Origin of the sequence: Rhizobium sp. Leaf262 (genome assembly GCF_001422245.1) — a bacterium.
In the GTDB taxonomy this organism is placed as follows: domain Bacteria; phylum Pseudomonadota; class Alphaproteobacteria; order Rhizobiales; family Rhizobiaceae; genus Agrobacterium.
This window is the reverse complement of the sequence record NZ_LMMM01000018.1, coordinates 1-56,462: the sequence shown is the minus strand read 5'-3', so window position 1 is coordinate 56,462 and position 56,462 is coordinate 1. Positions and strand designations below refer to the sequence as shown.

The window sequence follows — 56,462 nt, the reverse complement described above, 5'->3', positions numbered from 1 at the left end:
AAGACCGTTCTGGGTGATATCTCCTTTGATGAAAAGGGCGACCCGAAACTTCCAGGCTACGTCATGTACGAGTGGAAGAAGGGTCCAGACGGCAAGTACAGCTACTTCCAGCAGGGCACCTGAGCCTCAAATATCGTCATTCGAAGCCCGGCAGCGATGCCGGGCTTTTTTTGTTTTACGTACGAGAGCTTTCAGCCGTGCCACAAAGGCGACACCAAGGCGCGTAACAACATCGCCAATGAAAAATACAATGCGGAGTGGTAATGCTATTCAGACAGTGGGTGCCTCTTGTCCTGATTGTGGCGACGCTGGTGGCATTGCTCTTCGGCCTTCATCTCTTCAGTAAGTCGCGCACCACGCAATTGTTCGGAGAAATCGTCTCGCGTGTCGAAACGGACAAGCCGATTGTGGCGCTGACGTTCGATGATGGTCCGTCGCCCCGCTTCACCAAGGAGGTCCTCACCCTTCTCAAGGATCGGGACGTGACCGGAACTTTCTTTTTGACCGGTCGGGAAATCGCAGAAAATCTGGCTCAGGCCCGGCTGATTGCCGCAGCGGGCCATGAAATCGGCAATCACTCCTATTCACATTTCAACATGGCGTGGGTCAGTCCATCCACTGTCAAGGATGAGATAGAACGCACGGAAGCGGCCATTCGTGCCGCCGGCTATGAGGGTGAAATCCTGTTTCGACCGCCATTCGGCAAGAAACTGCTGGCACTGCCGTGGTATCTGTCCGAGCACGGTCGCAAGACGATCATGTGGGATGTCGAGCCGGAGTCTTTTCCTGATGTTGCCGACAATCCCGATGCCTTGGCAAAATACGTGATCGACAATGCGAAAAACGGGTCGATCATCCTCATGCATGTGATGTATCGCAGCCGGGACGTTTCCAGACAGGCGCTGCCTCAGATCATCGAGGGGTTGCGGCAACGCGGTTTCTCATTCGTCACCGTGTCGCAACTTCTCGAACGTCGTTAAGGTTTGCCCTCCAACGTTTGCAGAAGAAATGCGGCGCGTTCCGATGGCGTCGATTTCGGGAGTATTCTGGTTTCGTAGCTCAGTTCTGCATAATCGCGGAGCAGCCGGTCATATTCTTCCACCGCCGCTGTAAAGCCGTGCTGCCGCTCTCCATCCATCTGGTAGATTTCCGGCCATGGCGGCGTCAGGAAAACACATCTATTATAACGGTGGTCGTGGGCCAGCTTTTCGATAAAGTCGTCACCGCAAATATGGCGCAGTGCCGAGGCCGCATCCACCAAACTTCGGTCAAAAAAGACCCAGCCGGATTTGGGTGCCTTTGATCGATCCTCTATGGACAGAGCAATCGCGCGGCGGGCAAAAGCCTCCATGTCGATCCACGGTAAGGCGCTTCCGCCATGGTCTATCACGGCCTTTACAATGCGCCGACCAGGCTCCTCGACGATAGCATGACCGCGTTTGGCCAACTCTTCCAGCAGGGTCGATTTCCCACCACCGGAGCATCCGGAAAGGACGACGAAGTTACTTGTGGTTTTGCTAATATCAACTCTCCTATGTTGCTGGGAAGATAGAGTTTTTCTTAGAGCCGTACATTACGCAGTATTAATGTTTTTGGCTGGAACCGGACGGGGTATTGAACGTTTTTCTGCACCCCAACCAAGAGGTACTGACATGAAAACTCTTCTGATCTCGTCTTTGATTGCAGTTTCTTCCGTCTTTGTTTTTTCGGCACCTTCCTACGCTGATACAGTGACTGTTACCACCACGCAGAAGGTCCGCACCCCGATGCGCGAAGAGTATCGCCCTCGCCACCACCATCGTGTTGCTCGCGATTGCTTCGTCAAGAAGGTTCGTACGCATCACCATGGCCGCGTCGTCATCAAGGAAACCCGCGTCTGCCGTTAATCGGCTCTCGACGGTGATCGGAAAACGGGTGCGGATTGCGCACCCGTTTTTTATGTTTCGTGCAAAATATGAGCGGCCTTCACGGCCGCGGAGGCGCGATTCTCGACGCCGAGTTTGACGTAAATCTGCTCCAGATGCTTGTTCACCGTGCGGGAAGAGAGGCCAAGAATATCGCCGATATCCCGGTTGGACTTGCCCTTGGCGATCCAGAGCAGCACTTCAGATTCCCTGACCGTCAGAGCGAAATGCTGGCGCAGCATCGCGTCGGCAGGCTTGTCGCTCGCAGCCGTCAGCCGGAACAGATGCTCATCCGGCCCCATCGCACCAAGAAACGTCAGTTGCAGTGTGGCCCGATCCGCCTGTTGAATGGTCAGCGGCGCATCACGCGGTACGTCGTTTCCGCGATTGGCGAGCCATCCTGCGATATGCTGAGTCACGATTTCCAGCCCGTCATCACGACCTGTCGCAGCATTGACCAGCCGCGTTGCTTGTGGCGTCGACCAGTGAATGGCACCGTTTGCGCGCACCGCCAGCAGGTGGCGACCTGCGGCATCCAGCGCCACGCGCGCACTTTGAGCGGAACGGGCATTGGACAGGTGGACGCGGATGCGAGCGCGCAGCTCATCGATATTGATCGGCTTCGTCAGATAATCGACACCGCCGGATTCCAACGCCCGCACCACATGTTCCGTCTCGGTCAGCCCGGTCATGAAGATGACCGGCACCTGCGTGACCGCCGCGTTGGCTTTCAGCCGCGTGCAGGTTTCGAAACCATCCATTGATGGCATAACGGCGTCCAGCAGGATGATATCGGGGGTGATGCGCTCTGCGATGTTGAGGGCCGATTGCCCGGAGGTGGCGATCAGAACGGAAAAGCCGGATTGTTCCAGCGCATCGGTCAGGAAGCCCAGCGCGTCCGGGCTATCATCCACCAGAAGAACGATATCCTTCGCTAGCGCGGCAGACGGGACGCTCATGGCTGACGCTCCTTTTTGATGCTGGGCTGGTTCTCAAAACGGTTGAGAAAGGCGGCGTAGCCCGCCATATCGAAGGACTGCACGTAGCCCGTCAGTTCTTCGGTGAAGGCCAGATTTTCAGAAGTGCGGGCGAGGTCGGCAAGCTTCGCCTCGATGCCTCTGATATAGCCGATTTCACCCAGCTGCTGCAAATCCTTGATGTGCGATGGCCCAGGCGTGGTGATCTCGGCCCTGGCGGGCGTGGTCAGGGCAGGGGCATCCGTATCATAAACCCATGTCAGGCCCAGATGCACGGCGAGCTTGTCGCACAGGCGGCGGATATCGACCGGCTTGGCAATCGTGTCGTTGTGATTGTCCTCGCCCGCGCCAGCGATCGAACCATCGCCAATATTGGCCGAGAGCATGATGAGAGGCGCAGTCTGGCCCGCCTCCCGCAGCTTCGTCACAAGTTGCCAACCGCTCATGCCGGGCATGGAAATATCGATCAGGAACAGGTCGGGTTTGACGCCTTCGATGAGCGTCAGGCAATCCGGGCCGCTTTGGGCCGTCAGCACCACGAAATCGAGCGGGCCAAGCACCTCGCGCATCAATTCGCGATGATCCTCATTATCGTCAACCACGACGATGGTGCGGCGCGGGCCGGAATAGGAGACGATGGTTTTTTCCGGCGCAGGCGCGGTGCTGGGACGATCCACCGCCGAGAGCATTAGCCGCACCTTGAAGGTTGAGCCCTTGTCTTTTTCGCTGACCACGGAAATTTCACCGCCCAGCGTGTTGGTCAACAGCTGGGTGATGGTCAGCCCAAGGCCAAGGCCCGGCATGGGGCGGATGCTTTCGGCCTCACCGCGCTGGAACGGTTCGTAGATACGGCTCAAATCCTTCTCGGCGATGCCGCGTCCCGTATCGGAAATGGTGAAGGTCGCGACCTGGCTGCGATAGGCGACATCGAAGCGCACTTGCCCTGCATCGGTGAACTTGATGGCGTTGGACAGAAGATTGACGAGAATCTGGCGAAGGCGCTTCTCGTCGGTGCGAACATATTGCGGCAGCGCGCGGGCGCGCTCGTGCAGCAGATCTAGCCCCTTTGCCTGCGCCTGCGGGCGGAAGAGATCGATGATCTGGTCGAGAAAATCCTGAATGTTGATTTCGTTGGAATAGACCTGCAGGCGGCCCGCTTCGATCTTGGAAATATCCAAGAGGCCATCGATCAGTCCCGACAGGTGGTCGGCGGAGCGGCGGATGACCTTGATGGCGGACTGGCGCGGCTGAGGAATGGTGTCGTCGCGCTCTAGGATTTGCGCGTAGCCGAGAACGGCGTTCAGCGGCGTGCGCAATTCATGGCTAAGGCCGACGACGTAGCGGCTTTTCGCGCGATTGGCAGCTTCCGCCGTGTCCTTGGCGTTCTGTAGTGCGGCGTCAGTCTTTTTGTGTGCAGCGATTTCCTTTAGCAAAAGCGTGTTCTGGCGCGAGGATTCTTCCTCCGCCACGACGCGGCTGTCATGGGCGAGAACCAGAAACCAGCAGACGATACCGGCGATGACGGCAAAGACGAAGAAGACCGCAAGGATCGTGCGGTTGACCACATCCACAGTGGCGGGGGAGGAGGTGCCAACCTGATGCGCAATCAGGGCCAGCGTTGCGCCCAAGACGATGATGGCCAGCGCCGCCGACATGGCATAGCGCCCCAGCCGGGTGGCGAGGCGGGCCACCAGATCATTCGGCAGGAACGCGCGTGCGACGGTGGCGACCTGATAGTTCAGCTTGGCCTTGGGCTTGCACATATCATGGCAGCGGCTGTCCAGCGAGCAGCAGAGCGAACAGATTGGCGCGGCATAAGCGGGGCACCAGGCCATGTCCTCTGGCTCGAACGGATGTTCGCAGATGGAGCAGGTGATGCTGCTTTCCAGTTTCCACGTCTGTCGCGGCTTGCGCGCAAGGTAGAATTTTCCCTTCGTGCCCCAGGCAATCAGCGGGGAGACGGTGAAGGCGACGATGAGGGTGAGGTAGGGCGCAAGCGATGCGGCCAGCGTACCGAACAGGCCGAAATGAGCCGTCAGCGCAATGGTGGCAGACAGCGCCATGGTGCCGACTCCGACAGGGTTGATGTCGTAGAGATGCGCACGTTTGAACTCGATGCCCGGCGGCGCAAGGCCGAGTGGCTTGTTGATGAAGAGATCGGCTGAGATGGTGCAGAGCCACGCCATGGCGATGATGGAGAAGATGCCGAGCGTTTCCTCCAGCAGCCGGTAGATGCCGAGTTCCATCAACAGCAGCGCGATCAGGACGTTGAAGACCAGCCAGACGACGCGGCCCGGGTGGCTGTGGGTGAGACGGGAAAAGAAGTTCGACCATGCCAGCGACCCGGCATAGGCGTTCATGACGTTGATCTTGAGCTGCGAGACGACGACGAAAGCCACCATCAGCAACAAAGCGGCGTTCTCGTTGGGGATCATATAGCCGAAGGCGGTCAGATACATTTGCGAGGGATCGGCGGCGCGATCGACAGGAACGCCGGAACTGAAGGTCAGTACCACCAGGAAGGAGCCTGCCAGCAGTTTCGGTACACCGACCAGAACCCAGCCAGCCCCTGCGAGAAACACCGCAAAGCGATGCCGCAGTTTCAGCTTGCCATCGGCAGGCAGGAAGCGAAGGAAATCCACCTGCTCCCCGATCTGCGACATCAGCGCCAGAATGACGGCGGACGCCGCACCGAATTCGATGAGGTTGAAATCCGCTGTCGTCCCCGGCGGGCCGGAAGCGTGGTGAATACCCGCAAAAGCCCGCCAAAGATCGAATTTGCCCCAGTCCATAAAGGCGATGAAGATGAAGGGCAGGATGTTGAGGATGATCCAGAAGGGCTGGGTGATGATCTGGAAACGGCTGATCAGCCGCACGCCGTGGGTGACGAGCGGAATGACCATGACGGCCGAGATGATATAGCCGATCCACAAGGGTATGCCGAGCGCCAGTTCCAGCGCGCCGGACATGATCGATGCCTCGATGGCAAAGAGCATGAAGGTAAAGGCGGCGTAGATGAGCGAGGTGATGGTGGAGCCGATATAGCCGAAGCTCGCACCGCGCGTCAGTAGATCGATATCGACGCCGTAGCGGATGGCGTAACGGCTGATCGGCACACCCACCGCCAGCATGACGGTGGCAGCGACGAGGATGGCGAAGAAGGCATTCGTGGTGCCATAGGACAGTGTAATCGCGCCGCCGATGGCTTCCAGCGCCAGAAACGATATAGCGCCGATGGCGGTGTGGGAAATGCGGCTGGAGGAAAACTGCCGCGCGCTTTTGGCGGTAAAGCGCAGCGCGTAATCTTCCAGCGTCTGGTTGGCGACCCAACGGTTATATTCGCGCCTGACGGGGATGATGCGTTGCCGTGCGGCCATGCCTAAAAACCAGCGCCTTTTTGGGTGTGATGCTCAATTGTGCAGTTTCCAGCCAAAGACCTTTGTTTGCAAGGAAAATACGGGAGTGTTTGTTTCAAAGTCGCACCGACATGCCGCCATCCACAGTCAGGACATGGCCATTGACGAAGGAGGCCGCATCGCTGGCCAAAAATAGCGCTGCGCCAGCGATCTCATCCGGCTTTCCCCAACGCTCCAGGGGAACACGCATCTTGGCGAAGGCCAGCATATCCGGGTCTTCGGCAAGGGCTGCGTTGGTTTCCGTGGCGAACATGCCGGGTGCGATGGCGTTGCTGGTAATGCCAAGTGCGCCATATTCAACGGCAATGCTACGCATCAATCCGGTTAGTCCCTGTTTTGCGACGGGGTAAATCGCATCGCCCGGTCGCACCACATGACCGAGGATGGAGGTAATGGTGATGATGCGCCCGTAACTATTTACCGTCATGGCTTCCGCCGCATCCCGCGACAGGCAGATGGAGGAGGTGAGGTCGGTGCGGATGAGATCGAATACGTCCTCGTCCCTAAAGTCGCGCAGCGGACGACGGTCGCGCGCACCGACATTGTTGACGAGAATATCGAGGTGTCCGACCTCATCCATGATGCGGCGGACGAGATCGCTGCCAGCGGCAGTGTCCGCTATATTGAAGGCGGCGTAGTCGGCTTTTCCGCCTGCGTTGCGCAGGATGTCGACCGATGCTTGCAGCGTATCGGCGTTACGTCCGGTCAGCCAAACATGCGCACCCGCCTCGGTAAAGGCCTTGGCAATCTCAAAGCCGAGACCGCGCCCGCTGCCGGTGATAATGGCCGTGCGGTTTTCCAGAGAGAATTTTTGGAGAATGCCCATCGCTCGCCATCCCGGTTTGATTGGTTCCGTCAGCGCAAAGAATACGCGCGGCGAAGAGGAGGGAGAAAGGTCAACTGAGCGACCAGCCGTTCGCAATTGCGGACTCTGGACAGAAAAATGGCGTCGCCCGGATCGAGCGACGCCATTTCAGGTATTAAGCAGCAGCCGACTTTGCGAGCGGCACTTCTGCAATCGTCTTCAGAACGACGGAGGCGATCTGGTAAGGGCAGCCCTGGGAGTTCGGACGACGGTCTTCAAGGTAACCCTTGTAGCCGTTGTTGACGAAGGAGTGCGGAACGCGGATCGAGGCGCCACGGTCAGCAATGCCGTAGGAGAACTTGTTCCAGGGCGCTGTTTCATGCTTGCCGGTCAGGCGCAGATGGTTGTCCGGGCCGTAAACGTCGATGTGCTCTTTCCAGTTCTTTTCGAAAGCAGCCATAAGCGCTTCGAAATATTCCTTGCCGCCAACCTCACGCATGAACTTGGTGGAGAAGTTGCAGTGCATGCCAGAACCGTTCCAGTCGGTGTCGCCGAGTGGCTTGCAATGGAACTCGACGTCGATGCCGTACTTTTCGCAAAGGCGAAGAAGCAGGTAACGCGCGATCCAGATCTGGTCGGCAGCGCTCTTGGAGCCCTTGCCGAAGACTTGGAATTCCCACTGGCCCTTGGCCACTTCGGCGTTGATGCCTTCGTGGTTGATGCCGGCTTCCAGGCAGAGGTCGAGGTGCTCTTCAACGATTTCGCGGGCGATGGAGCCAACGTTCTTGTAGCCGACGCCTGTGTAGTATGGGCCCTGTGGCGCTGGGTAACCCTGCTCAGGGAAGCCGAGCGGACGGCCATCTTCGTAGAAGAAGTATTCCTGCTCGAAGCCGAACCATGCGCCTTCGTCGTCAAGGATCGTTGCGCGGCTGTTGGACGCGTGCGGCGTGACGCCGTCCGGCATCATGACTTCGCACATGACGAGTGCGCCGTTGGTGCGGGCCGGGTCTGGATAGATGGCTACAGGCTTCAGAACGCAATCCGAGCTATGGCCTTCGGCCTGCATCGTGGAGGAGCCATCGAAGCCCCAGAGCGGAAGCTGCTCGAGTGTCGGGAATTCGTCGAATTCCTTGATCTGCGTCTTGCCGCGCAGGTTTGCTACCGGCTTGTAACCATCCAGCCAGATGTACTCGAGTTTGAACTTAGTCATTACGAACCTCTCATAGGTTAAGATGCGAAGCCTTGATATCCTTATGCGAGCAAAGCGGTCTTACCAGACCACCCTCTCTTTCAAGTGCTGCCAAGGTAGATGCATTCGCCGTGCCAGTTTGAGGGTGTGGATCGGTAGATCGTCGATTTTTTGAAGCGCGTTGATTCGCCGGGGCCAAAAATCTGCGAAAACCGACCGAATGATATTTTGGAAAATCCTGCAATTTCCGATGCTTTTGCAAGGGCAAACGCTATTTCTGGTCAAAAATGATGCCGTTTTATCGGCGAAGCGTATTTTCTTCGCAGAAATTTCCGAATTTCGGTCTCGATCTGCATAAAGACTGTTCTTTGCGCGGAGGTGATTTTGATGAGCCTATTTTTTAGGCTTCGTGATATTTTTTTAATCAGATGGGGTGTTTTTCAGTGTGTTTGAGCGTATATTCAGAACGAGGCAACAAAGCTGGCTATTCAACGAAAGCGTGAATGTCATGAGAAGCGAACCCCATATGGAAAGTGCCACAATCTATCAGTTCCCCGTCGGTGGCCGTGCAGGCTTCAAGGGAATGCGCAAGGATACCATCTCAAAGGTGCCTTCGGTCACAGCGCCGAAGACATTCATAGACTTTGACAGCTGGTATCATCAGGAAGCTATCCTGGAAAATTCGGAATCCGACAAACCGCACAATTGAGCATGTGAGATGACGAACGTCCCGGCGCTGACGATGCGCGCCGAGGCTTGGACGGTTGTTCCTGTTTCGCCACCCCTCCTACGTCAATTGACGTATACGGTTTCGATCTCGTGAGGCCGATAGTCCCCCTCCAGCAGCGGTAACAAAACCGCTGAGCCCACAGAGGCTAAACAGGAGAGGGGTTCTTCCGATGACATTTCAAAAGATGCTGAGTGGCGCTTTGTTTGGCGCTATTATGTCCACCACCGCATTCCACGGTGCCTTTGCCGCTGACGACACCATCAAGGTCGGTGTTCTGCATTCGCTGTCCGGCACTATGGCGATTTCCGAAACGACCCTCAAAGACGCCATGCTGATGCTCATCGAAGAGCAGAACAAGAAGGGCGGCGTTCTGGGCAAGAAGCTCGAAGCCGTGGTTGTCGATCCGGCCTCCGACTGGCCACTGTTTGCTGAAAAGGCCCGCCAGCTGATTTCGCAGGATAAGGTCGCCGCCGTCTTCGGTTGCTGGACCTCGTCCTCGCGCAAATCCGTTCTGCCGGTTTTCGAAGAGCTCAACTCCATTCTCTTCTATCCCGTGCAGTATGAGGGTGAAGAATCCTCCCGCAATATCTTCTACACCGGTGCCGCGCCAAACCAGCAGGCCATTCCGGCTGTTGATTATCTGGCCAACACCGAAGGCGTCGAGCGCTGGGTTCTAGCCGGTACGGACTATGTCTATCCGCAGACAACCAACAAGATCCTGAAGGCCTACCTGATGTCGAAGGGCGTCAAGGAAGAGGACATCATGATCAACTACACGCCATTCGGCCATTCCGACTGGCAGACGATCGTGTCCGACATCAAGAAATTCGGCTCTGCCGGCAAGAAGACCGCCGTGGTTTCCACCATCAATGGGGACGCCAACGTGCCGTTCTACAAAGAGCTGGCAAACCAGGGCGTGAAGGCTGAAGACATTCCGGTCGTCGCCTTCTCGGTGGGCGAAGAAGAACTTGCCGGTCTCGATACCAGCCCGCTGGTCGGCCACCTTGCCGCCTGGAACTACTTCCAGTCCGTCGATGCCCCTGTGAATGCAGAGTTCATCAAGGAATGGCACGCCTTCACCAAGAACGACAAGCGCGTGACCAACGACCCGATGGAAGCCGTCTATATCGGCTTCAACGCCTGGGTCAAGGCCGTCGAAGCCGCTGGCACGACAGATACCGACAAGGTGCTGGACTCGATCATCGGCGTTTCCGTGCCGAACCTCTCGGGCGGCTACGCCACCGTCATGCCGAACCACCACATCACCAAGCCGGTGTTGATCGGTGAGATCCAGTCCGACGGCCAGTTCCAGATCGTGCAGCAGACCCCGCAGGTCGTAGGCGACGAATGGTCGGATTACCTGCCTGATAGCAAGGACCTGATCTCGGATTGGCGCAAGCCGATGTCCTGCGGCAACTTCAATGTTGCCACGGGTAAGTGCGGTGGCAAGGGTAGCTGATAGGCGCGAGGGCATGGGCCAGCTGTAATACGGTTGGCCCGCCACTAACTCGACGTCATCCTCGGGCTTGACCCGAGGATCTGCCGGCGGCACCGGCATTCTCTCGCCAACGATAGAACGTAACGCAACGGCAGCAGATCCTCGGGTCAAGCCCGAGGATGACGACAGAGAGTGTGGGATGCCTTGAGCACCATCCAGGCAGAGAGCACTTCAAACCCACGGTGCTCAACCAAACGCACTGACGCATCATCGTCGCAATGAGGAGCTGACATGACGATCCGATTTCTTCTTCGAGCCATGTTCCTATGGCTGACGCTCGGGATCGCCGCTCCAACCTACGCGCAGCAAACCGATCCTAAACCCCTCATCGACGCACTCGGCACTGCCGATTTCAAGCAGGCCGAAGCCCTGATCGGGCAGATTGCGGCGACGGGAGACCCGCGTGTGGTCCCGCCGCTGAATGCCTTTGCGGAGGGCGAGCTTTATGTTCGCAAGTCCGACACTCTCGTTTTCATGACCAAACCCGCTGGTGCCAATCTTACGCTTGTCAATCCGCTAACCGGCGAAAGTGTGGGCGAAGCGCCGAAGGCGGCGGTTGCCAAGATCAAGGTCAATAACAATCTTCGCCGCGTCATTCGTGCGGCACTCGGCGGTCTGACGCTGCTCAGCCCGGAAAAATTCGTTCGCCTGTCCGCAGCCGATGCGGTCCTGAAAGCACCGAGCGCGGAAAATCTGCAATTGCTGGAGACGGCGCTTGCCAAGGAAACGGATGCGCAGGTGCGTGGCCGCATGGAAGAGGCGCGCGCCGTTTCGGTTCTTGCTTCGGATCGTTCGGTCGAGGAAAAGCGCGCAGCGATCCAAACGATCGCGAATATCGGCGGTCGCAGTGTTATCGGCATTCTTCAATCCGCATCTCCTAATCTCGACCCGATGCTGCGCGAAGACGTCATGTCTGCGATCATCAAGATCGAGAGCTCGCTTGCGCTGTGGGATTATGCGCAAAACATCTGGTACGGCCTGTCCTTGGGCTCGGTGCTGCTGCTGGCGGCCATCGGTCTTGCCATCACCTTCGGCGTCATGGGCATCATCAACATGGCGCATGGCGAGATGGTCATGATCGGCGCCTACTCCACCTTCATGGTGCAGGAGGTGATCCGCAGCCATTATCCCGGCCTGTTCGACTGGTCGCTGACGATTGCGTTGCCGGTTGCGTTTCTGGTCACCGCTGCCGTTGGCCTCGTCATGGAGCGCGGCGTCATCCGTTTTCTCTATGGCCGCCCGCTGGAAACACTGCTGGCCACATGGGGCATTTCGCTGATTTTGCAGCAGGGCGTGCGCTCCATCTTCGGTCCCACCAACCGTGAAGTCGGCAACCCCAGCTGGATGTCCGGGTCTTTCAGCGTCGGCTATATGAACTTCACTTGGAACCGCCTCTGGATCGTCTGCTTCTCGCTTTCCGTCTTCTTTGCCCTACTTCTGTTGCTCAAGCGCTCGGCCTTCGGGTTGCAAATGCGGGCTGTGACGCAAAACCGTCGCATGGCTTCTTCCATGGGTATTCGCACCTCCTGGGTGGATGCCTTCACCTTTGCGCTTGGCTCTGGCGTTGCCGGGCTGGCGGGTGTGGCGCTCAGCCAAATCGACAATGTCTCGCCCAATCTTGGCCAGTCCTACATCATCGACAGTTTCATGGTGGTGGTGTTTGGCGGGGTCGGCAATCTCTGGGGAACGCTGGTCGGAGCGCTGTCGCTCGGCGTGCTCAACAAGTTTCTTGAGCCCACAGTCGGTGCGGTTCTCGGCAAAATTCTCGTTCTCGTTCTCATCATCCTGTTCATTCAGAAGCGGCCACGCGGTCTCTTCGCACTCAAGGGAAGGGCCATCGAAGCATGATTACCGGCTTCCTCCTTCGGGCGCTCGACCGCCGGATCCTCATCGCCATCGGCATTATCCTCGCCATCGCGGTTCTCGTGCCCGCGTCCAACCTGCTGCTTCCCGCAGACAGCGCATTCCGCATTCCGACCTACATCATGTCCATGCTGGGCAAATATCTGGCCTATGCCATTCTGGCGCTGGCGCTTGATCTGGTCTGGGGTTATTGCGGCATTCTCTCGCTCGGTCACGCCGCCTTCTTCGCGCTCGGCGGTTATGCCATGGGCATGTATCTGATGCGCCAGATCGGCACGCGCGGAACCTATGGCCATCCTGTTCTGCCGGACTTCATGGTGTTCCTGAACTGGAAGGAACTGCCGTGGTTCTGGCATGGCTTCGATATGTTCTGGTTTGCGATGCTGATGGTGCTTGTGGTGCCGGGCCTGCTGGCCTTCGTCTTCGGCTGGTTTGCCTTTCGCTCCCGCGTCAACGGCGTCTACCTCTCGATCATCACGCAGGCCATGACCTATGCCCTGCTGCTGGCCTTTTTCCGCAACGATATGGGCTTTGGCGGCAATAACGGCCTGACGGACTTTAAAGACATTCTCGGCTTTTCCGTGCAGGCGGATGGCACGCGTGCCGTTCTGTTTGCCATGACGGCGATCATGCTGGCGCTTTGCCTGCTGATTGCGTCCGGCATCGTCAATTCCAAATTCGGCAAAGTGCTGGTGGGTGTACGGGATGCGGAAAGCCGGGTGCGGTTTCTGGGTTTCCGGGTGGAAAACATCAAGCTCTTCACCTTCGTCGTCTCGGCCATGATGGCGGGGATTGCCGGTGCACTCTTCGTGCCGCAGGTAGGCATCATCAATCCCGGCGAATTCTCGCCTGCCAATTCCATCGAGGTCGTCGTCTGGACGGCAGTTGGAGGGCGCGGCACGTTGATCGGGCCGATCCTCGGCGCAATCCTCGTCAATGGCGGCAAGAGCTATTTCACCGGCGCATTCCCCGAGTTCTGGCTGTTTGCGCTGGGCGGGCTGTTCATTGCGGTCACGTTGTTCTTCCCCAAGGGTATCGTCGGCACTGCCCAGCATTATCTGGCAGGACGGCGCGAAAAGCGGGTGGAAGCGTCTAAGGATGCGGCCAAGCGCGCGGAAAATGGCGATGCCGTCAAACCGGCGCAACAGGCTGCGGAGTAACACATATGAACACGGTTGCCGAAAACAGAACGAAAAGCCTGCTCTATCTCGACGGCGTCTCCGTTTCCTTCGACGGTTTCAAGGCGTTGAATTCCCTGTCCTTCGTGGTCGAGCCCGGCGAATTGCGCGCCATCATCGGGCCGAATGGCGCGGGCAAGACGACCATGATGGACATCATCACCGGCAAGACCCGGCCAGACACGGGCAAGGTGCTGTTTGAAGACAGCATCGACCTCACCAAAAAGGACGAGGCGGATATCGCCCAGCTCGGCATCGGTCGCAAGTTTCAGAAGCCGACGGTGTTCGAAAGCCATACGGTCTGGGACAATCTGGAACTGGCGCTTAACCGCAAACGCGGCGTCTTCGCCACGCTGTTCTACCGCCTGACGGAAGAGGACAAGGCCCGCATCGAAGAGATTTTGGCCACGGTCCGCCTCAGCTCACGCCGCAACGATCTGGCCGCCAATCTTTCTCACGGGCAAAAGCAGTGGCTAGAAATCGGCATGCTGCTGGCGCAGGAGCCGAAGCTGCTTCTGGTGGATGAACCCGTGGCAGGCATGACGGACGCCGAGACGGCAGAGACGGCAGTGCTGCTGAAGGAAATCGCCAAGACCCGTTCCGTGGTGGTGGTGGAACACGACATGGGCTTCATCCGCGAACTGGGCGTCAAGGTAACGTGTCTGGCCGAGGGATCGGTACTCGCCGAAGGGTCGATTGATTTTGTGTCGAGCGATCCCAAGGTGATCGAGAATTATTTGGGGCGCTAGAAACAGTGAGGTCTGACTTGCGCCTTCAATCAGAACCAGATTTAAATCGTGAAATTTAAAATCTGGAGTTGATTTAATGGCTTTGGTCGGACTTTTGGTGATGGCAATCGGTGGTGCGGCAGTTTGGTATTGGCGGCTGAAGATGATGCGGGAAGCGGGCAGCGAGATCATCGATACGGTCGAGAAAATGCGTGGGGCCTATAAGCGCCGGTCATTTCGCAAGAAGGCCGAAGTCGCACCCATCGCCTCTATTCGTGATCCCGCGATTGCTGCTGTTGCGTTCTTCATGTGCCTCGCAAACGAAAAGCCGATGCATGTGGAAGCGGCAAAATCGGTCGTTCGTGAGAAGATGAAAAACATCATCGCGTCGAAGGACATGGAAGAAGTAATCGTCTTTGGAGAATGGGCTTCGAAGAATGTCGTCAACCCTGAAGACCCAATTCGCCGTTTCCGGGACATCTGGGCGAACGCGTTGGATTTCGATGAACGACGCCAACTGATCGACATCGCCGAAGAGGTTGCCCGGGTGGGTGGCGAAAAAACCAGTGAGCAGGACTCTGCACTACAGGCACTGAGGCGAACGTTACTGAACTAGAACAGGTGGATGAATGCTAAGCGTCGAAAACATCAATCTCCATTACGGCGCAGCGCAAGCCTTGCGCGGCATTTCGCTGAATGCGGAAATGGGCAAGATTACCTGTGTGCTGGGGCGCAACGGCGTCGGCAAGAGTTCGTTGCTGCGTGCCGTGACCGGTCAGCATCCGCTCAGCGGCGGCACCATCAGTTTCGGCGGTGAGAGCCTCAACGGGCTTGCGCCCTACCAGCGCGCCAAGCGCGGCGTTGGTTATGTGCCGCAGGGGCGCGAGATTTTTCCGTTGTTGACGGTGCAGGAAAATCTACAATCCGGCTATGCGCCGCTGCCGCGCAAGGAACGCTTCATTCCCGATGATATTTTCAGCCTGTTTCCGGTGCTGCAATCCATGCTCTCACGCAGGGGAGGCGATCTCTCGGGCGGGCAGCAGCAGCAATTGGCCATTGGCCGCGCGCTGGTGACACGCCCCAAAATCCTGGTGCTGGACGAGCCGACCGAAGGCATCCAGCCGTCGATCATCAAGGATATCGGCCGTGCCATCAAATATCTACGGGACTCTACGGGGATGGCGATCCTGCTGGTGGAGCAATATCTCGATTTTTGCCGCGAGCTTGCCGATTACGTTTACATCATGGATCGCGGTGAGATCGTGCACGAAGGGGTGGCTGAAACGCTGGATACGGTTGAAGCGCGGCGACATTTGACGGTATAATAATACCTTATACTGTCAAATCTACCTCACGAACCGATAAAAATGATGTAATTTGTGACCGTTATTACAACGACGCATAGCATTCATGCGCAATTTTAGCGTTTCATTGAGAAAAAAGCTGTGTTATTGGCAGCGCAAATGCTGCATGTGAGACACAGTGGTTCAACCATCTGCACGCTGCATCCGTCGATCCCTTACATTCCACGTATTTTCCGGCATACTGCCGGGGAACTGTGCCAATAAAGGCGTGCCGATGAATTTTACGACTGCTGCTGGCCGGTTTTTCCGGTTCGTCCGTCCCGCTCGCGCTCTTGTCGCGGGCTTTGCCATTCTTACAGCAACCAGCGCCGCAGCTTTGGCTTCAACCTGCGGTCAGACAATGGAACCCGGCAGACACGCGTTTTCGCTGATGTCTGAGGGGTCTGAACGCGCTGGCGTTTATTTTGTTCCGTCTTCTTATGATGGAAATAAAAAAATGCCTGTCGTCTTTGATTTTCATGGAAGCAACAGCAATCCGAATGGACAGTTGGACCGCAGCGGCTGGGATAAGGTCGGCGAACGTGAAGGCATCGTGGTCGTGGCGCTTCAAGGCAGCCTCAAGGGAGAATTGCCCGGCACCAATGCCTGGAACGTCCCCGGCGTGACCAAGCGCGAGGGTGGGCTGGATGAGCCTGGCTTCATTCGCGACGCCATCAGCATGGTCAAATCCAAGCTTTGCGTGGATGAAACACGCTTCTACGGTTCCGGTTATTCCGGTGGTGGACGCATGTTGTCGCAATATCTGTGCAGCGGCAGCAACGATTTTGCTGCTGCCGGTTTTGTCGCATCTCTTCGCGCCGGTCTCCCTCAGGAAAATGAGGGCAAGTGGGCACCGGACGCGAAAAGCTGCGCGCCCGCAAAGCCACTGTCCATCGTCGCTTTCGCTGGCCTGAAAGACCCTGCCAACCCCTATCAGGGCGGCGGCAAACCCTATTGGCAATATAGCGGCGAAATGGCCTTGAAACGCTGGGCCGAAATGGATGGCTGCAAGGGCGCGGTCAAAAGCAAGTCCACCGACAGTTTTACTTTGAACACCTATGACGTCTGCAAAAGCGGTGCGCGCATCCATTCCTACGTCATCGATGCGTGGGATCACGCCTGGCCACGTGCGACGATGAAGGCGGACATGGTGGCATCTGCCGCAGCCGTCATCCGGAAGCCATCCAGCGATACATCCGGCAAGGTTCAGCAGGTCGTTGATCGCAAAACGCCGACGGAAACCGTGCGCCGGGTTGATGCGGCTGAAAGAATGTGGGACTTCTTCCAGAATTCGGAAGGGCAGATGGTTGTCGACGCAACGGCGAAGACGGATTGCTCTGTGAAAGCGGTTCCCGCTTCCGCATCCGCCAAAGCTTCGGAGACGACGTGCAGCCAGACCAGCAAATCATCCCTCAACAATGCCCGCAGCGTGCCCGCGGTCGAGGGCGCATTGTAACGAAAGCTGTCGATGGGCGCAGCCGTCTGGACGAATTGTTTCAGGAAGGCTGCGCCAAAATCAGGCTGCCTGATACGTTTTCCAATGAAATGGAAGCCATTCTCATCAACTCCTCCGGCGGATTGACCGGAGGAGATGAGATCGAATGGCAGGCGGTTGCCGGTGAAGGCACGTCACTCGTCGTAACCACGCAGGCCTGCGAGAAGGTCTACAAGGCCGCCGCTGGCACGACGACCGTTACCGCCCGTGTCACCGCTGGCCCCAATGCCAAGCTTCACTGGCTTCCGCAGGAAACCATCCTTTTCGACCGCGCTTCTCTGACCCGCAGGCTGGAAGCGGATATCGATGCCTCCGCTGAATTCGTTGCCGTGGAAGCCGTCCTGCTCGGTCGTCAGGCCATGGGCGAAGCGATGGAGGAGGGGCTGTTTCGAGATCGCTGGCGCATTCGCCACGGTGGCAAGCTGGTTCACGCGGAAGAACTGCGTCTCGATGGAAAAATTGCCGAGCTGACCAGTGCAGCGCCGGTTCTCTCCGGTCAGGTCGCATTCGCAACACTCCTTTACATCGGCCCATTGGCGGAGGCGCTTTTGCCTAAAATACAGGCTGTTGCCGGGTTTTCCGGCGGCGCCAGCGAGTGGCAGGGAAAGCTTGTCGTGCGCCTGTCCGCGCCGGATGGATTCACCTTGAGAAAAATGCTGTTTCCGATCATTTCGCTCTTGCGAAATGGCGCGCCAGTGCCGAAAGTCTGGAATCTCTGATGAATGAAACGGGACGACAATGAACCTCACCCCCAGAGAAAAAGACAAGCTTCTGATTTCCATGGCAGCCATGGTGGCGCGTCGCCGTCTGGAGCGGGGCGTCAAGCTCAATTACCCGGAAGCTATTGCCCTGATTACCGATTTCGTCGTTGAAGGCGCGCGCGATGGCCGCGCCGTCTCCGAGCTGATGGAAGCAGGCGCGCATGTCATTTCGCGTGATCAGGTCATGGATGGCATTGCCGAGATGATCCATGACGTGCAGGTGGAAGCAACTTTCCCTGATGGCACCAAGCTGGTGACCGTGCACGAACCCATTCGCTAAAGGAGCGGCATCATGGCCCTTGAACTGCGCCCGAACTGCGAATGCTGCGACAGGGATTTGCCTCCTGACAGTCTCGACGCGATGATGTGTTCCTTCGAATGCACCTATTGCCGCGACTGCGCAACGACGGTGCTGGACGGCAAATGCCCCAATTGTGGTGGTGAACTGGTGCGACGTCCCATCCGCCCCGCTGCAAAGCTGGTGAACAACCCGGCTTCCACAAAGCGGGTTTTGAAGGCAGACGGCTGCGCATCCGTCAAAGCGGCGTGACGATTAAAGGAAAAGATCATGATTCCAGGTGAAGTCATAGCAGCAGACGGTGTGATCGAGCTGAACGCCGGTCAGCCCACCATCACCATCGAGGTTGCCAATACGGGTGACAGGCCGGTTCAGGTCGGCAGCCATTATCACTTTGCCGAAACCAATGCGGCTCTGGATTTCGAGCGCGAGAAGGCGCACGGTATGCGTCTGGATATTCCCGCCGGAACCGCGGTTCGTTTCGAGCCTGGTCAGAAGCGCGAAGTCACGCTGGTGCCGCTTTCCGGCAAGCGGGAAGTCTATGGTTTTCGCAAACTCGTCATGGGAAAGTTGTGATGATGGTCGCCACGTCGTTGCGCCATCTGTCACTCAGCTTTTTGCTCGCCTTAGCAGCGTTGCCCTCTAGTTTCATGGTTGACCGGGCGTTTGCGCAGGAAGAGCCGGACTGCGACTCGCCAACGACGCAATCGGATATGAACGCCTGCGCGGCGATTGAGTATGAATCTGCCGACAAGGATTTGAATGCCGCCTATCAGCAGGTTCGCAAGAAGATGAGCGCCTGGGACAAGGCCGCTGACGATGACAGCAAGGGCGCGGTCGATGCGCTGGTTGCGGCGCAGCGCGCCTGGGTCTCCTTCCGTGATGCCAATTGCGAAGCGGCAGGCTTTCAGGCGCGTGGCGGTACCATGGAGCCGATGCTCGTTTCGTCCTGCCTTGCCGATATGAGCACGAAACGCGCCGAAGAACTTCGTGCTCTTGCCGACGGGTTCTGATGTGATTGCTGATTTTGTTTTCTCCGCCTCCCAAGGAGTCTGATTTCGATGCCTTACAAGATTTCCCGCGCAGCCTATGCCAGCATGTTCGGCCCCACCGTGGGCGACAAGGTGCGTCTTGCCGATACCGAACTCTTCATCGAGATCGAGAAGGACTTCACCACCTATGGCGAAGAGGTGAAATTCGGTGGCGGCAAGGTCATTCGCGATGGCATGGGGCAGAGCCAGGCGACACGGGCTGAGGGCGCTGTCGATACTGTCATCACCAATGTCGTGATCGTCGATCACAGCGGTGTCTACAAGGCGGATGTCGGTTTGAAGGATGGCCGCATTCATGCCATCGGCAAGGCTGGTAATCCCGATACGCAGCCGGGTGTGAGCATCATCGTCGGCCCTTCCACGGAAGCGATTGCCGGTGAGGGTAAAATTCTGACCGCTGGCGGCATGGATGCGCATATCCACTTCATCTGCCCGCAGCAGATTGAAGAGGCGCTGATGAGTGGTGTCACCTGCATGCTGGGCGGTGGTTCCGGCCCGGCCCACGGCACGCTGGCGACCACCTGCACAGGCGCATGGCATATCGAACGCATGATCGAGAGCTTCGATGCCTTTCCGATGAATCTCGCGCTTGCGGGCAAGGGCAATGCTTCGCTGCCCAAACCGCTGGAAGAGATGATCCTTGCGGGTGCGTCCTCACTGAAGCTGCATGAAGACTGGGGCACCACACCTGCCGCCATCGACAATTGCTTAAGCGTCGCAGATCAGTTCGACGTGCAGGTGATGATCCATACCGATACGCTGAATGAAAGCGGCTTCGTGGAAGACACGATTGCGGCCATCAATGGGCGCACCATCCACGCCTTCCATACCGAAGGTGCGGGCGGTGGCCACGCGCCTGACATCATCAAGATTTGCGGTAACCCCAACGTCATTCCGTCCTCCACCAATCCGACACGGCCCTATACGGTCAACACGCTGGCGGAGCATCTGGATATGCTGATGGTCTGCCATCACCTGTCGCCATCTATCCCGGAAGATATCGCCTTCGCGGAAAGCCGCATCCGGAAGGAGACCATCGCGGCAGAAGATATTCTGCATGATATCGGTGCCTTCTCGATCATCTCCTCCGATAGTCAGGCCATGGGCCGTGTGGGTGAAGTGGCCATCCGCACATGGCAGACGGCGGATAAGATGAAGCGCCAGCGCGGTCGCCTTAAGGAAGAAAAGGGTGAAAACGACAATTTCCGTGTTCGTCGTTACATCGCAAAATACACCATCAACCCAGCCATCGCTCACGGCATCAGCCATGAAATCGGCTCCATCGAAGTCGGCAAGCGTGCCGATCTGGTGCTGTGGAACCCTGCCTTTTTTGGCGTGAAGCCGGAAATGGTTCTGCTGGGTGGCTCCATTGCCGCGGCCCCGATGGGCGATCCCAATGCGTCCATCCCCACGCCGCAGCCGATGCATTACCGGCCCATGTTTGCCGCCTATGGCAAGCTGCGTACCAACTCCTCCGTGACCTTCGTCTCGCAGGCCTCGCTGGATGGTGGGATCGCGCAGCGTCTGGGCGTTGCCAAGAAGCTACTGGCCGTTCGTAACGTGCGCGGCGGCATCTCAAAGGCATCGATGATCCACAATTCGCTGACGCCGCATATCGAGGTCGATCCCGAGACTTACGAGGTGCGGGCGGATGGCGAGCTTCTGACCTGCGAGCCGGCAACGGTTCTGCCGATGGCACAGCGCTACTTCCTGTTTTGACCGCTACCCTTGCGGGCCAAGGGTTTCCTTCTGTGCATGACTGCCCTGCGCATGGCAATTTTTGCTGCACTGCAAACGATTTTGCGCTATCGCAAGGGCAGCTTTCCAGCGTGAATTTTTCCCAAGGCTCTTCACGCCAAACACTCGCACAGGAGAAACCCATGCTCGGCAAAAAAGTGCCTGCTGTAACATTTCGCACGCGTATTCGCGATGAGGCTGTTGGCGGCCCAAATCCTTATCGTTGGCAGGATGTGACCTCCGACGGCTACTTCAAGGGCAAGAAGGTCGTTCTCTTCTCCCTGCCGGGTGCCTTCACGCCAACCTGCTCGACGTATCAGCTCCCCGATTTTGAAAAGCTGACACCAGAATTCCGCGCGCTCGGCATTGATGAGATTTACTGCCTTTCCGTCAATGATGCATTTGTGATGAATGCCTGGGCCAAGGGTCAGAATCTTGAAAACGTAAAGGTCATCCCAGACGGTTCGGGCGAATTCACCCGCAAGATGGGCATGCTGGTTTCCAAGGACAATCTCGGCTTCGGCATGCGCTCCTGGCGTTATGCGGCCATCGTCAATGACGGTGTGGTTGAGCAGTGGTTCGAGGAAGAAGGCCATTCGGACAATTGCGAAAGCGACCCTTACAGCGTGTCATCGCCGCAGAACATTCTCGAACATCTCAAGGCTCGTATCGCAGCCTGATTCATCCCGATTTTTCAGTGCAGAAGCCCGGCTAAAAGCCGGGCTTCTTTGCTTTCAGGACACGAAATCTCGACGTCCGCAAATATATATATTCATGTTGAGAGCTTTGCGCGATTTGCGATCGAAACAAAGGCAAAAGCGAAACCCATGACGGCGACTTTATTTTGCAGTGCGATAGAAGTCGCAATAGATCGCTGCATTGCGAAGTATTCCACAAATATACCTCCGGTAGTTAAAAATTTAGACAATTGATTTACTTCCAGCCAATCTATGATCTTTATCGCTTATGTCATGCAAGGGTGAGGTGTGATGGCTGAACGTTTGAGGAAATTTGTTTCGTTAGAAATGAGTTTAAGTAATCCTGGCGAAGGGCAAAATCTTCGCACCTTTGCGACAAAAATGGTGTTCATTTCCATCATTCTGTCCCTGCTGGTCAGTTGCACGGTGATTGCTGTCGCAGCGTTCTTTCACCTGCTGCCTTTACCATTGCTCGAGGCGCTGGCTTACAGCGTCGTCATGGCCTGGATCGTCGGTGGTATCGTCACAGGCATGCTATGCGGGGTGATCGGCAGTGCGATCCGCAAACTTCACGCCTCTCATGCAGAGTTCGAACGGCTCAGCAGGACGGATACGCTTTCGGGGCTGGCAAATCGGCGCGCCTTCAATCAGTCCTTCGATGAAGTCGAACAGGATGCGTCGCTGGCGATTTTCGATCTCGATCGCTTCAAGCGGATCAATGACAGTTTCGGCCATGCGGCAGGCGATATCGTGATCAAAAGGGCTGCGGCAGCCATTGAGGATGTCTTCGGCGATTTCCACTGCGTGGCCCGGCTGGGAGGCGAGGAGTTCGCGGTGATCGTGCGGGGAGGTTTGCGCAAAGACCGTCTGACTCTGATCGAACTGGCGCGGATCAGAGTGGCTTGCCTTACCATCAACTTCCAAGGAACGCAGCTGCAGACCACGGTTTCCGTCGGTGTCGCCGATATCGGTCCATCGCGCTCCAAGCATGATACGTTTGCGGTCGCCGACAAGGCTCTCTATCTGGCCAAGTCTTCCGGCCGCAACCGCGTGTGCCACGAAGAAGAATTGCCTGTCACGCCTGCTCTCGACAACCTCAAATCCGCCTTCATGGTCGCGTCCTGACGGGATCGCGAGCCGGCTCTGTATGAGCCTGCATTTTGCCTCCATGCGCTTGCATTCGCGAGCCTGATCCTTCAGGTTTCAGACTGACGTAAACTTATCCTGGATACATCATGCTTCGCGTTCAATCCTATCATCCCGCCGGCACGCCTGCGGACGAGCCCATTGGTTATGTCACCCTTGCCCACGACCAGAGGCATTTGCGGCGCAAGCTTCTTCACCTCCAGAACGACGAGATGGTGATGCTCGACCTCAAGGAGGCCGTGCTGTTTGCTCATGGAGATCTGTTGATCGTCGAGAATGGCGATCTCGTCGAGGTCCGGGCAGCCGATGAAAAACTGTTCGAGGTCAAGGGCCGCAACACGCTGCATCTGATCGAGTTGGCCTGGCATCTCGGCAACAGGCATCTCTCGGCCCAGATCGAGGAGGGGCGTATCCTAATTCTGCGTGACCATGTCATCCGCGCCATGCTGGAGGGGCTTGGCGCGACAGTGCGGGACGTGGAGGAGCCGTTCCAGCCCGCACGAGGCGCGTACCACGCCCATGGTGGCCACGCGCATGGTCACGATCACCATCATCATAGCCACGACTGAAAATGACATCTGTGCGGAGTGCCCACGCGCTGCTGAGGCTGCTGGCCTGGATGTCTCCGGCCTTCCCGGTTGGAGCCTTTTCCTATTCCGGTGGGCTTGAAACGGCGGTCAATGATCGGCGCGTTTCAAATGCCGTCGAGCTGGATGGATGGATCGACCTGCTGTTGCACCGTGGAACCTTTTGGAACGATGCTGTTCTCCTGGCGCAAGCATGGCGTTGCCAGACGGATGATGAAGCCTTGATGCATCTGGCCGAACTGGCGCGGGCGCTTGCGGGTTCGGCAGAACGTTATCGCGAAACAGTTCTATTGGGAGATGCTTTCAGAGACGCAGCCGCTGCCTGGCCGCATGATGTCTTCGAGCGGCTTGGCAGGGAAACACCCTATCCGGTCGCGGTCGGTGCTATCGCGTCGGCACATGACATCGCACTGGACGATGCGATTGCGGCGTATCTCCACGCCGCAGTCTCGCAATTCGTGTCGGCGGGTATTCGCCTCGGCGTGGCGGGACAGAAGGATGGTGTTGCCATTCTTGCTCGTCTGGAAGGAGCGATAACTGATGTCGCTGGTCGCGCAGCGATATCCTCGCTGGATGATCTGGGCTCGGCCACCATTCTTGCAGATACCGCAGCCATGCGTCACGAAATACAGGAAACGCGTCTTTTCCGGTCCTAGCGCTTGGGGCCGGTTACATGACACGACGTTCAACATGAAATAGCATCCGAAAGGAAAAGCGGAATGAAATCGTCAAATGGTCCATTGAGAGTTGGTATCGGCGGGCCGGTCGGCTCCGGCAAGACGGCTTTGACGGAGAAGCTGTGCAAGGCGATGAGCGCCGATTATTCCGTCGCAGTCGTCACGAACGATATTTACACCAAGGAAGATGCAGAGGCTTTGGTGCGGATGCAGGCCCTGCCATCAGAGCGGATCGTCGGGGTAGAGACGGGCGGCTGCCCTCATACCGCCATTCGTGAGGATGCAACCATCAATCTTCAGGCCATCGCCGGTCTGAACGAGCGTTTCCCCGATCTGGATGTGGTTTTCATCGAATCGGGTGGAGATAATCTGGCGGCGACCTTTTCACCCGATTTGGCAGACATCACCATCTATGTGATTTCCGTTTGTCAGGGCGAGGAAATTCCGCGCAAGGGTGGGCCCGGCATCACTCGCTCGGACCTGCTGGTCATCAACAAGAAGGATCTGGCACCCTATGTCGGAGCTGATCTTGGCGTGATGGATGGTGATGCAACTCGCATGCGCAAGGAGATGCCGTTCGTTTTCACCGATATGAAGCGCGGGGAGGGCGTGGATCGCATCGTCAGCTTCCTCAAGGATCATGGCGGCCTGTGAATCGTAGCCTCTGTGTTTGACGTCATGACGTCTAAAATTGTTTCAGGGCGGCGACATCATTGACCTTGATGACCCGCCCGCAAACAATAACGCCTGCATCGCGAAGGCTGGAGAAAGCGCGGGAAAGGGCTTCCGGGGCCAGGCCGAGTTTGCCGGCCAGAACGCTTTTTTGGAATGGTAACCTCAGAGAATAGGATGCCGCGTCAGACGGGCATTGCATGACGAGGTAGTTGGCCACGCGCTGCGGTGCTGTCTGCAGTCGGTCATTTGCGACACAGTCCAAGGTGGTCACCAGGCTGCGCGACAGGCACTGCATCAGTGTTTTCGCGATTTTCGGATCGTCCTCGATCATGCTTCTGAGACGGCTGAGTTCGAAACGGGCGAACGTGCAGTTTTCGGTCGCCTGCGCGTGATAATGATAGCGATCCGCACCGAAGATCAGGCAGTCGTTGAACGTATCGCCGGGGCCGCAGATTCTGACATCGGCCTCGCGACAATCCTTGTTCAACCGATACAGGCGAACATAGCCGTTGAGCACGCAATAAAAGTGTTCTGCTTGATCGCTTTCTCGGAACAAAACAGTGCGGGCGGAAGCCGTGGTGATCGTCGATGCTTCCATCAGTTTTGCCGTCGCAAATTCATCTCCGGCATCCATGAAAGACGCTTGCACAAGAATGCTTTTTGCCTTGGCGTTGAGTTTTATCATGCCGTTCACGTCCGTCGCGCTCCCCGAAAACCTTCAGAACAGAAGCCGCTTCGCGCGGTCTGATACCCGGAGGCGAGCCTATTTTTCTATCTGAGGGCGATGTTCCCATGCGCACACGATAACGGTTGTGATCGGTTGGAAATTGATTTCGATCAACTGCTGCCGAATTTCTTCTGCGCGTGCCAATAAGTGGAACACAACACAGAAACGCCGGGCGGCGCCCGGCGTTTCCTGATGGGAGAGACGTGGTGTTATTCCGCTGCCAGTGGCGGCAGACGCAGGACATTGTTGCCGGTACCAGGATTCTTGCCAGCCGCACCGTTTTTCTGTTCGACATTGGCCACGCGCTCTTCCAGTCCGGACAAGGCGTCCTTGTTGCTGCGGGCCAGGTTCGACAACTCCTCATTGGACAGGACTGGATGCTCCTCTTCCTTCTTGCCGACAAAACGACCGAAGAGGTGTGCCAGTAGCCGCGAGAGGTCATCCATGATGAGGAAGAAGGCCGGCACAACGATCAGCGACAGCACTGTCGATACGATGATGCCGCCAATGACGGCGATGGCCATGGGTGCCCGGAACGAGCCTCCTTCGCCGACGCCCAGGGCAGACGGCAACATGCCCGCCGACATGGCAATCGAGGTCATGATGATAGGACGGGCGCGCTTGCGGCCAGCCTCGACCATGGCGTGAACCCTTTCCATCCCGTGCCGTCGCATTTCGATTGCGAAATCCACCAGCAGGATGGCGTTCTTGGTCACGATGCCCATCAACATCAGAATGCCGATGAGGACCGGCATGGAGAGGGCATTTTGGGTGACGATAAGGGCCACGGCGACCCCGCCAATGGCAAGTGGCAGCGAAAACAGAATGGTGAAGGGCTGGATCACGTCCTTGAACAGAAGGATGAGAACGACCAGCACCAGCAGCAGGCCCAACAGCATGGCATTGGTAAAGCCGCGCTGCATCTCGCCCTGAACCTTGGCGTCTCCGCCTTCAGCAAGGCGCACCGTCGGCGGCAATTTCGTTTCCGACACAATGCGCTTGAACTCGGCGGAAGACGTATCGAGCGCCGTACCGAAGGGAACATCGGAGCCGATAGACACAACGCGGTTGCGGTCATTGCGCTTGATCGAGCTCGGGCCTTCCGAATAGTCGATATCGGCAACGCTGTAGAGCGGCACGGTTGCGCCGGACGCGGTCTTGATCTTCAGCGCGCGGATGGAAGCCAGATCGCGTCGGACATCCAGCGAGGCCTGCACGCGGATTGGAATTTGCCGGTCGTCGAGAGAAATCTTCGTCAACTGCGCATCGATATCGCCAATGGTTGCGACGCGCACCGTTTGCGATATCTGCTGCGGCGTGATGCCGAGGCGAGCGATTTCATCTTTCCGGGGGCGTATCTGCAGTTCCGGGCGAGGCAAGGCGCCTTCCGAGGAGACATTGGCGAGGATGGGAGAAGCCCGCAGGTTGGATTCGAGAATGCCGACCGCCTTTTGCAAGTCCTCTTCGCTCGAGGACAGGAAGTTGAAGGTCAGTTCCCGTTCCGCACGGTCGTTGAGCTTGATGATGCGGACATCGGGAATCGTGTTTACCTTGGCGAAAATATCGCGCTCCACATCCCATTGCGGCCGCGTTCTGCCATTGTCTTCAACCTTCGGCAAATAGTGACCGATCAGTGGAATGGAGCCCAAACCGTCATTGACGAGGCTTTTCAGCAGCGAATGATCGATGTGTTGGAGAATGACGCGGACAGTTGCGCGGCGCAGCTCCAGATCGCCCTTCGGCGAGGCGCCTCCAAGGATGAAGACGCTTTCAACGCCGTTGATATCCTTTACGGCCTGATAGATTTTCGATGTCGTCGCGTCGGTTTCTTCCAGCGTCGCATTCGGCGGAAGCTCGACGGACAGCACGACGCGTGATGCATCATCCGGTGGCAGGAAGCTGCCGGGAACGCCGCTCAGAAGCACGATGGAGCCAATGAGGAAACCGATGGCGCCCAGCAATGTCAGATACCGCGCCCACCATTTGCTGGTCGTGGCGGTGACCATGCGCGTATAGGCCTTCATCAACCTCCCGTCATTGTCGTGGTGGTCGTCAACAGCGTCATCGGCCCGCATCAGGTAGGCAGCCATCAATGGTGTGATGAGGCGCGCGACCATCAGGGAAAAGAAGACCGAGAAAGCCACGGTCAGGCCGAACTGGATGAAGTATTGACCCGGTATGCCAGGCATGAAGGAAACCGGCACGAAGACGGCGATGATGGTAAAGCTGGTGGCGATCACCGCAAGCCCGATCTCATCGGCAGCTTCCAGAGAGGCGCGATAGGGCGATTTGCCCATTTTGATGTGGCGGGAGATGTTTTCCACCTCCACGATGGCATCGTCCACCAGAATGCCGGTCGCCAGCGTCAGCGCAAGGAAGCTGACGAGGTTGAGCGAGAAACCCAGAACATCCATGATCCAGAAAGTCGGGATGGCGGATAAGGGCAGCGCCACGGCGGCAATCAGCGTGGCGCGCCAGTTGCGCAAAAACAGCAGGACGACGATGACCGCGAGAATGGAGCCTTCCATCAGCGTGTGGAGGGCCGCCTCGTAGTTGCCGTAGGTAAAGTAAACGGCGTCATCGACCATTTCGATGGAGACGTTGGGGTGCTCCGCACGCACCTTATCGAGATTTTGCGCAACGGTCTCGGCCACGGATACTTCGCTTGCGCCCTTCGACCGGAACACGGCAAAGGTCACACCGGGGTTGCCGTTGAAGCGCGAGAAGGATTTTGGCTCCTCATAGGTGTCGGTGATGGTCCCGAGTTCCGACAGCTTGACGAAGCGACCACTGGAAAGGGCAATGGTGGTGTTGGAGAGTTCGCTGACATTGCGGGCATCGCCCAGCGTGCGGATTGTCTGCTCATTGCCGGCAACCTGGCCACGACCGGACCCAAGATCGACGTTGGTGCCACGCAACTGGCTGTTCACATCGGCTGCGGTAATGCCATAGGCATTGAGTTTGGCGGGGTTCAGGGACACGCGCACTTCGCGGTCTGCTCCACCATAGCGATCGATCTTGCCTACGCCTGCCTGCCCCTGAAGCGCCCTCTTGATCGTGTCGTCCACGAACCACGAAAGCTCTTCCAGCGTCATGTTGGGAGAGGACACGGCAAAGGTCTGGATCGCCTGTCCCTCGACATCGATCTTGCTGACGACCGGCTCCTCGATATCGGCGGGTAACTCGCTTCGGATCTTGTCTATGGCGTCTTTCGTATCCTGAACCGCTTCTTCGGTCGGTTTCTCGATGCGAAACAGCACCGTGGTCAGCGATTGGCCATCGGTCACGGTCGACTGGATTTCATCGATGCCGCTGATGGAGGCGACAGCGTCTTCGACTTCTTTCGTCACCTGGGCTTCGAGTTCCGAGGGCGACGCGCCGCTCTGCGTGACGGTAATGGCCACCACCGGCACGTCGATATTGGGAAAGCGCGTAATGGGCAGATCATAGAATGCCTTGACGCCAAGGAAGAGCAGCAATGCGAAGCACAGAAGCGGTGCGATCGGATTGCGAATAGACCATGCGGAGAAATTCATGGTGGTTCCTCAGTCAGTTCGAGGCTGCGGCATCAGCCGGGACCGGATTGATCTTGTCGCCATCTCGCACGAATGCACCGGCTTTTTCGACCACGACATCGCCAGCGGAAAGACCGCTTTTGATCTCGATATAGCCACCGTCCTGAATGCCGATTTCGACCTTCACCTGTTTGACGACACCGTTCTCCACCCGTCTGGTGGTGGAGCCATCTCGACCCGATGTTACCGCCGACAGGGGCAGTGCTACGGCATTGGCTGAGGCGATCACCACCTCGGCACTGCCATACATGCCGGCACGGGCCGGGCTGTCTATGGGCAGGACGATGTGGACGGAGCCGAGGCGGGTGGTCGCATCCACTGTCGGTGATACGAGACGGACCTTGCCTTCGATCTTGTTGCGACCGCCGGCAACGGTAATGAGCGCTTTCTGGCCGATCTTCACGCTCTGGATATCCGTTTCGGAGAGGTCGGCAACAAGCTCGATGGCATTGTCCTTGATGACTGTAAACAGCGGCTCGCCCGAGCCGCTTGCAATTGCGCCGACGCGAGCGTTTTTCGCCGACACGACGCCGGAAACCGGTGTCTTGACACTGGTGCGGGACAGCTTGAGATCGATATCGTCGATTTGCGAGTCGACGACCTTGACGTCCGCTTCGCCGACCGTGACCGCCTGTTTTGATGCCTGAAGCCGCGCCTGCGCGACGTCTGCTGCTGCGGCAGTCTGCTCGACCTGAGAAACCGAGCCGGACCCGGATTTGCCGAGACGCCCGGCCCGATCACGCTGGCGAACGGCGTCGTCGTAATTGGCCTGCGCTTCGATCACCTGCGCCTTGCTTTGGGCAACCGAAGCTTCGGCTTTCGCCCGGTTGGCCTGCAACTGGCTTTTCTGGAGGATGAGGCTATCGCGGGAAAGTTCGGCAAGGGAGGCGCCAGCCTCGACCTTTTCTCCGACATCGACATTCAGTTTTTCCACCGAGAGGCCGTCGACCAGCGGCTGTACGTAGATTTCATCGACCGGCTTGATCGTACCCGTCGCCACGACGCGATCGACCAGATCGCGCTTGGTTGCTTCACTAACGACGATAGAAGGCAGGTTCTTGCGGTCGTTACCGCCTTGAGAATGGGCAAATCCAGGCATGACGAGGGTTGACGCCAGCAAGATCGTCAGGAGCCGGGAAAGGTGTGTCGTGCGCTGCATGTCGCTGTCCATTCTAAGGTCGTTCCGCACATCCTTGCGCGTATGGAACGCCCTTGAATGTTATGCGACGAAAAATGCTAAAATCGGGGTGACAGCGCTTCCCCACCTCGCGGATTTCCGCACTCCTCACAACTCTGTCCCAGTGATCCGGGCGAAGTTGACCGCAAGGTAAATCCAAGTCTGTCGAGCAGAATGTAATTCTTCACCTCGCTGAATTCAATCCACCTCATAAACGCTGATGACGAGCATGTTGCGGTTCTGTCGTGGCAGCCTCTTGCTAAAAAAATAGCTGTTCTTCAAAGTACCATCAGCAATTTGACTGGCTGGTAAAGATTGCGAATCTCGGCTTCGACTGCCGAAGATTCCATCGTCCGATCAGGTTTCGATTTTTCCTAAGCCAGATTTCGCATTCAAAACATTCAGAGAACAGCCCATGCCCATCCCCAGAGCGGCCAAAACCCGGAAGCGGACACGAATTCAGGAAGAAAAAGAAGCGTGCATTCTTGAGGCGGCTCTCGATGTATTTTCCGTCAACGGCTTTCGTGGGACGACGATCGATCAGATTGCGGAGGTCGCGGGTATGTCGAAGCCCAACGTGCTCTATTATTTCCGGACCAAGGAGGCGATGCACCGTGCGTTGATCCAGCGTGTGCTCGACACATGGCTGGACCCCTTGCGTGCCTTCGATGAAAGTGGAGACCCCCATTCGGAAATCCGATCCTATCTTCGCCGCAAGCTGGAAATGGCGAGGGATTTTCCCCGGGAAAGTCGTTTGTTTGCAAATGAGGTTTTGCAGGGTGCGCCCCATGTAGAGGACGAGTTGAAGGGGCCATTGAAGCAACTTGTTGATGAAAAGGCTGAGGTCATCCGCTCCTGGATCAAGGCTGGCCGCATGGCCGCCTGTGATCCCTATCATCTAATATTCTCCATTTGGTCGACGACACAGCACTATGCGGATTTCGATGTGCAGGTTCGCGCGGTATTGGGTTCCAACGCCGGAGAAGGCCGGTTTGAAGACGCCGCCCGTTTTCTGGAGCAGCTTTTCATGGGCGGGCTGGGGATAAATCCCACGCCATTTCGAAAAACATGAGGTTTACGTTCAACTTTATACTTTACTCTAAAACTCATCTTTATTATCGTGTCGGCAACCTGATCACACAGGTGGTGACTTTCAACGATAGGATGAGGCATGGCGCGCAAGGAAAAGAAGAAGGCGGAGCGGAACGGCAAGCGGGATAATCGCCCGCAGCAGGTCGAGCAAACCGCTTCGCAGCAAACGCCCGCCGGGCCGAAGAGTTTTCTATATGTCGGCGGTCGTGATTGTCAGGTCGCACATCTTCGCCAGATCGCCAGCAATTTCGATGCGGAACTCATCCATCACGATGGCGGTCTGCGTGAAGCGGTTTCGCGGATCGATACGTTGCTGCCATCGGTCGATTGCGTCTTCTGCCCCATCGACTGTATCAGCCATGATGCTTGTCTGCGGGTGAAATCCGGCTGCAAGAAATTCGGCAAGACCTTCATCCCATTGCGGAATGGCAGCAAGTCCAGTCTCGAGCGAGCGCTTCAGACGATGAACGACCGTAGCGCTGCCAATTAGAGATCGCGATGCGCTGTCTTGAAAAAGGCAGCGCAGGACAGGACGATCCATCCCAGCATCATTCCAAGGCCGCCAGCGGGCGCGGCCATGGGAAACAAGCCATTGCCGGTAAACTGTCTGGAAACGAGATCGCCTGCAAAGAGCAGGGTTCCCAATCCCAGCAAGATGACTGCGGGCGCGGCGGTCTTTATTCGCGACCATCCGAGGTAGATACCCAGAAGAATGGGTGCATGGGCAAGGCACATGGCCGAAGCATTGCCAAGCATATGAGTCGCGCCGGTGTGGTTGGCCGCTGCCGCCAATGCTACGCCGCCCGCCCCCATCATACCGGAAAGAAAAAGTGCTGCCCGTCGCAGCAGGTCGGTCGTCATGGCGCAGGCTCTTCCTGATTTTGCATGTGGTGGGCGAGCCGCTCGACGGGTGCCCAGATGATATCGCGAAGCTTGGGGTTTTCGATGGTCTCGTCCATGGCGCGACGGAAGCAGAGCAGCCATTCGTCTCGCTCTACCGCTCCAATGGGGGCGACGAAGTGGCGACGCCGCAGCATGGGGTGCCCATATTTTTCGACATAGACTGGTGGTCCACCAAGGTATCCCAGCAGGTAGTCGCGGAACTTGCTTTCGCTCTGGCTGAGATCCGAAGGGTGGATTGCGCGGCAGTTGGAGGCCTCCGGCAGCGTGTCCATCAGCTCGTAGAAGCGTCTGGTCAGCGCGTGCACGGTCTTTTCGCCACCTATGGCCTCGTAAAGCGTGATGGTATCGTCTGCCACGTCAGCAATCTCCGTTTGCACAGGTTTTGCCGTTTCCGACGAGCAAGCGCAACAGGAAACAAACGGTGCGGCAATTCGGCTCGCCGCACCGTTGATCGTGCTGGTCAGCCGAACTGGTTGAGCAGGTGCAGGCCTCTGGTCAACAGAGCATCCGCCTCGTCTTCATTGGCGGCTTCCACATAGCAACGCATTTCCGGTGCGTTTCCTGATGGACGGAAGTGGATCGTATTGCCATTGCCAAGCGTAACTCGAAGCCCGTCAATGTCGCTGGTGTTCTCGACAGCGCCGATCGGTGCCAGAAAACTTTCGAGATTGGTGCGTGACGACCGTAGATGCGCCATGAGCGCTGCACTCTTCTCCTGCGGGAAATCCTGCAGTCGGTCCGCAGCTGCCACCGGCAGTTCGTAGCCGGCTGCAATGGAGGAAAGTGGCTTGTGCTCTTTGGAGACCAGTTGCAGGGCCGCCAGCAGAGGCAGAAAACAATCACGGGTCGGCAGGGGCGAGACGGACTTGCCGTTCAGCGTGAATGGCGTTGCTGTTAGGAAGCCGCCATTGGCCTCGAAGCCGATGACACCGTTTTTGCCGCTGCTGCGTGCCTCGTTCATGCCTGCGATGACGTAAGGCGAACCGACCTTAGTGCGAATGACGTCAAAGTCGCCATTTGCCTCGATGCCCGAATTGGACGTGACCGGCGTGACGACGACGTCCGCTTTCAGGAAATTCGCGGTTATGAGACCAAGCAGATCGCCCCGCAGCGGCGTACCCTGCTCGTCGGCCAGAAGTGGACGATCACCATCTCCATCGGCGGAAATGATCGCGTCAAGATGATGTTCGGCGGACCAGGCCTTTAGCTTTTCCAGCGTGTCTGCCGAAACGGCCTCCGTATCGACCGGAATAAACGTTTCGGAGCGTCCCAAGGCCACGACATCTGCGCCGTAGTGTTTGAGGACATCGACGAACATGTCACGGGCAACCGTGCTGTGCTGGTAAACACCGATCTTGAGGCCTGAGAGTGCATTCTCGGGCAGAAGCGAGATGTTGCGGTCGTAGAAAAACTGCTTGGCTTCGGTTTCTCTGTTCTCGGCAGAGGTCGAGGGAACGTCCAGCGTTTCTTTTTCGACCTGCCTGGCGAGTTCGGAAATGGCATTTTCGTCCTGCTTGTCGATTTCGCCGTCCGGGCGATAGAACTTGATGCCGTTGCGATCTGCGGGGATGTGGGAACCGGTGATCATCAGCGCCGCTGTTTTCATGGACATGGCATAAAGTGCAAGCGCCGGTGTCGGCAGGGCTCCGCAGTCGAGCGGCTTGAAGCCAGAAGCTGTCAGAGCGCCGATGCAGGTTTCGGCGATTGCCGGACTGGACTCTCTAAAATCCTGGCCAATCAGCACGGGATCGCCATGCTTTGCCATTCCCGATGCCAGAAGATGTCGCGCGAAAGCTGTGGCATATATGGCGGATGCCTTGCCTTTCAAATCCTGCGAAAGTCCGCGAAGACCGCTCGTTCCAAACTTCAGGCTCATGAGAAATGCTTCCTTGTTCTGGGTCGTTCAAAAGAGTTTTCGATCAAATTGATCTCAAACATAACGCAAAAATCGCAGCATTGATCCCTGTCGTGATCAGCCGGAGGTTGGTAGCCGAACGGTCGCGGTCTCTCAAGTTTTGACAGTCGGACCAGCCTCGCAATATATAACCGCCCTATGCCGCAATGGCCAACCGGGTAGAGAGATCAATGGGTACGGTCTCGATAGACAATCGCGGCGATTTCGGCCTCTGGGCGATCGAACGTGCCAAGGCCATCATTTCGGACGAGGGGTCAGATCTGGCCATAGCAGCACGCGATGGCGACGAAAACGCCATCAGGGAGGCGGCAAACAGTCTCGGCGCAGCAATTTCCGCGGCGCTGCTGGAGGTTTATGACGGGCTTGTGCCTGAGGAATAGGCATCCCGGTTCAACCCCGCATAGCGCAAGGCGATGAAAGCCGTCAGGCACGCGACGGCAAAGGCGTTCAGGTTCAGCAATGTGGCCAGATCGGGTTCGCTCCACACATGCAGCGCCCCGCCGATCATATAGCGCGTCCACAGGAACCCGGCAAAAACCATCCCGGTCATTCCCACCTGCCACAGGCGTTCGCCCTGACGGAACGAGACCGCCACGAGCATGATGCAGGCGGCAAAGAATAGTTCCGTGCCGGAGCCCGGCCCGAACAGCTTTGTCTCGAAAATCGTATCGAGAGTGCCAATGGCGGGCAGGGCGATCCGCGCTGCAAGTGAAGAGTGGCGCGCAATCAAAGGTATGGCCAGAAAGAACACCATGGAAACGACGCTGATCAGCGACGCCTCCACGCCGTTACCTACAAGCCACCAGATGCTGAGAGGATAGAAGGGCTTGTTGAGAATGATCACCCAGGCAACGGTCAGCGTTGCTGCGGTGAGGGGATCATATTTTCTATCCTCGGCCATGGTCAGACCTTCGCCGGTGTCAGCAGATAGTGTCCGACGCCCCAGACATTCCCCTTCTCATGCCCGAAAAGACCCGCGGTCGCCAGGAAGAACAATCGCCAGCGGCGACGCCACAGGTTGGCATCCTTGCCGTAAACCTTTTGCAATATCGGCGTGATCCTTGCGGATTCCCTATCGAAATTGGCAAGCCAGTCCATCGCCGTGCGTCGATAATGGTCGCCGGACCAGCGCCATTCGGCCTCGACATTATAGAGGTCTTCGAAGCGGTGCGGCAGGTCCAGTGCTGGCATGATGCCGCCGGTGAAAAAGTGGTGGGCGATCCAGTCGGCGGGGTTGCTTTCGTCAAAACGATAGGAGCGATCCTTGTGGTTGAAGACATGGATGAAAAGCTTGCCGTCCTCTTTCAGCCAACTGCGTGTTCGCTCGAAGAGCGCGCGCCAGTTCGACATATGCTCGAACATTTCTACCGACACGATGCGGTCGTAGGTGCCGGGCGGGGAAAAATCGTTCATGTCGGCGGTGATGACAGTCAGGTTCTTGACGCCCCGCGATGCCGCCTGTCCGATGATATAGGCGCGTTGGGACGCAGAATTGGATACCGAAGTGATGCGCGCTGCGGGGAACTGCCGTGCGAGATAAAGCGATAGCGATCCCCAGCCGCAGCCCAGCTCGAGAATATCCATGCCGTCATGGATATCGGCGTGCTTGACGGTTTCGGCCAGAGCGGCGGTTTCGGCATCGTCCAGTGTGGTGGTCGGGCTGGGATAATAGCAGCAGGAATATTTTCGCTGCGCGCCCAAAACCAGCGCAAAGAACTCCGATGGCACCTCGTAATGCTGACGATTGGCTTCGTCCGTATGCGTCGCCACAGGGAAATTCGCCATTTCGCGTACGAAGGCAAGCTCGTCTTCATGCGGCACCTTTTCCAGTCGACGCTTTGTTCTGCTGCACAGGAAGTCGATGCCGACGAGGGTGAGGTTGTCGGAGAGCGGCGCTTTTTCAGCCGTATTGATCGCAAAAGCCAGCATGTTCATTTTAGACCTCCTCTTTTCTTGGTCCGGGGAAAAACGCGTTGACGCGGCGCTGCAGCGACCGGAACTTCTCTCCGCGTGAGCGCAGCATATGGGCTTCCAGCGGTGGGATTCCCGATGCGTGGACCAGCAGCCAGTACATCAACACCGGCGCCAGCAGGGCAGACCAGCCCCAAGGCGACGGACCGGTGATTGCCAGCAAAGGCCAAGCGCACCAGAAAAGCCACTCGAAGAAGTAGTTGGGATGCCGCGAATACCGCCAAAGACCGTCTTCGCATACCTCGGTCCGCGCTTCCGGCTTCTTGCGGAACTGCGCCAGTTGACGATCGGACAGGGCTTCGCCGACAAGCGCGGCGAGTGCAATGGCGATGCCCAAACCGTCGAGCAGGGTCGGGAAGGGGGCAGCGTTTGATGCTGCGACATAAATGGCAAGGACGAGCACGAAGCCTGCCAAGGCCTGAATTTGTAGGAATTGAAAAAGCCGACGACTGGCCTTGGCTCCCCATTCCTCAACGAGCTTTGCGTAGCGTGGGTCTTCTCCACCACCCTTCGTGCGCGAACCGATGTGGCTCCCAAGCCTGATCGACCAGATGGCGATGATGAGAAAAGCCGCAACGCGCCGTTCGAAGGCTCCATCAGCAAAGATAATGGCGACAAGTCCGCCGATCCCGACGGAGAACGACCAGATCGTGTCGATCCAGCCGCTAGCGCCGGTTTTTCTCTGTATCGCCCATGCTGCAACCATGAAAAGGCTGAGGCCTATGGCCAGAATGATCAACAAACCATAATCCATCGCGATTTTGCCCGACATTCTATTGCTTTCGATAGACTACGGCGGGGAAGGCGAACTGGTTTCCGCAAACGAGAAAAAAACGTCAGCTGGTCTGGTGATCCAATGCAACTTTTCTAACGTTCTAATCTTCAACATCCGGGCTGGGTCAGGATCCGGTGGAGGAGATCGTCATGAAAACAGCATTCACCTACGCATTTTGCATTGTCGCCATGTCTGTCGGAGCTGCCTCGGCCGCCGATATCAATGGCCAATGGGCGCGCGGCGATGGCAACGCCAAAGTTCAGATCAGCGCCTGCGGATCGAACATTTGCGCAACGAATACGTGGATCAAGCCCGGCACGCCTAAAGAGAAAACCGGTGACAAGCTGGTCATGACCATCGAGCCGACATCCGATGGCGAATATTCCGGCACGGCCTTCGATCCGCAGCGGGACCTCACATACAAGCTGACCGTGTCCGTCAAGGGCGACAGCATGACGACGAAGGGCTGCGTTCTGGCCGGCATCGTCTGCAAGGGCGTCAACTGGTCGCGCATAAAATCATGATCGCCAAGCAAGAATCGAGGGTTTGAAATGAAGAAGCGCGTCCTAGCCTATGTCTCGACATTGATCGTGTTCGTCGCGGTCGATTTCGTCTGGCTGAGTGTCATGGCGAACATTCTCTACCGGCCGATTCTGGGTGATATGCTGGCGACCGAGTTTCGTCTCGTGCCTGCCGTTTTGTTCTACCTCATCTATGCGGCGGGCCTGACCTTCTTTGCCGTGCGTCCCGGACTGGTCACGGCAAAATTCGGTACATCGTTCATGTACGGAGCCCTTCTTGGGTTGATGGCCTATGGCACATATGACCTCACAAACCAGGCGACGTTGGCAAACTGGTCCACGACCTTGACCATCGCCGATCTCATCTGGGGTTCTCTGCTTTCCGCTGTTTCGGCCTGCGCGGGACATTTGCTAACGGAAAAACTGAATGGGCGTATCGCCCATTAATGGACCCGACCGTCCGCGTAATGCGTCTCCAGACGGTCGGGTTCAAACATCGTATCGCAGACTGCCGCTTTGCACTCGGTGGTAAAGCGGTTTACGCATAAATTCAGGATCATCATGGCGTCTCAATTGGTTCCGGTTTTCGGTGTTCTCGCTGCGATCATGCTCGGGGGAAGTTCTTTGGCATCTGACAGGGCAGGAGGCGGGGCCGCGACCGGTGAAATCAGGGTCGATGTCGGTGGCTTCCAAATGAACAGCGTTTTGTTGCCTGCCAAAAAGAATGCCAGTTTGCCGCCGATCGTTTTTATCCATGGAGCCAGCACGAGCCTCTATGACCCGATGTATGCGTTTCGTGAGAAGCTGGAAGGACGCGCGACCCTGTTATTCGTTGACAGGCCCGGACACGGTCGCTCGGATATCGGCCCTAAATCGAATATTCTGCCGGATGCGCAGGCAGATGCCATCGCCACGCTGATGAAGAAGCGCGGCATTCGAAAGGCGATCATCGTCGGTCACTCTTTCGGAGGTGCAATCACGGCGTCTTTTGCCGTGCGCCACAAGGATATGGTCGAAGGGCTCGTGTTTTTGTCGCCTGCACTGTATCCGTGGCCAGGCGGGGTTTCATGGTATTATGATGCAGCTCGAGTGCCGGTGGCCGGTGTGCTGTTCAGCACACTTATTGCGCCAGCAGCAGGTGCGATCGCCATCGATGGTGCGGTCAAGTCCGTGTTTGCGCCTAATCCAAAGCCGGCGGACTATATCTCGAAAACCCGGGCCTATCAGGCGCTTCGCCCTGTGGCCTTCCGTCACAACGCTCAGGAAGTGGGCGGATTGAATGCCTGGGCCAAGACAGCATCGGCCGATTTTCGCGATATCAAGGCACCCACTGTCATCATAGCCGGTGACGCAGACGAGGTGGTCTCGACCGATATTCACTCCCGCCATCTCGCTCGCGATGTCAGGGGTGCGGAACTGATCGTGGTTCATAACCTCGGCCACAAATCCGATTACGTCGCAAGCGACCTGGCCATAGCGGCTATCGAGAAGATTGCGGGCAAAAAGCGTAATCTGAAAGCCATTGCAAAGACTCTTGAGGCCAAGATCGCCAATGACAGCAAATAGCTGTGAAAAGCCGCTGGCCGGTTGTCGCGCAGCCAGCAGCTTTCAGTGATTACATCGCAGGTAGAACCGCGATGGCGCGCACCGGTGTGTCGACGCCGGTGATATCACCAGCCTTTGTGGCCTTGCCGGTTTCCAAATCGACCGTGTAGAGCGCCTTATCGGCTGCCAGCCACGCAGTATTCTTGCCTTCTGCCGTGGTCTGGATGTCGAGGGCGTAGGTCGCTGGTTTGCCGTCGATGCCGAGTTTGCCGATGGATTTCAGCGTACCGTCATTCGGTTTCGTTTGCTGAACCAGCGCGCCGATGGTGGCGTCGATATTGTACATCGCCGTTTTTTCCGGCTTGCCATAAGAATTCGTGTAGGCTGCGGCAACGATGTTGGGGGTCTCGCCCTTGTGCATGTCGGCATCTTCGAAAGCCAGAACGCCATCGACCGTCACCGCTCCGGTGTCGGGGTGGACACGGTGATTGGTGGTGCCGGTCATGTAACGAAGGCGGTCGGCCATGGGGTTGAAGTCAACGATCACGGGTGCCTGTGTCATCGTTAGCGGCTTGTCCATCTTTGCGACTTCAGTCGCCGCACCCGTTTCAAGATTGATCGAAACAATGGTGTTGTCCGGCGTCACGCCGATCACCGTCTTGTTGCCTGGTCGAAAATCGATGCCGACCAACTTGTCGACGCCCGTGACATCCATAGTCTTGGTGACAGCGGGCTTATCGGTATCAAACATCACCAGTGTCTTGTCACCCGTCAGGCCAAGAACCGGTGCAGCCGAAGCGAGGGTTGCCGTCGTGGCAAGCAGGGCGGAAGCAATGGTTGCTGTGCGAATGATGGTCATATCGTTCTCCCTTTTCAATCCGTTAAAAGAGGTGCCCAGCGGCGCGCTGTTCATCGCTCTCAAGGGTTAGACACATGGGGTGCCGTGTTTGGATGCAGCCGCCAAATTTTTTTTGATTTGCATCCACCCATCCATTTCATGTGTATGGTCGAGGAAGCGCGGAATGCGCGAACGATTGGTCGAGGATAGGCAGACAATGGCAGACGATTTCGCAGCCGCGCTCGGCGCATGCGCCAGGGGCGATCGGAAAGGTTTGCGGTTTATCTTCGACACGGAAGCTGGCCGATTGATTGCAGTGGCGCAGAGGATCGTGCGCCGCCGGGATCTGGCCGAAGAAGTGGTGCAGGAAGCTTTCATCCGTATCTGGAAAAGTGCCCACCAATATACGCCCGAACGTGGCTCTGCCCGTGGCTGGATTTATGCCATCGTCCGAAACCGCGCGCTCAACATGCTGCGCGATGGAAAGCGGGAAGATCTGGTGACAGACGACCATCTCGATATGTTGCAGGAGGCTCAGCATGTCGAGCACATCATGGCGTCATGGCACCGTCTGGATCAGAACGCCCGGCTGCGCGAATGCCTGTCCACTCTGGAAGAAACGCGCCGTAAAGGCATCCTGATGGCCTATGTCGGCGGCTATACCCATGGGGAAATTGCAGGGAGGCTGAAACTACCGCTGGGAACGACGAAATCCTGGATCAGGCGCGGACTGTCTTCGCTTCGGGAGTGCATGGCATGACGTTCGAAGAAGACGATATCGCCCGCATTGCTGATGAATATGTTCTGGGCCTGCTCGATGACGATGCCGTTCGACGAGTGGAGGCGCAGATCGGCAGGCATGCGGAATTGCGCAAGGCGATTGCCGCAAGCCAGGACCGTTTCCTGCCGCTCGATACGGCGGTCGAAGCAGCATCGCCCAGCGCTTCGCTCTGGCACCGTATCGACGCGGGGCTTGCCGATATCGCAAGCGATGGACAGCACGATACACTGCCTGCTGCTGCCAACGACAACAGCCTTTCCCTATGGAAACGTACCGCCCTTGTTTCTCTTGCGGCCTCTCTTTTGTTGACGATGGGTCTTGGCTGGTCGCTCCTGCGACAGGTTGAACCCGTCGTCGTGGCGATCCTCCTGAATGAGAGGGGCGAGCCACAGGCGATTGTCGAGGATTTCAGCAACGAGAGCGCCAGCATCCGTCTTCTGGCAGACTTCACCGTCCCGGAGGGCAAGACGATGCAGGTTTGGACGCTGCCAAACCGTGATATGGGGCCTGTGTCACTCGGCCTTCTGGATCAGCGCCGCTCCGCCAACCTCGCTACGCCGCGCCTGCCGACACCCAGAGATGAGCAACTCTACGAAATCACGCTCGAGCAGACCGGCGGTTCGCCCACGGGACGACCCACAGGGCCTATTCTGGTGAAGGGACTGGCAAAAACCGTCCGGTGACGGCACGACCCTTTGCCCTTGGCCGAAGTTCTCGGACGGGCGTGATACGCTCAAGGCCAGGCCATGGGTCCGCACTCGGCCGAATTAAGAAGCTCGATTGCTTCTCCAGCCGAAAATATGGCAGTCAAAACTCTGGAATTGCTGAGAATTTGGCGCACCCGACAGGATTCGAACCTGTGACCTTTGGAATCGGAATCCAACACTCTATCCAGCTGAGCTACGGGTGCATCCGTGCGGGCGATGACTCGCCGCTGGTCGTGATTGGTTCTTAACCCAGCTTTCACTGCGCATCAATCTGTAAAATGGTCTGGGGCGCTGGGAGTGGGGAAAGATTTTTGGATTGGTGGAAAGTTTTCGCTTAGAAATTGCATCCATGATTTTTCATGACGCAAAAGGCTGGTCGATTGTTCGGACCCACAAAGCTCCAAATGGTTTTTCGGTGAAATACTGGTCGTTTTCAAGGGATTGCCGGAATGAGTGGTTGGCTTCGTTTGTCGCTTGAGAGTTTTATGCTCTCAAGCTGGCGACTGAGTGTTTGCGCTAACTTTTTGCGCCTACCATTAATTGGGGGTGTGAAAGTTTATATCCTTGCTTTATCTATTATTAAACCTTGTTCTAATAAACGTAATTGGGTAATTAACTATAGTTCACGGGGACGAATCAAAGGAGACTAGAATGACGGTAGGTCTCGCATTTGAGCATGGCAGGGGTAGGCTTCCCTACAGGGAAAGCGACGAGACGCCCTTGTTGCCTAAGGGGGGAATTGATTATTCGATACTGTCGGAGGCTGTCGTTTACCGACTTCGGCGCGCTCAGCTATCGGTTGTGAATGATTTTAACGAGAGCCTGCTGGCTTTCGGACTTCGACCAGCCGATTTTTCAGTTTTGATCCTGGTTGCCAACAACACCGGACTGAAGCAGAGCGATGTGGCCGAGGCTTTGGGTATTCAGCGCGCAAACTTCGTTGCCATCATCGATGGTCTAGAAGACAAGGGTCTGTTGCAACGACGCCGTTCCGAATCCGACCGGCGCGTCCATTATATGGAAATGACAAGCGAAGGTCGCTCCATGCTGGATGAAATATCGCAGGTCTGGAAAGAGCATGAAGAAAAGCTGATCGACCGTCTGGGTGGCGAGAAGGCGCGGGACCAGCTTGTGGGACTTCTTCGGCGCATTCAGGATTGATGGCCGTCGGGGGACAGCCATCATGGGCATAAAGGTGCGGGGGTTCACTCCGCACCTTTTTTATTATGCATTGTCAGACCCGCATGGCTCCGGGGCCGGCGGTTGCGCCGGGTGGCACCTTGCCGAGGATGATCATGCCGAGGACTTCGTCCTTGGTGACGTTTTCCGTCTTTGCGTGGCCTACGACCTTGCCGTTCTTCATGACGAATACGCGGTCTGCCAGATCGAAGACGTCGTGGATGTCGTGGCTGATCAGGAAAATGCCGATACCCTGTTTTTTCAGTTCCTTGACCAGATCACCCACTTGCGCGGTTTCCTGTGGGCCGAGAGCCGCCGTAGGTTCATCCATGATGAGGATGCGGGCGTCGAACAGGATGGCGCGGGCGATGGCGACGGATTGGCGCTGGCCGCCCGAGAGCGCTTTTACGGGCTCCTTGAAGCGCTTGAAGTTGGGGTTGAGGCGGCCCATGACTTCACGGGCGGAGGCTTCCATGGCCACGTCGTCCAGCGTACCCCATGGCGTGCGCAATTCGCGACCGAGATAGAGATTGGCAGCGGCATCGACGTTATCGGCAACCGCAAGCGTCTGGTAAATGGTCTCGATGCCATATTTCTTGGCGTCACGAGGATTGCGGATATCGGCATCTTCGCCATTGATCAGAATTTCGCCGCCGTCGCGGCGATAGGCGCCGGACAGGATCTTGATCAGTGTCGATTTCCCCGCGCCATTGTGGCCCAGCAGAGCCACGACTTCGCCGCGATGGAGATCGACGGAAGCATCTTCAACAGCGTGAATGCCGCCGAAAGAAATAGAAATATTGCGCATTTCCACAAGCGGAGTGGATTGGTCCGTCATATCGGAAACTCCTCTTTCCATTACTTGGCTCTGGCGCGATAGACAGTGTCCAGCCAGACAGCCATGACGAGCACGACGCCGATGACGATGCTTTGCAGGGGGGTATCCATTCCCAGCAGCACCATGCCGGAGTTGAGCGACTGCATGACAACGGCGCCCAGAATGGCGCCGGCAATGGTGCCTGCGCCGCCGGCCAGCGACGTGCCGCCGATGACGGCTGCCGCGATGGTGTAAAGCTCATCCAAGGTGCCCTGCGCATTGGTCGCAGCATTCAGGCGCGCCGTGGAAATTGCGGCAGCGATGGCGCAGAGAGCGCCCATCAAGGCGAATATTCTAACTGTGACCCAGCGCGTCTTGATACCTGCCAAAACGGCGGCCTCCGGGTTGCCGCCGATGGCGAAAACATAGCGCCCAAAGCGTGTCCGATTGGTGATGAAGTTCATGACGATGGCGATGCCGAGGGCGATCAGTACCGGAATGGCGACACCCAGCGAAATCTCAAGCCCTGCATCGGGCCAGGCAATGCCGTTGGCTTCAGCATATTTGCGGGCAAGATTGACGGGCATGTAATAGCTGTTGAGGACCTTGACCGCACCCAGCACGACGCCGCAGCCGATGATGCCCATGAAATATTCCGCCCAGATGGGTTTGAGCGGAAAGCCGAAGCGCTTGCGCTGTCGTCTCGAATTGATGATGGACAGGATAATGAGAACGCAAGCTATGATGCCGACGACCCAGCTCGCCGTTGCGCCGATCGATCCATCCGCACCGCCGCCCATCAGGCGAAAGCGAGTGTCCATGGGAGCGACGGTCGCGCCGCTGGTAACCATCCATGCCGCGCCGCGCCACACCAGCAGACCGCCCAGCGTGACGATGAAGGACGGCACGTTCATGAAGGCGATGATCATGCCCTGAAATGCACCTATGGCCGCGCCGAGGATGATGCCCACACTCAATGCCACCATCCAGGACAGGGGGTGATCGTATCCCAGCCAGCCCGGCAGAAAGCGTGTCTGCGTGACGGCCATGATCATGCCGACAAAGCCAAGGATAGAGCCAACGGACAGGTCGATGTTGCGGGTGACGATGACCAGAACCATGCCCGTTGCCATGACAGAAACGGAGGCGGCCTGCACCGAGAGGTTCCACAGGTTGCGCGAGGTGAGGAACAGGCCGCCGGACAGAATTTCGAAACCGACCCATATCGCGAACAAAGCGACCACCATGCCGAGAAGACGGGTGTCGATTTCCGTTGCGTTCAGAAAACGTCGCAGCGGGTTGCCCCGGTCAACCCTGGCTTCGGGTGACGATGCGACAACGGTTTGTTCCGCCATGGTCATTATACTCCCTGAAATATATCAAAATCTCGCGCGTGCATTCGCCGCACGATGTCACCTGCGGCATGAGCGAGGCGCGTAACGGTGGCGACGTTGATTTCGCCACCGTCTAGCCCGTCCGACGTTATTTGCAGGCGGCGACCGTGCCGCTCTTTACGCCTTGGCAAAGCTCACTCTTGGTGATCCACTTGGCGTCCAGAACGACGTTCAGGTTGTCTTTGGTGATGGCCTGAGGCTCAAGGAAATAGGAGCTCATTTCCACGCCCTGTGTGCCGCCCTTGAACTTGATGGTGCCTTCGAGGGCTTCCATCTTGGTTCCCTTGGCGAGTGCGACGGCGACTTCGCCGGCCTTCTTGCCCAGCTTGCGGCTGTCTTTCCAAACGGAAACCGTTTGAGTGCCGAGTGCGACGCGGTTGAGCGCGGCCTTGTCGCCATCCTGACCGGAGACTGGAACGGAACCGGCAAGTCCCTGCGCTTCGAGGGCTGCAACGACGCCGCCTGCCATGCCGTCATTGGACGAAACGACGGCATCGACCTTGTTGTTGTTGGCGGTCAGGAACTGCTCCATATTCTTCTGGGCAATTTCAGGTTTCCAGCCATCGGTATAGGCTTCACCGACATTCTTGATCTTGCCGGAGTCGATGGCGGCTTTCAGCACTTCCATCTGGCCGGAGAAAACGAAGTCCGCATTCGGGTCGGTCGAACCGCCCTTGATGAAGACGTAATTCCCCGTCGGCTTGATCTTGAAGACTTCCTTGGCCTGCAGGCGGCCGACTTCCTTGTTGTCGAAAGTGATGTAGTAGGTGCTGGGGTTTTCAATCAGTCGGTCATAGCCGACGACAGGAATGCCCTCTGCATTGGCCTTCTCGATGGCAGGGCCGATGGCGCTGCTATCCTGAGCAAGCACGATCAGCGCATTTGCCCCCTGTGCAATCAGGCTTTCGATATCGGTCAGCTGCTTGGCAGCGGATGTTTGCGCGTCCGCCGAAATATACTTGGCGCCGGATGCTTTCAGTGCGTCCTTGATGGCCGCTTCGTCGGTCTTCCAGCGCTCTTCCTGGAAATTGGACCAGGACACGCCGACGACGAGATCGGCGGCAATGGCCGCGCTATGCAATGATACGAGTACGGCTGTACCCGCCAACAACTTGGCGAATGAATTCATGAAATGTCCTCCCGGGTAACGGCAACACGCTCGGCACCTCCATGCCCACGCGCGCCACAAAACCTGTCCAGCTATGCAGCAGCATTTTTTCTCGACAGTCGAGAAATTAGATGTCAGAGAATCTGAGGCCTGTCAACAGGTGCGGCATCCACCATATTTGCGGTTGGTTGCGGCGTGGTCGAACAAGGTTTATGGCGTGGGAAACAGGCGGGGGAACTGAGGGGCAATGTCGGTCATAGCAAGCACAGAGCTGGTCCGACAGCAGAACAGCCTTCGCGTGCTAAGCGCCCTGCGTCGGCATGGGAATCTTTCGCACACGGATATGGCGGGTCTGACGGGGCTTGCTTCGGCGACGGTATCTGCCATTACGGCGGAACTTGAGCGATACAATCTCATCAAGCGTCAGGAGCAGCAGGCAGCCGCGGGCAGGGGACGCCCACGTGTGCTGTTCCAGCCCAACAGGGCCTTCGGCTACGTGGCGGTGGTGGTCATTTCCTCTGACGCGGTCCAATATTCCCTGGTCGATTTTACCGGCAAGCTCATGGACCGTTTCGGCGAGCCGCGAAGCTCAGGCACCGCGGAAAATTTCGCAAAGGTGGTGCTCGATGGGTTGATCCGCCTGGCCAGCCGGTCGAAAATCGCTCAAAGCGCCATTCTCCACGTTTCCATCAGCAGCAAGGGACTGGTCGATACGGAAAGCGCAACGCTTTTGTGGTCACCGGTTCTGGGCGAAGGGCAGGTTGACTTTCGCAAGACCCTTTCCGCGCATTTTCGTGCTCAGGTCTATCTTTACAATGAAACGCTTCTGGCGGCCGACGCCTTGTGGATGCGTGAACGCGGTGAAAAAGGGCAGGCGAAGTCACTGGCGGCGTTGTCACTGGGTCACAGTATCGGGCTGGGTGTGGCGCGGGACACAGGCGATGGCCGCGCAGACGTTATCGCACCCAATTTCGGTCATATGCTGCATGTCCCTGACGGCGCGTTATGCCGATGTGGTGCCCGAGGCTGCGTTGAAGCCTATTGCGGCTTTTATGGCATCCTGCGTGCGGCGTTCGAGGTTCCCACAAATACTATACCGGCGAAATTCGTGCCGATCGCCGAAGTCGACAAGATTGCTGCCTCGGCGCGATCAGGCAATCGTATGGCCGCCTTTGCCTTTCGGCAGGCGGGGTTGGCGTTGGGGAACGGGCTCTCACGACTTTTCAGCCTGCATGGGCACATGCCGGTTTTCGTAACGGGTCCGGGAACCCGGTTTTTCGATCTGCTCAAGGCCAGTATTCACGACGGAATGGTGCAGACCAATGTTGTGCGCATCTCTGGCCTGCCACAGATCACAATTGAGCCAGATGAGCAGACTTTGGTCTTCGATGGTCATATGGGGCTTGCATTGTCGCGTCTGGATGGAGATATCCTGATGTCCGGCATGGCTGCACAGCAGGCATCCTGAGCAGAGCCGACACGACGACGCATGGAGACGATATGCTGAAAATCGACACGAGCCATCCCATCTACCAGCCCCTATGGGCGCGGCTGCTGATCGTTGGCTTCTCTACTGCGTGGGCTATCATCGAATTCATCAATCACGAAATCTTCTGGGCAACCGTCGTTGGTGGTATCGCGGCCTATTCAGCCTATGTGCTGCTCTTCACCTTCAAGCCGGCGGCTGAAAAGGTCGATAATGCAACGCCACCTCCCTCGGATGAGGCCTGATCATTTTCCGATGAAGCGAATCGCCTGATCGATCAGCAGATTAGCGGCTGTCATGCGCAAGGTGGCGTTTTCGCGAAATTCCGGACTGACCGTGTCCGGGTGGTTTGTCCGCGCAAAGCTGCGGCGTTTTTCGCCAAGGCTCTCGAGCGTATCCAAGTCGGTGATCGCCAGCTCGTCAGATACGTCAGCAAGCGACGTACGCACGAGATGCGGCGGCATGACAGGCGGTTCTAACGTCGGCTCAGGTGCAGCTTCCGGCTCTTCCAGAAAGCCCAAATAGGACTCGAGCGGCAGATTTGCCGATGATGGCTCCCGTGTCGTCGTGTCGAAGACGATGCTGGAGCTGAAAAGATTGATGCCAGCAGGAGGTGGTGCATCGTCCTCGGGCGGATTTTCCTCCGCCTCGCGTTCCAGACGCTCTACCACTGACTGAAAGACGGATTGCCCGAACAGCATTCGATTTTCCCGATTTGCGCGCTAAGAAAACACAGCAAGATGGCGTCTGGCTTGCGTTACTCCGTCCATGTCAGGCTCCGGCTTTCTTCCAGCACGAGATCGTAGAGCAATTGAGCGCTGGGCGGCAAGGCACGATCCTTGGTGACGATGAGACTGTAGGGTTTGACGCTGAGATCGAACTCGGTGGGCAAAATACGAATATCGCCCATGGGCGAGTGCTGACCCGAGACGAACTCTGCCATTTCATAGGCCAGGGGCGCAATGGCGTTGGTCTGCGTGACGATCGCCAGCGTCAGCACGATAGATGGTGTGTTGATGACGTTGCGTGGCAACGCCACTCCGTGGGCCAGAAACACGTCTTCCATGGTTCGGCGCAGCAACGCTCCGGGTGGCTGGAAGACCCAGTCGTACTGCGAGAGGTCTTCGAGCTTTGCAGGCGGGTTTTCCAGAAGCGGATGATCTTTGCGCACCAGAAGGCAAGCCCGTTCGACGCCGATTTCATGGGCGTTGAACAGCGCCGGGTCGATGTCGTCAGGGATGCGGCCGATGACGAAGTCATGGCGGGCAGCAAGCAATTCGCGCGCCAAGACATTGCTGGTTTCGACCTGAACATTCACTTCGATGCCTGGATAGGTGTCCATCGCCTTGCGAAGCGCTGGAACCACGAGGCTGATGGCAGGAGCAGTGACCGAGCCGATGAAGACGGAACCGCCTCCGCCTGATTTCATCTGGGCAAGCTCACGACTCGCTTCTCGCAGTTCCAGAAGGATCTTTTTGGCGCGTTTTGCCAGGGCCTCGCCGAACTGGGTGAGGACCACTCCCCTGGATGCGCGCTGACACAAAGGTGTCTTTACGATGGCTTCCATTTCGGACAACATGCGAGAGGCGGCTGGCTGGGTCATGTGAAGGGCCGCAGCCGCAGCGCTAACCTGGCCGTGTTCTTCAATGGTGACGAGCATGCGCAGATGGGCCATTTTCAGCCCTGCGCGCAACAGAGGGTTGTCTTCCGTCAAGGATAAAAATTCGAACGAATTCGTTCCATTTCGTTCCATTCCGCTCCCCCTTTGCATCCCGGGAAAGCGGGATCGGCAATTATATCGATTTAATATAACAAAAATGATATAGGAAAAGCAATATATTCTATTTGACAGTTATATGGATTCAGAACAGGTTGCGCCTGTGCCGAGAGGAGTGGCAAAAGTTCGGATTGTGTCTTCATGTGCAATTCGATTAAGCTTCACTCCTGACGCTCGGGTGTGGATTTGCAGGCGATTGTTAAGAAACAAGGCCTGAAAAAGGGTTCCAAGGGAGAGAGTTTATGAAATCCATCGTTTCGTTGTTTGCGGCCTGTGCCATCGGCGCTGCATCATTTGCTGGCCCGGTCTGGGCGCAGGACAAGGGCGCTGTGGGCATTGCGATGCCAACGAAGTCTTCTGCCCGCTGGATCGATGACGGCAACAACATCGTCAAGCAGCTTCAGGAAGCCGGTTACACCACCGATCTTCAGTATGCTGACGATGATATCCCGAATCAGCTGTCCCAGATTGAAAACATGGTTACCAAGGGCGTAAAGGTCCTGGTTATCGCTTCGATCGACGGCACAACGCTGTCAGACGTTCTCAAGCAGGCCGGCTCGCAGGGCATTAAGGTCATCGCTTATGACCGCCTGATCCGCAACAGCGGCGACGTTTCCTACTATGCAACCTTCGACAACTTCCAGGTTGGCGTTTTGCAGGCGACGTCGATTGCCGACAAGCTTGGTCTGAAGGACGGCAAGGGTCCATTCAACATCGAACTGTTCGGCGGTTCGCCAGACGACAACAACGCCTTCTTCTTCTACGATGGTGCGATGTCTGTTCTGAAGCCTTACATCGACAGCGGCAAGCTCGTCGTAAAGTCCGGCCAGATGGGCATGGACAAGGTCGGTACGCTGCGTTGGGATCCTGCAACGGCGCAGGCTCGTATGGATAACCTTCTGTCTGCATACTACACAGACGCAAAGGTTGACGCCGTTCTTTCGCCTTACGACGGTATCTCCATCGGCATCATCTCCTCGCTCAAGGGCGTAGGTTATGGCTCCAAGGACCAGCCGCTGCCAGTCGTTTCCGGTCAGGACGCTGAAGTACCATCCGTCAAGTCGATCCTGGCTGGCGAACAGTACTCCACGATCTTCAAGGACACACGCGAACTGGCCAAGGTTACCGTCAACATGGTCAACGCCGTCATGCAGGGTAAAGAGCCTGAAGTGAACGACACCAAGACCTATGAAAATGGCGTCAAGGTTGTTCCTTCCTACCTCCTGAAGCCAGTTGCCGTAACCAAGGACAACGTCAAGCAGGTTCTGGTTGACAGCGGTTACTACAAAGAAGACCAGCTGAAGTAATAGTATGATTGTGGCGGGGATGGATATTTTTCCATCCCCGCTCCTTTAAAAAAGAACGCCGGATTGTACGGCGCTGGATTGCGATATGGACAATACCATCCTCGAAATGCGGAATATCACCAAGACGTTTCCGGGCGTGAAAGCGCTTGAAAACGTGAACCTGAAGGTTCGCCAAGGTGAGATACACGCACTCGTCGGCGAAAACGGTGCTGGAAAGTCGACCCTCATGAAGGTCCTTTCAGGCGTCTACCCCGCTGGCACCTATGAAGGCGAAATTCACTACGAAGGTCAGCTGCGAAATTTCCGCGCGATCAACGACAGTGAAGAAATCGGCATCATCATCATTCACCAGGAATTGGCCCTGGTTCCCCTCCTGTCGATTGCGGAAAACATTTTCCTCGGCAACGAGATCGCCACCAATGGCGTCATCAGCTGGCAGCAGACGTTCAGCCGCACACGCGAGCTGTTGAAAAAGGTTGGCCTGAAGGAATCGCCTGAAACCCTGATCACCGACATCGGTGTGGGCAAGCAGCAGTTGGTGGAAATCGCCAAGGCTCTTTCAAAGAGCGTGAAGCTTCTTATCCTCGACGAGCCGACGGCTTCGCTGAACGAAAGCGATTCGGAAGCGCTTCTCAACCTTTTGATCGAGTTCCGCAAGCAGGGTCTGACGTCGATCATCATCACGCACAAGCTCAATGAAGTGCGCAAGGTCGCAGACCAGATCACGGTTCTGCGCGACGGCATGACGGTCAAGACGCTGGACTGTCACAAGGAAGAGATCAGCGAAGACGTCATCATCAGAAACATGGTGGGCCGCGATCTCGAGGACCGCTATCCGCCGCGTGACGTGCCGATCGGCGAGACCATTCTCGAAGTCAAGAACTGGAACGCCTATCACCAGCAGCACCGTGACAGGCAGGTTCTGCACGATATCAACATCAGCGTGCGCAAGGGCGAGGTTGTCGGTATTGCAGGTCTCATGGGTGCTGGACGTACCGAATTCGCCATGAGCGTATTTGGCAAGTCCTATGGCCACAAGATCAGTGGCGATGTGCTTGTTCACGGCAAGTCCGTGGACGTCAGCACTGTGCGCAAAGCAATCGATGCTGGTCTCGCCTACGTGACTGAGGACCGCAAGCATCTCGGCCTCGTGCTCAACGATAATATTTTGCACAACACCACGCTTGCCAATCTGGCCGGCGTTTCGTCTGCGAGCGTCATCGACGATCATAAGGAAATGAAGGTTGCGAGCGATTTCCGCAAGCGTCTTCGCATCCGCTCGTCCGGCATCTTTCAGGAAACGGTCAATCTTTCAGGGGGTAACCAGCAGAAGGTGGTGCTTTCGAAGTGGTTGTTCTCCAATCCTGACGTCCTCATTCTGGACGAACCGACGCGTGGTATCGACGTCGGTGCAAAATACGAAATCTACACCATTATCAACCAGCTCGCCGCCGACGGAAAAGGCGTTCTGATGATCTCATCGGAAATGCCCGAACTGCTTGGCAACTGCGACCGCATCTACGTTATGAACGAAGGACGGATTGTCGCCGAATTGCCGAAGGGAGAGGCGAGCCAGGAAAGCATCATGCGCGCTATCATGCGCTCAGGGGAGAAGAACTGATGAGTTCGGCCAACACATCCACCGAAGAAAGCAACGTCGTTTCAGTGGGCTCGTATATCCGGGCCAATATCCGCGAATACGGTATGCTGATCGCGCTCGTCGCCATCATGGTTTTCTTCCAGTTTTACACCGGCGGCATTCTGTTCCGGCCGGTCAACCTGACGAACCTGATCCTTCAGAACTCGTTCATCGTCATCATGTCTCTGGGCATGCTGCTGGTCATCGTGGCCGGTCATATCGACCTTTCGGTCGGCTCCATCGTTGCCTTCGTCGGCGCGATCGCGGCCATTTTGACCGTGCAATGGGGCATGAATCCGCTTCTGGCGGCGCTTATCTGCCTTGGCGTCGGCGGTCTGATCGGTGCGGCGCAGGGTTACTGGATTGCCTACCACCGTATTCCGTCCTTCATCGTAACGCTGGCTGGCATGCTGGTGTTTCGTGGTCTGACGCTCTTCGTGTTGGGCGGCAAGAACATCGGTCCGTTCCCGGTCGATTTCCAGGTCGTCAGCACAGGCTTCCTGCCAGATTTCGGTGGAATCGAAGGGTTCAACACCACATCCATGGTTCTTACGCTTGCGATCGTCATTGCCCTTTTCGTGCTGGGTCTGCGCCGTCGCCAGGTGAATGTTCACCACGGTATCGATGTTGAGCCATTCGGCTTCTTCATCGTGCAGAACCTGTTGATCGCCGGCGCAATCCTGTTCCTGGGGTATCAGCTGTCGACCTATCGCGGTCTGCCGAACGTCCTCATCGTCATGCTGGTGCTGATCGCGCTTTACAGCTTCGTCACGCGCCGCACGACTATCGGTCGTCGTATCTACGCCATGGGTGGTAACGAGAAGGCAACCAAGCTTTCGGGTATCAATACCGAGCGTCTGAGCTTCTTGACCTTCGTCAACATGGGTGTTCTCGCCGGTCTCGCTGGCATGATCATCGCCACGCGCCTCAACTCGGCAACGCCGAAGGCCGGTGTTGGCTTCGAACTGGACGTCATCGCGGCCTGCTTCATCGGCGGTGCTTCGGCTTCCGGCGGCGTTGGCAAGATCACCGGTGCTGTCATCGGCGCCTTCATCATGGGCGTCATGAACAACGGCATGTCGATCGTCGGTCTCGGCATCGATTTCCAGCAGATGGTCAAGGGTCTCGTGCTTCTGGCTGCCGTGTTCTTCGACGTCTACAACAAGAACAAGGGCTGATCGCCAGATCTGTCCACCCCATATCGAACGAAAAGAGTGGCCGGTTTCCGGCCACTTTCATGAGATGCAGACGTCATAACGTCGTTGAAAGGAATTACCGTGCTGATTTCTCAGATCAAGGATGCGAGCGGAAAGATCATCGTCGCCGTTCGTGAAGAGGGTGGGCAGGCGCGTGCCGTCAATAATGCCGACTCCGTTTACGCGCTGGCGCTGGAAGCGGCCAATGGTGGCAAATCGCTGGCCGACGTCATCTCTGCCCGTGGTTACGGCGATGTCATCGATCTCGAAGAGGTCTATGCCGAAGGCCGTTTTCTGCCCCCGATCACCCATCCGGATCCTGCGCATCTGCACCTGACGGGCACCGGTCTGACGCATCTGGGCTCGGCCGCGACCCGCGACAGCATGCATAAGAAGACCAGCGAGACATCCGAGGAGACCCTGACGGACTCCATGAAGATGTTCAAGATGGGCTTGGAGAACGGCAAGCCGAAGGCTGGCGAAAAGGGCGTTCAGCCCGAATGGTTCTACAAGGGCAACGGCCATGTCGCGACAGCACCAGGGGCGGCGCTGATTTCCCCATCCTTCGCGCTCGATGGCGGCGAAGAGCCGGAAATGGCTGGCATCTACGTCATCTCCGACAAGGGTGAAGCTTTCCGCATCGGCTTTGCCGTGTCCAACGAGTTTTCCGATCACGTCACCGAGCGGATGAACTATCTCTATCTCGCGCATTCCAAGCTTCGCCCAGCCAGCTTCGGCCCGGAAATCCGCGTCGGTGCACCGCCTGCTGATATTCGCGGCACATCGCGTATCCTGCGCGACGGCAAGGTAATTTTCGAAAAGCCGTTCCTGTCGGGTGAAGACAACATGTCCCACACCTTCGCCAATCTCGAATACCACCATTTCAAGTATGGCCTGTTCCGCGCACCAGGCGAAGTCCACGTCCACATGTTCGGTACAGCGACCTTGTCCTTCGCCGATGGCGTCAAGCCCGAAGCCGGCGATGTCTTCGAAATCGAAGCTGCAGGTTTCGGTTTGCCATTGCGCAACGCGCTGAGAGTGGAAATGGAAGAAGCCATCGTCATCGGTCAGCTCTGAGTATCTGATTGCCAAGGTTTAACGTCTGAGGCCCCGGACCTTTTGGTTCGGGGCCTTTTTGTTTCATTGTCCTAAGCCGCAAAGTCTGTTTTTACCCACCTCGACGGAACCGAATAACTTTGGCTTCCTGCTTGTTCGCTGCTTGAAAGCAAAAATCTCTATGCCCAGACGTGCGATAGAGCGGTATGAAATTGCCAGCATTGGTAAAGCGTAACTTACCAAGGCTTACGACCAGCAACATCTTCCGCGCACACTTAAAAAGATAAAATGCCTGGACAGTTTCCCTAAGACCTAACGCATCAAGATAATCACTTTAAAAATCTCAGGCCGGGTTTCCAGTGAGGCGGCGTCATTCATTGTTTCACAATGCCGCGTGGCTGTATGAAGCGCTTCTAGTTTATTTAAGCAGAAACTTAGTCTGTGGTTGAACGCGTAAAGCCAAGTGTCATTTTTTGACGAGGAAGGCATCGTGCATTTAGCTGCCGCGATATCTGGTGAAGAGCAGGGGGCTTTGTACGCTCTGATTTAGGTGCAGGTCCGAACGACATTTTGTCCCTTGGCATAAACTGAAACGGCGCGGCAGATGCCGCGCCGTTTCGATTTAGAGTTGCGGATTACCCGCAAATCATCAGACTGCTGTGTAAGCCTGGACGTAGGCGTTGTTCTGATCAGTGTCCAATGCCTGCACCTGAGCGGTGGTGAAGCTGCTGAGGATTGGCTTTTCAAGAGCACTGATGGTCGCTGTAGTCATCGATGACAGAGACTTGATAGACAGCGCTGCGATTTCAGCAGTATCGAAGCTGTTGAGCTCGGCAGCACTGAGTGTTCCCACCTGATCAGCAGACAGCGCGCGGACCTGATCTGTGGTCAGTGCAGCGATGCTGGTTGCCGAGAACTTGTCGAGCTGTGCTGTGGTAAGTGCACTGATCTGGGCCGTGCTGAACGCGGCGACCTGAGTGTCCTGCAACTGGGTCAGAGAGTCGGAGCTGAGCGCCTTGATCTGTGTTGCGCTGAGCTTGGCAATCTGTCCTGTTGTCAGGGCCGCGACCTGTTCGGTCTTGAGAGCAGTGAGCTGATCAGAGCTAAGCTTGGCGATCTGGTCTGGCGTAAANTGAGCTTGGCAATCTGTCCTGTTGTCAGGGCCGCGACCTGTTCGGTCTTGAGAGCAGTGAGCTGATCAGAGCTAAGCTTGGCGATCTGGTCTGGCGTAAAGGCCGCAACCTTTTCGGCGTCGAGGCCAGCCAATGCCGTTGTCGTGATGGCCGCGAGAGCTGCTACGCTCAGCTTGGCAAGCTCTGCACCTTCGAAGCCGTTGAGTTCGGTGGCATCGAGGGTCTTGATCTGTGCTGCGGTCAGCGCGCTGGCCTGAGCTGTCGTCAGGGCTTGAGCTTGGCAATCTGTCCTGTTGTCAGGGCCGCGACCTGTTCGGTCTTGAGAGCAGTGAGCTGATCAGAGCTAAGCTTGGCGATCTGGTCTGGCGTAAAGACTGCAACCTTTGCGGCGTCGAGGCCAGCCAGTGCCGTTGTCGTGATGGCCGCGAGAGCTGCTACGCTCAGCTTGGCAAGCTCTGCACCTTCAAAGCCGTTGAGTTCGGTGGCATCGAGGGTCTTGATCTGTGCTGCSGTCAGCGCGCTGGCCTGAKCTGTCGTCAGGGCTTCGAGCTTTGTCTGGCTGAGGGCTGCAAACTGGTCGGTGTTGAGAGAGGCCAGCTGCTTGTTCGACAGAACAACAATCTGCGTTTCGGTGATACCAGCGAGGTTGGCCGAGGCGATGGCGGCCAGCTGCTTGTCGCTGAGGGCTGCGATCTGGTTGGTTTCGAGGGCACCAATCTGTGTGCTCGTCAGGCCGGAGACCTGGGTCGTGGTCAGGGCAAGGAACGTTTCACCTTTGGCATTATCGAGCTTCTNCAATCTGTGCGGTGCTGAAGGCCTTGAGTGTGGTGTCATCCAGAGTGCCGATCTTTGCAGAGGTGAGACCTGCCAGCGCCTTGACGCTGATGGCAGCGACATCGCCTGCATCGAACAGGGCCAGATCACCGGTGGTGAGAACGCCGATCTGGTCGGAGGTCAAAGCACGGACCTGACTTGAGTTCAGTGCGGTGATGCTGCCATCGGAGAACTTGTCGAGCTGTGTCGTGGTGAACGCGCTGATCTGTGCGCTGGTGAATGCGCCAACCTGTTCGTCCGTCAACTGAACCA

At 57.0% G+C, this 56,462-nt stretch carries 57 protein-coding genes and 1 tRNA gene (1 of these 58 running past the window's edge); 37 read left to right on the top strand and 21 right to left on the bottom strand.

Annotated elements, in window-relative coordinates; translation table 11 throughout:
- A protein-coding gene (locus tag ASF29_RS17745) for a branched-chain amino acid ABC transporter substrate-binding protein (protein ID WP_062451995.1) crosses the window boundary here: on the top strand, positions 1-123 show its end. The gene continues 996 nt to the left of window position 1, outside the view; only the last 123 of its 1,119 coding nucleotides appear in the window; the start codon falls outside the window, past its left edge; its stop codon occupies positions 121-123.
- 140 nt (positions 124-263) lie between these two features.
- Positions 264-980: a polysaccharide deacetylase family protein gene (locus ASF29_RS17740; protein WP_062451994.1), complete on the top strand. Its 717-nt coding sequence runs from the start codon at positions 264-266 to the stop codon at positions 978-980.
- Here the strand turns inward: ASF29_RS17740 and ASF29_RS17735 are convergent.
- Positions 977-1,522: an AAA family ATPase gene (locus tag ASF29_RS17735; protein WP_062451993.1), complete on the bottom strand. Its 546-nt coding sequence runs from the start codon at positions 1,520-1,522 to the stop codon at positions 977-979. The two genes, ASF29_RS17740 and ASF29_RS17735, sit on opposite strands and share 4 nt — an antisense overlap.
- Before the next feature lie 130 nt (positions 1,523-1,652).
- Here ASF29_RS17735 and ASF29_RS17730 point away from each other — a divergent pair, with 130 nt between their 5' ends.
- The gene (locus ASF29_RS17730) at positions 1,653-1,886 is read left to right on the top strand and encodes a hypothetical protein (protein ID WP_062451992.1); all 234 of its coding nucleotides are present in this window, start codon (positions 1,653-1,655) and stop codon (positions 1,884-1,886) included.
- Between the two features lie 50 nt (positions 1,887-1,936).
- Here ASF29_RS17730 and ASF29_RS17725 read toward each other — a convergent pair whose 3' ends face one another.
- The 4 genes from ASF29_RS17725 to ASF29_RS17710 form a co-directional block, all read right to left on the bottom strand.
- Positions 1,937-2,863, bottom strand: coding sequence for a response regulator transcription factor (locus ASF29_RS17725; RefSeq protein WP_062451991.1), 927 nt, complete (start codon positions 2,861-2,863; stop codon positions 1,937-1,939).
- A complete protein-coding gene (locus ASF29_RS17720; protein ID WP_062451990.1) occupies positions 2,860-6,258 on the bottom strand; it encodes an ATP-binding protein in 3,399 nt (1,132 codons plus the stop codon). Before ASF29_RS17720 ends, ASF29_RS17725 begins: the two co-directional genes overlap by 4 nt.
- A gap of 94 nt (positions 6,259-6,352) precedes the next feature.
- Complete coding sequence (locus tag ASF29_RS17715; protein ID WP_062451989.1) at positions 6,353-7,123, bottom strand: SDR family oxidoreductase; 771 nt, start codon at positions 7,121-7,123, stop codon at positions 6,353-6,355.
- A gap of 154 nt (positions 7,124-7,277) precedes the next feature.
- Positions 7,278-8,312 carry a glutamine synthetase beta-grasp domain-containing protein gene (locus ASF29_RS17710; protein ID WP_062451988.1) on the bottom strand — a complete coding sequence of 345 codons (1,035 nt, stop codon included), beginning with the start codon at positions 8,310-8,312 and terminating at the stop codon, positions 7,278-7,280.
- 505 nt (positions 8,313-8,817) lie between these two features.
- Here ASF29_RS17710 and ASF29_RS17705 point away from each other — a divergent pair.
- The 19 genes from ASF29_RS17705 (at position 8,818) to ureG (ending at position 24,736) form a co-directional block, all read left to right on the top strand.
- Complete coding sequence (locus ASF29_RS17705) at positions 8,818-9,000, top strand: DUF2735 domain-containing protein (protein WP_062451987.1); 183 nt, start codon at positions 8,818-8,820, stop codon at positions 8,998-9,000.
- Positions 9,001-9,190: 190 nt separating this feature from the next.
- Positions 9,191-10,480 (top strand): urea ABC transporter substrate-binding protein, encoded by a 1,290-nt coding sequence (gene urtA / locus ASF29_RS17700; RefSeq protein ID WP_062451986.1) that lies wholly within the window; start codon positions 9,191-9,193, stop codon positions 10,478-10,480.
- Positions 10,481-10,750: 270 nt separating this feature from the next.
- Entirely contained in the window at positions 10,751-12,367 is a 1,617-nt protein-coding gene (gene urtB, locus ASF29_RS17695) for an urea ABC transporter permease subunit UrtB (RefSeq protein ID WP_062451985.1), read from the top strand.
- On the top strand, positions 12,364-13,542 hold the full coding sequence (gene urtC / locus ASF29_RS17690; RefSeq protein WP_062451984.1) for an urea ABC transporter permease subunit UrtC: 1,179 nt from the start codon (positions 12,364-12,366) through the stop codon (positions 13,540-13,542). Before urtB ends, urtC begins: the two co-directional genes overlap by 4 nt.
- A 5-nt stretch (positions 13,543-13,547) precedes the next feature.
- Positions 13,548-14,309, top strand: coding sequence for an urea ABC transporter ATP-binding protein UrtD (gene urtD / locus ASF29_RS17685; protein WP_062451983.1), 762 nt, complete (start codon positions 13,548-13,550; stop codon positions 14,307-14,309).
- 76 nt (positions 14,310-14,385) lie between these two features.
- The gene (locus ASF29_RS17680; RefSeq protein ID WP_062451982.1) at positions 14,386-14,904 is read left to right on the top strand and encodes a hypothetical protein; all 519 of its coding nucleotides are present in this window, start codon (positions 14,386-14,388) and stop codon (positions 14,902-14,904) included.
- 13 nt (positions 14,905-14,917) lie between these two features.
- Positions 14,918-15,613 (top strand): urea ABC transporter ATP-binding subunit UrtE, encoded by a 696-nt coding sequence (gene urtE, locus ASF29_RS17675; protein ID WP_062451981.1) that lies wholly within the window; start codon positions 14,918-14,920, stop codon positions 15,611-15,613.
- A gap of 253 nt (positions 15,614-15,866) precedes the next feature.
- On the top strand, positions 15,867-17,087 hold the full coding sequence (locus tag ASF29_RS17670) for a hypothetical protein (RefSeq protein WP_062451980.1): 1,221 nt from the start codon (positions 15,867-15,869) through the stop codon (positions 17,085-17,087).
- The gene (locus ASF29_RS17665) at positions 17,018-17,845 is read left to right on the top strand and encodes an urease accessory protein UreD (RefSeq protein ID WP_062451979.1); all 828 of its coding nucleotides are present in this window, start codon (positions 17,018-17,020) and stop codon (positions 17,843-17,845) included. Before ASF29_RS17670 ends, ASF29_RS17665 begins: the two co-directional genes overlap by 70 nt.
- Before the next feature lie 19 nt (positions 17,846-17,864).
- Positions 17,865-18,167 (top strand): urease subunit gamma, encoded by a 303-nt coding sequence (locus ASF29_RS17660; protein ID WP_062451978.1) that lies wholly within the window; start codon positions 17,865-17,867, stop codon positions 18,165-18,167.
- A gap of 12 nt (positions 18,168-18,179) precedes the next feature.
- On the top strand, positions 18,180-18,437 hold the full coding sequence (locus tag ASF29_RS17655; RefSeq protein ID WP_062451977.1) for a DUF1272 domain-containing protein: 258 nt from the start codon (positions 18,180-18,182) through the stop codon (positions 18,435-18,437).
- Positions 18,438-18,455: 18 nt separating this feature from the next.
- Positions 18,456-18,761: an urease subunit beta gene (locus tag ASF29_RS17650; protein WP_062451976.1), complete on the top strand. Its 306-nt coding sequence runs from the start codon at positions 18,456-18,458 to the stop codon at positions 18,759-18,761.
- Between the two features lie 74 nt (positions 18,762-18,835).
- Positions 18,836-19,198, top strand: coding sequence for a lysozyme inhibitor LprI family protein (locus tag ASF29_RS17645; protein ID WP_244473608.1), 363 nt, complete (start codon positions 18,836-18,838; stop codon positions 19,196-19,198).
- Positions 19,199-19,246: 48 nt separating this feature from the next.
- Positions 19,247-20,956, top strand: coding sequence for an urease subunit alpha (gene ureC, locus ASF29_RS17640; RefSeq protein ID WP_062451975.1), 1,710 nt, complete (start codon positions 19,247-19,249; stop codon positions 20,954-20,956).
- Between the two features lie 161 nt (positions 20,957-21,117).
- Positions 21,118-21,654: a peroxiredoxin gene (locus ASF29_RS17635; protein ID WP_062451974.1), complete on the top strand. Its 537-nt coding sequence runs from the start codon at positions 21,118-21,120 to the stop codon at positions 21,652-21,654.
- Positions 21,655-22,053: 399 nt separating this feature from the next.
- Positions 22,054-22,797, top strand: coding sequence for a GGDEF domain-containing protein (locus tag ASF29_RS17630; protein ID WP_062451973.1), 744 nt, complete (start codon positions 22,054-22,056; stop codon positions 22,795-22,797).
- 110 nt (positions 22,798-22,907) lie between these two features.
- The gene (gene ureE / locus ASF29_RS17625) at positions 22,908-23,387 is read left to right on the top strand and encodes an urease accessory protein UreE (RefSeq protein WP_062451972.1); all 480 of its coding nucleotides are present in this window, start codon (positions 22,908-22,910) and stop codon (positions 23,385-23,387) included.
- A 2-nt stretch (positions 23,388-23,389) separates the two neighbouring features.
- Positions 23,390-24,061, top strand: coding sequence for an urease accessory protein UreF (locus ASF29_RS17620; protein WP_062451971.1), 672 nt, complete (start codon positions 23,390-23,392; stop codon positions 24,059-24,061).
- 63 nt (positions 24,062-24,124) lie between these two features.
- A complete protein-coding gene (ureG, locus tag ASF29_RS17615; protein ID WP_062451970.1) occupies positions 24,125-24,736 on the top strand; it encodes an urease accessory protein UreG in 612 nt (203 codons plus the stop codon).
- Between the two features lie 31 nt (positions 24,737-24,767).
- Here the strand turns inward: ureG and ASF29_RS17610 are convergent, their stop codons facing one another.
- The 3 genes from ASF29_RS17610 to ASF29_RS17600 all read right to left on the bottom strand — a co-directional run bounded on the left by ASF29_RS17610 (position 24,768) and on the right by ASF29_RS17600 (position 30,158).
- A complete protein-coding gene (locus tag ASF29_RS17610) occupies positions 24,768-25,442 on the bottom strand; it encodes a Crp/Fnr family transcriptional regulator (RefSeq protein ID WP_062451969.1) in 675 nt (224 codons plus the stop codon).
- A 251-nt stretch (positions 25,443-25,693) separates the two neighbouring features.
- The gene (locus ASF29_RS17605; protein ID WP_062451968.1) at positions 25,694-29,020 is read right to left on the bottom strand and encodes an efflux RND transporter permease subunit; all 3,327 of its coding nucleotides are present in this window, start codon (positions 29,018-29,020) and stop codon (positions 25,694-25,696) included.
- Between the two features lie 13 nt (positions 29,021-29,033).
- Positions 29,034-30,158, bottom strand: coding sequence for an efflux RND transporter periplasmic adaptor subunit (locus tag ASF29_RS17600; RefSeq protein ID WP_244473607.1), 1,125 nt, complete (start codon positions 30,156-30,158; stop codon positions 29,034-29,036).
- Positions 30,159-30,651: 493 nt separating this feature from the next.
- Between ASF29_RS17600 and ASF29_RS17595 the strand changes: the two genes are divergently transcribed.
- On the top strand, positions 30,652-31,308 hold the full coding sequence (locus tag ASF29_RS17595) for a TetR family transcriptional regulator C-terminal domain-containing protein (protein WP_062451967.1): 657 nt from the start codon (positions 30,652-30,654) through the stop codon (positions 31,306-31,308).
- 99 nt (positions 31,309-31,407) lie between these two features.
- Complete coding sequence (locus tag ASF29_RS17590; RefSeq protein WP_062451966.1) at positions 31,408-31,818, top strand: DUF2325 domain-containing protein; 411 nt, start codon at positions 31,408-31,410, stop codon at positions 31,816-31,818.
- On the opposite strand, the gene ASF29_RS17585 is transcribed toward ASF29_RS17590, so the two are convergent.
- The 3 genes from ASF29_RS17585 to ASF29_RS17575 all read right to left on the bottom strand — a co-directional run bounded on the left by ASF29_RS17585 (position 31,815) and on the right by ASF29_RS17575 (position 34,107).
- Positions 31,815-32,189, bottom strand: coding sequence for a DUF423 domain-containing protein (locus ASF29_RS17585; protein WP_062451965.1), 375 nt, complete (start codon positions 32,187-32,189; stop codon positions 31,815-31,817). The two genes, ASF29_RS17590 and ASF29_RS17585, sit on opposite strands and share 4 nt — an antisense overlap.
- A complete protein-coding gene (locus tag ASF29_RS17580; RefSeq protein WP_062452382.1) occupies positions 32,186-32,587 on the bottom strand; it encodes a group II truncated hemoglobin in 402 nt (133 codons plus the stop codon). Before ASF29_RS17580 ends, ASF29_RS17585 begins: the two co-directional genes overlap by 4 nt.
- A 104-nt stretch (positions 32,588-32,691) precedes the next feature.
- Positions 32,692-34,107: a phosphomannomutase gene (locus ASF29_RS17575; RefSeq protein WP_062451964.1), complete on the bottom strand. Its 1,416-nt coding sequence runs from the start codon at positions 34,105-34,107 to the stop codon at positions 32,692-32,694.
- Positions 34,108-34,316: 209 nt separating this feature from the next.
- Between ASF29_RS17575 and ASF29_RS17570 the strand changes: the two genes are divergently transcribed.
- The gene (locus ASF29_RS17570; protein WP_062451963.1) at positions 34,317-34,526 is read left to right on the top strand and encodes a hypothetical protein; all 210 of its coding nucleotides are present in this window, start codon (positions 34,317-34,319) and stop codon (positions 34,524-34,526) included.
- Here ASF29_RS17570 and ASF29_RS17565 read toward each other — a convergent pair.
- From ASF29_RS17565 to ASF29_RS17555, 3 genes are read right to left on the bottom strand one after another with little or no spacing between them, the layout of a single operon-like run.
- Positions 34,499-35,047, bottom strand: a complete 549-nt coding sequence (locus tag ASF29_RS17565) for a hypothetical protein (protein ID WP_062451962.1) — start codon at positions 35,045-35,047, stop codon at positions 34,499-34,501. The genes ASF29_RS17570 and ASF29_RS17565 overlap by 28 nt on opposite strands.
- Before the next feature lie 2 nt (positions 35,048-35,049).
- Positions 35,050-36,081 carry a cyclopropane-fatty-acyl-phospholipid synthase family protein gene (locus ASF29_RS17560; RefSeq protein ID WP_062451961.1) on the bottom strand — a complete coding sequence of 344 codons (1,032 nt, stop codon included), beginning with the start codon at positions 36,079-36,081 and terminating at the stop codon, positions 35,050-35,052.
- A 1-nt stretch (position 36,082) separates the two neighbouring features.
- On the bottom strand, positions 36,083-36,871 hold the full coding sequence (locus tag ASF29_RS17555; protein ID WP_062452381.1) for a DUF1295 domain-containing protein: 789 nt from the start codon (positions 36,869-36,871) through the stop codon (positions 36,083-36,085).
- 209 nt (positions 36,872-37,080) lie between these two features.
- Here ASF29_RS17555 and ASF29_RS17550 point away from each other — a divergent pair, with 209 nt between their 5' ends.
- From ASF29_RS17550 to ASF29_RS17540, 3 genes are all read left to right on the top strand, one after another.
- Entirely contained in the window at positions 37,081-37,416 is a 336-nt protein-coding gene (locus ASF29_RS17550) for a DUF2147 domain-containing protein (protein ID WP_156462747.1), read from the top strand.
- A 27-nt stretch (positions 37,417-37,443) separates the two neighbouring features.
- Entirely contained in the window at positions 37,444-37,860 is a 417-nt protein-coding gene (locus tag ASF29_RS17545) for a DUF2177 family protein (RefSeq protein WP_062451959.1), read from the top strand.
- 159 nt (positions 37,861-38,019) lie between these two features.
- On the top strand, positions 38,020-38,979 hold the full coding sequence (locus ASF29_RS17540) for an alpha/beta hydrolase (RefSeq protein ID WP_244473606.1): 960 nt from the start codon (positions 38,020-38,022) through the stop codon (positions 38,977-38,979).
- Positions 38,980-39,028: 49 nt separating this feature from the next.
- On the opposite strand, the gene ASF29_RS17535 is transcribed toward ASF29_RS17540, so the two are convergent.
- Positions 39,029-39,817, bottom strand: a complete 789-nt coding sequence (locus ASF29_RS17535; RefSeq protein ID WP_062451958.1) for a DUF4394 domain-containing protein — start codon at positions 39,815-39,817, stop codon at positions 39,029-39,031.
- Positions 39,818-40,013: 196 nt separating this feature from the next.
- Between ASF29_RS17535 and ASF29_RS17530 the strand changes: the two genes are divergently transcribed.
- The gene (locus tag ASF29_RS17530) at positions 40,014-40,556 is read left to right on the top strand and encodes a sigma-70 family RNA polymerase sigma factor (RefSeq protein WP_156462721.1); all 543 of its coding nucleotides are present in this window, start codon (positions 40,014-40,016) and stop codon (positions 40,554-40,556) included.
- Entirely contained in the window at positions 40,553-41,260 is a 708-nt protein-coding gene (locus ASF29_RS17525) for an anti-sigma factor (RefSeq protein WP_062451956.1), read from the top strand. Before ASF29_RS17530 ends, ASF29_RS17525 begins: the two co-directional genes overlap by 4 nt.
- Positions 41,261-41,410: 150 nt before the next feature.
- On the opposite strand, the gene ASF29_RS17520 is transcribed toward ASF29_RS17525, so the two are convergent.
- Positions 41,411-41,487, bottom strand: a tRNA-Arg gene (locus ASF29_RS17520).
- A 448-nt stretch (positions 41,488-41,935) separates the two neighbouring features.
- Between ASF29_RS17520 and ASF29_RS17515 the strand changes: the two genes are divergently transcribed.
- Positions 41,936-42,445 (top strand): MarR family winged helix-turn-helix transcriptional regulator, encoded by a 510-nt coding sequence (locus tag ASF29_RS17515; protein WP_082453551.1) that lies wholly within the window; start codon positions 41,936-41,938, stop codon positions 42,443-42,445.
- Between the two features lie 73 nt (positions 42,446-42,518).
- Here ASF29_RS17515 and ASF29_RS17510 read toward each other — a convergent pair whose 3' ends face one another.
- The 3 genes from ASF29_RS17510 to xylF form a co-directional block, all read right to left on the bottom strand.
- Positions 42,519-43,301, bottom strand: coding sequence for an ATP-binding cassette domain-containing protein (locus ASF29_RS17510; RefSeq protein WP_062451955.1), 783 nt, complete (start codon positions 43,299-43,301; stop codon positions 42,519-42,521).
- Positions 43,302-43,321: 20 nt separating this feature from the next.
- Positions 43,322-44,635, bottom strand: coding sequence for a sugar ABC transporter permease (locus ASF29_RS17505; RefSeq protein WP_062452378.1), 1,314 nt, complete (start codon positions 44,633-44,635; stop codon positions 43,322-43,324).
- 127 nt (positions 44,636-44,762) lie between these two features.
- Positions 44,763-45,803: a D-xylose ABC transporter substrate-binding protein gene (gene xylF / locus ASF29_RS17500; RefSeq protein WP_062451954.1), complete on the bottom strand. Its 1,041-nt coding sequence runs from the start codon at positions 45,801-45,803 to the stop codon at positions 44,763-44,765.
- 226 nt (positions 45,804-46,029) lie between these two features.
- Here xylF and ASF29_RS17495 point away from each other — a divergent pair, with 226 nt between their 5' ends.
- Together ASF29_RS17495 and ASF29_RS17490 are read left to right on the top strand one after the other, a co-directional pair.
- On the top strand, positions 46,030-47,250 hold the full coding sequence (locus ASF29_RS17495; RefSeq protein ID WP_062451953.1) for an ROK family transcriptional regulator: 1,221 nt from the start codon (positions 46,030-46,032) through the stop codon (positions 47,248-47,250).
- A 32-nt stretch (positions 47,251-47,282) separates the two neighbouring features.
- A complete protein-coding gene (locus ASF29_RS17490) occupies positions 47,283-47,513 on the top strand; it encodes a hypothetical protein (protein WP_062451952.1) in 231 nt (76 codons plus the stop codon).
- On the opposite strand, the gene ASF29_RS17485 is transcribed toward ASF29_RS17490, so the two are convergent.
- Both ASF29_RS17485 and ASF29_RS17480 read right to left on the bottom strand, forming a co-directional pair.
- Positions 47,514-47,969, bottom strand: a complete 456-nt coding sequence (locus ASF29_RS17485; RefSeq protein WP_062451951.1) for a hypothetical protein — start codon at positions 47,967-47,969, stop codon at positions 47,514-47,516.
- A gap of 56 nt (positions 47,970-48,025) precedes the next feature.
- Positions 48,026-49,021, bottom strand: a complete 996-nt coding sequence (locus ASF29_RS17480; protein ID WP_062451950.1) for a LysR family transcriptional regulator — start codon at positions 49,019-49,021, stop codon at positions 48,026-48,028.
- A gap of 266 nt (positions 49,022-49,287) precedes the next feature.
- Between ASF29_RS17480 and chvE the strand changes: the two genes are divergently transcribed.
- From chvE to araD1, 4 genes are all read left to right on the top strand, one after another.
- Entirely contained in the window at positions 49,288-50,352 is a 1,065-nt protein-coding gene (chvE, locus tag ASF29_RS17475; protein WP_062451949.1) for a sugar ABC transporter substrate-binding protein ChvE, read from the top strand.
- Between the two features lie 85 nt (positions 50,353-50,437).
- Complete coding sequence (gene gguA / locus ASF29_RS17470; protein ID WP_062451948.1) at positions 50,438-51,973, top strand: sugar ABC transporter ATP-binding protein GguA; 1,536 nt, start codon at positions 50,438-50,440, stop codon at positions 51,971-51,973.
- Positions 51,973-53,169: a multiple monosaccharide ABC transporter permease gene (gene mmsB / locus ASF29_RS17465; RefSeq protein ID WP_062451947.1), complete on the top strand. Its 1,197-nt coding sequence runs from the start codon at positions 51,973-51,975 to the stop codon at positions 53,167-53,169. Before gguA ends, mmsB begins: the two co-directional genes overlap by 1 nt.
- Positions 53,170-53,268: 99 nt before the next feature.
- A complete protein-coding gene (araD1, locus tag ASF29_RS17460; RefSeq protein ID WP_062451946.1) occupies positions 53,269-54,264 on the top strand; it encodes an AraD1 family protein in 996 nt (331 codons plus the stop codon).
- The last annotated feature ends 2,198 nt before the right edge of the window (positions 54,265-56,462 follow it).

Coding starts and splice junctions, on each gene's coding strand:
- ASF29_RS17565 (WP_062451962.1), bottom strand. CDS start 35,047: ATGGCCGAGGATAGAAAATATGATCCCCTCACCGCAGCAACGCTGACC.
- ASF29_RS17655 (WP_062451977.1), top strand. CDS start 18,180: ATGGCCCTTGAACTGCGCCCGAACTGCGAATGCTGCGACAGGGATTTG.
- ASF29_RS17540 (WP_244473606.1), top strand. CDS start 38,020: ATGCTCGGGGGAAGTTCTTTGGCATCTGACAGGGCAGGAGGCGGGGCC.
- ASF29_RS17585 (WP_062451965.1), bottom strand. CDS start 32,189: ATGACGACCGACCTGCTGCGACGGGCAGCACTTTTTCTTTCCGGTATG.
- ASF29_RS17510 (WP_062451955.1), bottom strand. CDS start 43,301: ATGACGGACCAATCCACTCCGCTTGTGGAAATGCGCAATATTTCTATT.
- ASF29_RS17545 (WP_062451959.1), top strand. CDS start 37,444: ATGAAGAAGCGCGTCCTAGCCTATGTCTCGACATTGATCGTGTTCGTC.
- ASF29_RS17710 (WP_062451988.1), bottom strand. CDS start 8,312: ATGACTAAGTTCAAACTCGAGTACATCTGGCTGGATGGTTACAAGCCG.
- ASF29_RS17490 (WP_062451952.1), top strand. CDS start 47,283: ATGCTGAAAATCGACACGAGCCATCCCATCTACCAGCCCCTATGGGCG.
- ASF29_RS17635 (WP_062451974.1), top strand. CDS start 21,118: ATGCTCGGCAAAAAAGTGCCTGCTGTAACATTTCGCACGCGTATTCGC.
- ASF29_RS17740 (WP_062451994.1), top strand. CDS start 264: ATGCTATTCAGACAGTGGGTGCCTCTTGTCCTGATTGTGGCGACGCTG.
- urtC (WP_062451984.1), top strand. CDS start 12,364: ATGATTACCGGCTTCCTCCTTCGGGCGCTCGACCGCCGGATCCTCATC.
- ASF29_RS17680 (WP_062451982.1), top strand. CDS start 14,386: ATGGCTTTGGTCGGACTTTTGGTGATGGCAATCGGTGGTGCGGCAGTT.
- ASF29_RS17705 (WP_062451987.1), top strand. CDS start 8,818: ATGGAAAGTGCCACAATCTATCAGTTCCCCGTCGGTGGCCGTGCAGGC.
- ASF29_RS17525 (WP_062451956.1), top strand. CDS start 40,553: ATGACGTTCGAAGAAGACGATATCGCCCGCATTGCTGATGAATATGTT.
- ASF29_RS17715 (WP_062451989.1), bottom strand. CDS start 7,123: ATGGGCATTCTCCAAAAATTCTCTCTGGAAAACCGCACGGCCATTATC.
- ureE (WP_062451972.1), top strand. CDS start 22,908: ATGCTTCGCGTTCAATCCTATCATCCCGCCGGCACGCCTGCGGACGAG.
- ASF29_RS17600 (WP_244473607.1), bottom strand. CDS start 30,158: ATGCCTGGATTTGCCCATTCTCAAGGCGGTAACGACCGCAAGAACCTG.
- urtB (WP_062451985.1), top strand. CDS start 10,751: ATGACGATCCGATTTCTTCTTCGAGCCATGTTCCTATGGCTGACGCTC.
- ASF29_RS17515 (WP_082453551.1), top strand. CDS start 41,936: ATGACGGTAGGTCTCGCATTTGAGCATGGCAGGGGTAGGCTTCCCTAC.
- ASF29_RS17605 (WP_062451968.1), bottom strand. CDS start 29,020: ATGAATTTCTCCGCATGGTCTATTCGCAATCCGATCGCACCGCTTCTG.
- ASF29_RS17550 (WP_156462747.1), top strand. CDS start 37,081: ATGTCTGTCGGAGCTGCCTCGGCCGCCGATATCAATGGCCAATGGGCG.
- urtA (WP_062451986.1), top strand. CDS start 9,191: ATGACATTTCAAAAGATGCTGAGTGGCGCTTTGTTTGGCGCTATTATG.
- ASF29_RS17670 (WP_062451980.1), top strand. CDS start 15,867: ATGAATTTTACGACTGCTGCTGGCCGGTTTTTCCGGTTCGTCCGTCCC.
- ASF29_RS17595 (WP_062451967.1), top strand. CDS start 30,652: ATGCCCATCCCCAGAGCGGCCAAAACCCGGAAGCGGACACGAATTCAG.
- mmsB (WP_062451947.1), top strand. CDS start 51,973: ATGAGTTCGGCCAACACATCCACCGAAGAAAGCAACGTCGTTTCAGTG.
- xylF (WP_062451954.1), bottom strand. CDS start 45,803: ATGAATTCATTCGCCAAGTTGTTGGCGGGTACAGCCGTACTCGTATCA.
- ASF29_RS17730 (WP_062451992.1), top strand. CDS start 1,653: ATGAAAACTCTTCTGATCTCGTCTTTGATTGCAGTTTCTTCCGTCTTT.
- ASF29_RS17535 (WP_062451958.1), bottom strand. CDS start 39,817: ATGACCATCATTCGCACAGCAACCATTGCTTCCGCCCTGCTTGCCACG.
- ureC (WP_062451975.1), top strand. CDS start 19,247: ATGCCTTACAAGATTTCCCGCGCAGCCTATGCCAGCATGTTCGGCCCC.
- urtE (WP_062451981.1), top strand. CDS start 14,918: ATGCTAAGCGTCGAAAACATCAATCTCCATTACGGCGCAGCGCAAGCC.
- ASF29_RS17660 (WP_062451978.1), top strand. CDS start 17,865: ATGAACCTCACCCCCAGAGAAAAAGACAAGCTTCTGATTTCCATGGCA.
- ASF29_RS17650 (WP_062451976.1), top strand. CDS start 18,456: ATGATTCCAGGTGAAGTCATAGCAGCAGACGGTGTGATCGAGCTGAAC.
- ureG (WP_062451970.1), top strand. CDS start 24,125: ATGAAATCGTCAAATGGTCCATTGAGAGTTGGTATCGGCGGGCCGGTC.
- ASF29_RS17620 (WP_062451971.1), top strand. CDS start 23,390: ATGACATCTGTGCGGAGTGCCCACGCGCTGCTGAGGCTGCTGGCCTGG.
- ASF29_RS17610 (WP_062451969.1), bottom strand. CDS start 25,442: ATGATAAAACTCAACGCCAAGGCAAAAAGCATTCTTGTGCAAGCGTCT.
- ASF29_RS17560 (WP_062451961.1), bottom strand. CDS start 36,081: ATGAACATGCTGGCTTTTGCGATCAATACGGCTGAAAAAGCGCCGCTC.
- ASF29_RS17570 (WP_062451963.1), top strand. CDS start 34,317: ATGGGTACGGTCTCGATAGACAATCGCGGCGATTTCGGCCTCTGGGCG.
- gguA (WP_062451948.1), top strand. CDS start 50,438: ATGGACAATACCATCCTCGAAATGCGGAATATCACCAAGACGTTTCCG.
- ASF29_RS17505 (WP_062452378.1), bottom strand. CDS start 44,635: ATGGCGGAACAAACCGTTGTCGCATCGTCACCCGAAGCCAGGGTTGAC.
- ASF29_RS17495 (WP_062451953.1), top strand. CDS start 46,030: ATGTCGGTCATAGCAAGCACAGAGCTGGTCCGACAGCAGAACAGCCTT.
- ASF29_RS17645 (WP_244473608.1), top strand. CDS start 18,836: ATGGTTGACCGGGCGTTTGCGCAGGAAGAGCCGGACTGCGACTCGCCA.
- ASF29_RS17530 (WP_156462721.1), top strand. CDS start 40,014: ATGGCAGACGATTTCGCAGCCGCGCTCGGCGCATGCGCCAGGGGCGAT.
- ASF29_RS17590 (WP_062451966.1), top strand. CDS start 31,408: ATGGCGCGCAAGGAAAAGAAGAAGGCGGAGCGGAACGGCAAGCGGGAT.
- ASF29_RS17725 (WP_062451991.1), bottom strand. CDS start 2,863: ATGAGCGTCCCGTCTGCCGCGCTAGCGAAGGATATCGTTCTTCTGGTG.
- ASF29_RS17720 (WP_062451990.1), bottom strand. CDS start 6,258: ATGGCCGCACGGCAACGCATCATCCCCGTCAGGCGCGAATATAACCGT.
- ASF29_RS17630 (WP_062451973.1), top strand. CDS start 22,054: ATGGTGTTCATTTCCATCATTCTGTCCCTGCTGGTCAGTTGCACGGTG.
- chvE (WP_062451949.1), top strand. CDS start 49,288: ATGAAATCCATCGTTTCGTTGTTTGCGGCCTGTGCCATCGGCGCTGCA.
- ASF29_RS17575 (WP_062451964.1), bottom strand. CDS start 34,107: ATGAGCCTGAAGTTTGGAACGAGCGGTCTTCGCGGACTTTCGCAGGAT.
- ASF29_RS17555 (WP_062452381.1), bottom strand. CDS start 36,871: ATGGATTATGGTTTGTTGATCATTCTGGCCATAGGCCTCAGCCTTTTC.
- ASF29_RS17480 (WP_062451950.1), bottom strand. CDS start 49,021: ATGGAACGAAATGGAACGAATTCGTTCGAATTTTTATCCTTGACGGAA.
- ASF29_RS17485 (WP_062451951.1), bottom strand. CDS start 47,969: ATGCTGTTCGGGCAATCCGTCTTTCAGTCAGTGGTAGAGCGTCTGGAA.
- urtD (WP_062451983.1), top strand. CDS start 13,548: ATGAACACGGTTGCCGAAAACAGAACGAAAAGCCTGCTCTATCTCGAC.